The following is a 57,671-nucleotide window of genomic DNA, read 5'->3' as shown; positions in this document are numbered from 1 at the left end:
GGCCCCGACCGCGACCGCGCCGATGAGCGCGAGCCGGCCTCTTTTCGCTGTGTTCATGAGCTTCTTCCTTCCGTGACGGGGGTTCCCGTCGCCGCGCGCGACCGGATTGGCCTGGCGCGGACATCTTCTGGGCGCCCTGCAATGACACCCCGTGGTACCACCAGCCGCTGCACGAGCGCGAATATTCCCTCAAGTACCAAAGCGAGCAGGATCACCAGGATCGAACCACCGAGCATCTCGGCGTAATCCCGAGTCTTCAGACCGGCGAACAGGTAGCGCCCGAGTCCGAAGTCGGCAACATACGCCGCCAGGGTGGCCGTTGCCACCACCTGCAGGGTCGCCGAACGGATGCCGCCGATCAGCAGTGGCAGGCCAAGCGGCACCTCCACCTTCGCCACGATCTGGCCCTCCGACATACCGACCGCTCTGGCTGCGTCAATCGTGCCGCGTTCGATGGCCTCGAATCCGGTGTATGCACCCGCCAGGATCGGCGGAATCGCCAGGATCGTCAGCGCGACATACGGCGCCTCGAGCCCGATCCCGACCCAGAGGGCAACAAGTGTCAGCAGCCCGAGTGTCGGCAGCGCCCGAAGACCGCCGGCGCCCGCGATGGCAAAACCTCGGCCACGACCCGTGTGACCGATCAGATAGCCGAGCGGAATGGCGATGACGGATGCGAACACCAGCGTCACGAACGTGAACAGGAGGTGTTCAAGCAGACGGCTCACAATACCGCCGGGTTCGGCATAGTTCGCCGGATCGAAGATCCAGGCGATGGCGTCGAGGAAGAAGTTCATCGGGTCGCCGTCCTGACCAGATCCGGCTCAGATTGCACGGCCGGGCCGCCGGGAGACCTGGTCTTCCTGCTCCCGCGACGAGTCCAGGGCATGGCCAGCCGCCCGAGCATCACGAGTGCCCAGTCGAAGAACAAGGCGAGGGCGACGCTGAGCACGATCCCGGTGATGATCTCCTCCTGGATCCCCCGCTGAAAACCATCGGTGAACAGGCTGCCGAGGCTCTGCACGCCGATCACCGCGCCGACGGTGGCGAGGCTCACGGTGCTCACGGCCACAACACGCAGACCGGCCAGGAGCACCGGGCCGGCCAGCGGAAGGTCGACCTGCCAGAAAGCACTCCAGGTGGAGAAACCGACTGCCGTCGCAGACTGCCTGGTGTCTGCATCGACGGATGCCAGACCGTCAGCCACCACGCGCACCAGGAGCGCGATGCCGTACAGGGTCAGGGCGATGATCAGGTTCAGCGGCGAACGGATGCTGATCCCCACGATGAGCGGGAGCACGACGAACAGGGGGAAGGACGGGATCGCGTACAGGAGCCCGCCGGCGGTGAGGATGATGCCGCGGCTGATCCGATACCGGTTTGCCAGCCACCCGAGCGGGAGCGCGATGAGGAAGCTCAGGATGATCGGCGGCACGCTGAGCACCAGGTGATCGAGCGTGCGATCCCAGATGAGGTCGAGGTTCGACCAGACCCAGTTCACCGCTGGTCCCCACCCTGCGCCGGAGCACCCGATCCCGAAACGGAACCGGCCTTTGACTCTGAAACGGACTGTGGAGGCGGGACGGATGCCGCGGCATCCGTTTCGATGACGCCGGCAATACGACCTTCGCTGTCGACCAGAATGTCGCTCCCGTTGTGGTTTTCGAAGTGCAGCGCCCGCTTGCCGCGGTCCGCACCAACGAAGCTCGCAACGAATTCATCCGCCGGGTTCGCGAGAATCTCAGACGGGGTACCGACCTGGGCGATCTGGCCGCCGGTGCGGAGGATGACCACCTGGTCGCCGAGCAGGAATGCCTCCTCGATGTCGTGCGTGACAAAAACGACGGTCTTGTCGAGTTCGACTTGCAGGCGACGCAGTTCCTGCTGGAGTTCGGCTCGCACGATGGGGTCGACGGCGCCGAACGGTTCGTCCATCAGCAGGATGTTCGGGTCGACCGCGAGCCCGCGGGCCACGCCGACGCGTTGCTGCTGGCCACCGGACAGTTGGCTGGGATACCGGTCGGCGAGCGACCTGTCGAGGCCGACGGTGTCGAGCAGGGCGAGCGCGTTCTCCCTGGCCTTCTGCCTCGGCACACCTCGAAGAAGGGGCACGGTTGCGACGTTGTTCACCACGGTGCGGTGTGGCAGCAGACCGGAGTTCTGCATCACGTACCCGATGCTCCGCCGAAGGTTCACCGGTGCCAGCGTCGCGATGTCGACTCCGTCGATCTCGATAGTGCCGCTGGTGGGGTCTACCATCCGGTTGATCATACGCAACAGCGTGGTCTTGCCCGAACCTGACGACCCGACAAAAACGGTGGTCTGCCGCGACGGCAACACCAACGAGAAGTCCTCGACGGCGAGAGTGCCGTCAGGGAACTGTTTCGTCACTGAGCGGTACTCGATCATAGAAGTGGCTCATTCCTCGAATGGGGTCGGATCAACACGTGCCAGATAGTCAACCCAATCACCCTTCGTACTCAGATGGCAAAGCGGATTGGAAATTGCTTGTGCGGATGGCCCCGCACAAATGACCCGGTGCGGTGAGGTGGGCGCTGCGGATCGAGACGAGTATGCTCACGCCCATGACAGACACCACACCATCCACGGTTGCCGCGCCCCCGGTCGGAATCGGCCGCCTTGACCTCGTTGTGCTCGACTGCCCAGACCCGCTCGCGCTCGCAGGGTTTTATGCGCAGGTGCTCGGCTGGGCCAGGGAATCCGACTCGAACGACAGCTGGGCAACGATCAGGCCCCCAGGCGACGCTCGCAGAACGTCCACCGGGATGGCCTTCCAGGGCGCTGCTGATTTCGTTGCGCCGACCTGGCCGGACAATTCCGTGCCCCAGCAGTCACACCTGGACATCGACGTTGCCGACCTGGACGAGGCCGAATACGCCATACTCGCTGCCGGGGCGACAAAAACCGGATTGCCAGAGCCAGAGAGCGAGGAGGGAAAGCGGGACTCGTTCCGGGTCTATCTCGATCCGGTGGGACATCCGTTCTGCCTGTGTCGCAGTTCCTGAGGGCGGTTCAGCCGGCCGTGCTCTGGCCGTAGAAGCCCGCCAGGTAGTCGTGGATGATTCGCCGGCATTCAGCGATGAATCGATCGTCGCCGTGCGGGTTGGTGGCAAACGCACGGGTGAGGAGGGCCTCCGCCATTTCGACGACGACCTCGAGGCGAAAGATGAGGTCGTTGCCGCCAGGCAACCCGAATTCCTCTGCGAGGACTTCAGCGAGCCCCCGGGCGAAGTAGCCCGCGTCGAGGTCGGAGTCGCCATCGAGTGGTGTCCGTTCACGCTCTGCGAACCGCAGGATTCTAAAACCCGCTTCCGACCGGTATAAGGCGACGAATGCCGTCACCGCGCAGTCGACGGCTTCCCACCAGGTCTTCGGATCTCGCTGGCGCAACTCGTCGGCCACCCTCGCCCTGAACCGCTGGACTGCGCGTTCTCTGAGTGCGTGCAGCACCGCGACCCGGTCAGGGTAATAGCGATACACCGTGCCGATGGACGCACCAGCACGTTCAGCGATCATGGCGGTCGTGATCCGGGCGAACCCCACCTCGTCCACGACGGAAGCGGCCGCGTCGAGCAGCGTTGTCAGCCGCTCCGAGCTGCGCCGCTGAACCGGTTCCGTTCGTATCTGCAGCGTCTGTTCTACGGCATCAATCTCGAAGATCTCATCAATCGACACGTGTCCTCCCTGGCTGAACAATATCCTAAAGCGCATCGCAGTCACGCCGGGGCGCACCGTTCTGCAGTCGGCGTGACAGACTGAAGGGGTGCCTCAGCCCGAAAACAGGAATCCAGAGGCCACGACGCCGGTGGCGATCATGCACCGGGCGGCCAGGATCGAAGATTGGCTGCATGCCGCCAGAGAGCGCTTCGCACGCCGTCGGGGTCACCAGCCGACGGTCATTCCGTACACCGGCTATGGCTCGACCGAGTGGGTGCGGATTCTCTGCCGAGTTCTGCTGACAAAGCCGCCTGGGCCGTCGGGTCCCGCGAAGAAGGCCAGAACGGATGCCGCGGGGATCCGTGGATGGCGCAGCTTCACCAGCGTTCCGGTCAACGACGTCACTGTGACGATCGAGATCGACGGCGCAACGCATCGGGTGCGTGCCGACCGCGGCGGTGTCGTCGACGTCGTGGTTCCGGTGTCGCTGGCGCCAGGCTGGCAGGTCGCCTCCCTGTCGACTGAAGGTTCCACCGCCGTCGAGGCGCCCGTGTTCATTGTGGCTCCCGGAGTGCAGAGCGGTATCGTTTCCGACGTTGACGACACCGTCATGGTGACGGCCCTCCCCCGGCCGCTGCTTGCCGCTTGGAACACGTTTGTCCTGTCAGAGCACGCGAGGGTGCCGACGCCTGGCATGGCTGTGCTTCTCGAACGCCTCACGGCTACCACCCCTGGGTCGCCCGTGATCTATCTGTCGACAGGCGCCTGGAATGTCGCGCCGACGCTGACCCGCTTCCTCTCGCGAAACCTCTACCCGGCGGGTGCGTTGCTTCTCACCGACTGGGGCCCCACCCACGACCGCTGGTTCCGGAGCGGCCTCGACCACAAACGGGACAACCTACGCCGGCTGGCTGAGGAGTTCCCCGAGATGCGCTGGATCCTGGTCGGGGATGACGGCCAGCACGACGAGGCCATCTACAGCGACTTCCAGCAGGAGTACCCGGAGAACGTTGCGACCGTCGCCATCCGGCAGCTCTCCCCCAGCGAGGCGGTTCTGGCCGGTGGACGTTCGAAGGATGAAGCCAGGGGGACACCCGAGTCACCGTGGATCTATGGACCTGACGGGTCGGTCATCGCCGACCAGCTGGCAGAACGCGGACTGCTCTAGGCGCGTGCAGTGCGAGGCCGGGTGGGGCGCGCGAGAGTGCGGTCGAGTCCGCGGTTGATCTCCCTCGCCCAGAGCGGACCACGGTAGAGGAAAGCCGTGTATCCCTGCACGAGCGTGGCCCCCGCAGCGAGCCGTTCAGCCACCTGGTCGGCCGTCTCGACACCACCGACAGAGATAACGCAGAACTCTGGCGGAACAACAGCCCTGATCAGCCGCAGCACGGCGAGTGACCGATCGGCCAGTGGCGCACCGGAGAGACCCCCGGCTCCGGCCGCGTCGACGATGGCGGCATCCGTCGTCAGGTCGGCCCTCGACAGCGTCGTGTTGGTGGCGATGATTCCGTCAAGGCCGATGGAGACGACGAGTTTTGCGATACGCGTGACCTCGTCGTCTTCGAGGTCTGGTGAGATCTTCACGAGCAGTGGGGTCGTGCCAGCCGACAGCCTGACAGCAGTCAACAGCGGAGAGAGCCGGTCGATCTCCTGCAGTCCCCGCAGTCCTGGGGTGTTCGGCGAGCTCACGTTGACCACCAGATAGTCGGCCAGCGGCGCCAGGACCGACGTGCTCGACAGGTAGTCGGAGGTGGAACTCTCCACCGGGGCGACCCTGCTCTTGCCGATATTGACCCCGACGACCGGCCTCCCGGCTACGGTGCGCACGCGGGCGAGGCGGGAGCGCGCGTCGCTCGCGCCGGCATTGTTGAAACCCATCCGGTTGACCACCGCCCGGTCGCCGATCAGTCGGAACAGCCGTGGTTTCGGGTTCCCAGGCTGCGCGATGGCAGTGAGAGTCCCCACTTCGACGTGGCCGAAACCGAGCTGACCGAGACCAACGATGGCCTTGCCGTCCTTGTCGAAACCGGCCGCGAGGCCGAACGGTGAGTCGAAGTGCAGACCAAGCGTGTCGACGCCGATGTCGGTGCGCGGACGGGTGAAGCGCTGCACCAGCCGGCCGAAGCCGAGGGTCGGCAACGCGCGGATCACCCAGAAGGCGAGGTGATGGGCCCGTTCGGGGTCTAGCCGGGACAGTATGGTGCTGAAGAGGAGTCGGTACATGCCGGTTACAGCTCCGGCGGAGTCGACGGGATTCGGGTGCCTGTGGCATGTTCCTCGCGCAAGGCCCCGATCGCACTTTCGAAGTCGTCGAGCGAATCGAACCCCTGGTACACGCTGGCAAACCGAAGATAGGCGACCTCGTCGAGCTCACGGAGCGGTGCGAGGATCGCCAGCCCGATGTCGTTCGCGTCGACCTGCGACGCACCGGTCTGACGGATCGTCTCTTCGACCTTCTGCGCGAGCATGGCGAGATCGGAGTCGGTCACCGGGCGGCCCTGGCAGGCCTTTCTCACGCCGGCAACGATCTTCTCGCGGCTGAACGGTTCTACGACGCCGCTGCGCTTGATGATGTTGAGGCTCGCAGTCTCTGTCGTGCTGAACCTGCGTCCGCACTCCGGGCACTGCCTGCGGCGGCGAATCGAGAGCCCGTCATCACTGGTGCGAGAGTCGATGACTCGCGAGTCCGGGTGGCGGCAGAACGGGCAGAACATGTTGCGTTCAGCTTACCGTGACTCCACCGCTTACCGTGACTCTGCCGCAGGGCTCATTCCCCGCTCACACCCGATTGAAACGCGCTTTCACCGCGTCGCCGTGAGCCGGCAGTGCCTCCGCGCGCGACAAAGCGTCGATGTGAACTGCCACCGCCTCCAGCGCATCCCTGCTGTAACGCACCACCTGTTGCGGGCGCAGGAAGGTCGATGCGCCGAGGCCGGCGGTGAACCTGGCCTGCCCGCCGGTCGGCAACACATGGTTCGAGCCCGCCGCGTAGTCCCCGAGGCTCACCGGCGAGTTCGGGCCGATGAAGATGGCACCGGCATTCTCGACCAGCGCGAGTACGGCATCCGGTTCATTCGTCTGGATCTCGAGGTGCTCAGGACCGAACGCATTGCTGAAAGCCGCGGCTGCGGCGAGGTCGTCGACCAGCACGATCGCCGACTGGCTGCCGCCCAGGGCTGCGCTCACCCTGCTGGAGTGCGTTGTCGACGCCGCCAGTTCGCCCAGGCGGCGTTCGACCGCATCGGCCAGTTGCGGTGAGTCGGTGACCAGCACGGCCGCTGCGAGTTCATCGTGTTCGGCCTGACTGACCAGGTCAGCCGCGACCAGGAACGGGTCTGCCCGGTCGTCAGCGATGACCAGGATGTCGGTGGGGCCGGCTTCCGTGTCGATGCCCGTTTGTCCGCGCACGAGGCGTTTTGCGGCTGCGACATAGACATTTCCAGGGCCGGTCACCAATTGCACGGGATCGAGGCCGAGACCGGGAACACCGTACGCGAAGGCGCCGATCGCCCCTGCGCCGCCCATCGCATAGATCTCGTCGATGCCGAGGAGTCCGGCGACGGCAAGGATCGTCGGGTGCACGCTGCCGCCGAATGCGCTCTGCGGCGGCGATGCGAGTGCGATCGAGGTGACGCCGGCAACCTGAGCCGGCACCACATTCATCACCACGCTCGACGGGTAGACCGCCTTCCCGCCCGGCACGTATAGACCGACCCGGCCGATCGGCTGCCAGCGCTGGGTGATCAGAGCACCATCGGCAACGGTGGTCGTGACGGATGACGGGACCTGCGCCGCACTGGCGAGGCGGACGCGCCTAATAGTCTCCTCGATCGCCGTTCGCACGTCAGGGCCAAGTTCCAAGACGGCTCGGTCGATGTCTGTGGCCGGAACCCTGACCTCGCGCGGCCGCACGTGGTCGAGTCGCTCTGCCTGGTCGAAGAGTGCCTGTTCGCCGCGTTCGCGCACCTCAGCAATCAGCCGCGCTGCGGCCTCGCTGGCCACGCCGACATCCGTCACAGCTCTGGGCACGGCGGCGAGCAGCTCTGCGGGACTGAGTGTGGTTCCTCTGAGATCTATAATCTGAATCATTGCCGAACCAGCCTATCGATCCGTCGATCCATCCGCCCGCTCTCGCACTCACCGCAGGTAATACTCTCAGTGCAGGAATACCGTGGAGCCTGTGACGATTGATGCAAGCGTATGAACGAGAACCGTGCCCTCCCCGATTTTGTCGATCCGCCGCTGCAGGGCGACCCGCGTGCGCCCCGCGACCTGGCTGCCTTCAAACATGCCTTCCGCCGGCACGCAGCCGGAGTGTCGGTGATCACCTCGCTCGATTCCGAGGGGTCGCCGGTCGGCTTCACGGCGACATCACTCGCATCTCTCGCCGCCGTACCGCCGCTGGCGACGTTCAACATGGCCAGGTCGGCCAGCAGCTGGCCCGCCATCATGGAGAGCGAGCGGGTGGTGATCCATATGCTCGGTGCACGCAACCGCGCCCTCGCCGAAATCCTGTCCGGCCCGTACGATCGGCGCTTCGATGGCGATCACTGGTACGCGGGACCATACGGCCTTCCCGTTCTGAACGACGTCACCTCGTGGATGGTCGGCCGAATCCTGGAGCGGGTCTTCGTGCACAACGGTTCCGTCGTGGTCGTTCAGATCGAGGAAGGCGGTATCGGTGAAGACGACGATGCCCTGCTCTACCACGAGCGCGCATACCGCACCCTCGGATCCGTTCTCTGAGCGAAGGTCCCTCGACCAATCCGGTGCGCGGATGCTGCCGCGCAGTAATCTGAGCGTATGACAGATACGCTCACGGCAGGGTGGCTGGAGTTCTATGTGGCAACGGCCGGAGCAGGCGCAGCACTTGCCGGTCTGGTCATGGTGGCGCTCTCGGTCAACATCAAGGAGATCCTGGGCGAACCGTCGCTGACGGCCCGTGCCGCTGCTGCCGTCGGCTCCCTCGTCCTGGTCGTCGTGGCCGCTGGTGTGGGCCTCATTCCGGCACAACCGGCCCCGGTACTCGGTGCAGAGTTGCTCGTGGGCACAGCGGCCGCAAGCCTGCTTCAGATCAGGGCACTCCGCACGATGATCCCGGTCGAGCAGATCTCAAATCGGAACCGGGTGCTCAATTCTGTGCTGGTCTCACTCCAGTTGGTTCCCATTCTTGCCGGAGCGGTTCTCCTGCTCGCCGGGCTCGAGGCCGGTCTCTACTGGGTTGCGGCGGGCATGCTGCTCACCCTGATCGGCTCGATGCTCGCCGCCTGGGTGCTGATGGTAGAGATTCTGCGGTGACGAGCGTCCCGTTGGTTTGACGAGCCCGGTGGTTTGACGAGCCAGGCGATTTGACGAGCCCGGTGGTCCAGCTCAGCTCATTCCCGAGAATCGCCAGTTGCACCGAGAATCCCCGTTGTAACGGCGTCGCTCGGCGCGAACGGCGATTCTCGGCGGGCGGTGGTCAGCTGAGGCAGTACGGGCCGAGCAGGCTCTTCAGCTCTCCGAAGAGGTCAGCGCTCACCTTCACCCGATACGGCAGCTCGAACACCCGCGCGAGCTCCCCCTTGACCAAACGCAGGCGTACTTCTGAGTCTCCGCCGTGCCTGATCAGCACATCCCCGAGTGTCTGGACCGTTTCGGTGGTCGCCCTGTTCTCCGCGAGCGTGATTGCCAGGGTGCCGATTTCGTTGCCCTGGCCGAGGTCGGGAGCGAACACACTGAACGCGTGCAGGTTCATCCCGTCGTCACGCATGCTCACGCGTCCCCGCACGACAACGATCGAATCGCTCACCAGCGCCGGTGCGAACTCGACATACGCCTTGCCCATGAACATCGCGGTGATCTCACCGCTGAAGTCCTCCACCTGAATCATGCCGTACTGGTTGCCAGACTTCTTCGCCACGCGGTGCTGCACGCTGGTGATGAGACCGGCAACGGTCACGGTATCGCCGTCCTGCGTCTGCTCGGAGGCGATCAGGTCGGCGACCGTGGTGCTCGCGTGTTTTGCGAGCGGGATCTCCAGCCCGTTCAGTGGGTGGTCGGAGACATAGAGCCCGAGCATGTCCCGTTCAAAGGCGAGCTTCTCTTTCTTTCCCCATTCCGGTCGCTCTGGAACCTGCTCTGAACTCTGGGCCTCGTCGAAGAGACTGTCGAAATCGAAGCCGATGTTGCCGTGCTCCTCGTCGCGCTTGATCTTGACGGCGGACTCGACGGCGCCTTCATGGATCTCCACCATTGCCCGCCTGGTCGCCCCGAGGGAGTCGAACGCCCCAGCCTTCACCAGCGATTCGATGGTGCGCTTGTTCGCCACCTGGAGCGGCACCTTGCGCAGGAAGTCGTGGAACGACTCAAACCTCCCCTTCGCATCGCGGGCCCCGCGAATCGCCTCCACCACGTTGAACCCGACGTTGCGCACGGCACCGAGACCAAAACGGATGTCTGTGCCGACCGCAGCGAAGAACCCGATCGATTCGTTCACGTCGGGGGGCAGAATCTGAATGCCCATTCGCCTGCATTCGTTCAGGTAGAGGGCGAGCTTGTCCCTGGCATCCCCGACGCTGGTCAGCAGCGCTGCCATGTACTCGGCCGGGTAGTGCGCCTTGAGATACGCAGTCCAGTAGGAGAGCACCCCGTATGCGGCGGAGTGCGCCTTGTTGAAGGCATAGTCGGAGAACGGCAGCAGAATGTTCCAAATCGTCTGGATGGCCTCCATCGAGTAGCCGTTCGCCACCATGCCGCCGGAGAACCCCTCGAACTGCTTGTCGAGCTCAGACTTCTTCTTCTTGCCCATCGCGCGGCGCAGCAGGTCGGCTTGGCCGAGGGAGAACCCGGCCAGCTTCTGCGCGATCGACATGACCTGTTCCTGGTACACGATCAACCCGTAGGTGTTGCCGATGATCTCGCTGAGCGGCTCTTCCAGCTCGGCATGGATCGGCACGATCTCCTGCTGATTGGTCTTCCGCAATGCGTAGTTGGTGTGCGAGTTGGCGCCCATCGGGCCAGGGCGGTACAGCGCGATGACGGCCGAGATGTCTTCGAAGTTGTCGGGCTTCATCAGTCGCAGGAGCGACCGCATCGGCCCACCGTCGAGCTGGAAGACGCCCAGCGTGTCGCCCCGTGCGAGGAGTTCGTAGGCGAGGGGGTCGTCGAGGGCGAGGTCTTCGAGAACGGGCCGATGGCCACGGTTCGCCTCGATATTGTCGAGGGCGTCATCGATGATGGTGAGGTTTCGAAGCCCCAGGAAGTCCATCTTGATCAGCCCGAGCGCCTCACAGGCCGGATAGTCGAACTGGGTGACGATCTGGCCGTCCTGCTCCCGTTTCATGATCGGGATGATGTCGATCAGCGGGTCGCTCGACATGATGACACCCGCGGCGTGCACGCCCCACTGGCGCTTGAGGTTCTCGATTCCGAGGGCGGTGTCGAAGACGGTGCGCGCCTCGGGGTCGGTTTCGATCACGGCCCGGAAGTCGCCGGCCTCCCGGTAGCGGGGGTGGTCGGTGTCGAACATGCCCGTGAGCGGCACGTCCTTGCCCATGATGGCGGGCGGCATCGCTTTGGTGAGCTTGTCGCCCATGCCGAACGGGAAACCCAGCACGCGCGAGGAGTCCTTCAACGCCTGCTTGGCCTTGATGGTGCCGTAGGTGACGATCTGCGCGACGCGTTCTTCACCGTACTTCTCCGTGACGTACCGGATGACCTCGCCCCGCCTGCGCTCGTCGAAGTCCACGTCGAAGTCGGGCATCGAGACGCGGTCCGGGTTGAGGAAGCGCTCGAAGATCAGTCCGTGCTGCAGCGGATCGAGGTCGGTGATGCCCATCGCATATGCCGCCATCGACCCAGCCCCTGAGCCACGACCAGGACCGACCCTGATGCCGTTGGCCCTCGACCAGTTGATGAAGTCGGCGACCACGAGGAAGTACCCGGGGAAACCCATCTGGGTGATGACGCCGACTTCGTAGTCCGCTTGCTTCCTCACCGCGTCTGAGAAGCCGTTCGGGTAGCGATTGACGAGCCCGGTTTCAACTTCCTTGATGAACCAGGTCTCCTCGCTTTCACCCTCTGGAACGGGGAACCTGGGCATGTAGTTCGCCTGGGTGTTGAACTCCACATTGCAGCGCTCTGCGATCAGCAGGGTGTTGTCGCACGCCTCCGGATTGTCGCGAAACAGGTGACGCATCTGCGCTGCCGTCTTCAGGTAGAACTCGTCGGAGTCGAACTTGAAGCGGTTGGGGTCGTCAAGGGTCGATGCCGATTGCACGCAGAGCAAGGCCGCGTGAGCCGTGGCGTCGTGCGCGTGCGTGTAGTGGAGGTCATTGGTGGCCACCAGCGGCAGGCTCAGTTCCTTCGCCAGGCGCAGAAGGTCGCTCATGGTGCGGCGCTCAACATCGATGCCGTGGTCCATGATCTCGCAGAAGAAGTTCTCTGCACCGAAGATGTCCCGAAATTCGGCCGCAGCCTTTTTGGCCTCGTCGTACTGGCCAAGCCTCAGCCTGGTCTGAATTTCGCCACCGGCGCATCCGGTCGTCGCGATCAGCCCGGTGGAATACTGCGACAGCAGTTCCCTGTCCATCCTGGGCTTGAAGTAGTAGCCCTCGAGCGACGCCCGCGACGACAGTCGAAACAGGTTGTGCATGCCCTCCGTCGTCTCAGACAACAGGGTCATGTGCGTGTAGGCACCACTGCCTCCGACATCGTCACGGCCCTCGCCGCTGGTCCCCCAACGCACCCTGGTCTTGTCGCTGCGGTGGGTGCCAGGCGTGATGTACGCCTCCGTGCCGATGATCGGCTTGATTCCGGCATCCGTAGCCGTCTTCCAGAAGTCGAACGCGCCGAACACGTTGCCGTGGTCCGTGACCGCGACGGCGGGCATGCCCTGTTCCGTGGCCGCGTCGATCAGCGGTTTCACACGCGCCGCGCCATCGAGCATCGAGTACTCGCTGTGCACATGAAGGTGGACGAACGAATCACCCAAGTCAGATGAACGCTGCGACAAGACTCCTCCGAATACTGATGGGTGGCGAACTACAAGCTTACGGAACTATTCGTCCCTGAGCACCCTGAGCGCGTGATTGAGGTCTGCGGGATATTCCGAGCTGAATGTGACCGGCTCGCCGGTACCCGGATGGACGAATCCGAGCCTCGCGGCATGAAGCCACTGGCGTCCGAGGCCGAGCCTGGCGCTGAGGGTGGGGTCTGCTCCGTACATGGCGTCGCCAACGCACGGATGACGCTGTGCGGCCATGTGCACGCGAATCTGATGCGTGCGTCCCGTCTCCAGGTGCACCTCAAGGAGCGACGCGTACGGGAAGGCCTCGAGCGTCTCATAGTGCGTCACGGAGTCGCGTCCGCCGGCGACGACGGCGAACTTCCAGTCCGATCGCGGATGCCGACCGATCGGAGCGTCGATGGTGCCTGACAGTGGGTCTGGATGACCCTGCACGACGGAGTGATAGATCTTCTCGACCTCGCGGTCGTGGAATGCGCGTTTCAGCGCGGTGTACGCCCGCTCCGATTTGGCCACGACCATCAGACCGGAGGTGCCGGCATCCAGCCGGTGCACGATTCCCGCACGCTCGGCGGCGCCGGAGGTGGAAATGCGGAAACCGGCGGCGAGGAGTGCGCCGACGACCGTCGGCCCGCTCCAGCCGACGCTCGGGTGCGCGGCGACGCCGGCCGGCTTGTCGATGACGACGATGTCGTCGTCATCGTGCACGATGCCGAGGTCTGGTACCGGAATGGCGACGATTTCGATCTCGCTCTTGGGCTGCCAGGCGACCTCAAGCCAGGCACCGGCGTGCAGCCGGTCGGATTTGCCGACGACCACGCCACCCTGGGTCACTCCGCCCGATTCGGCGACCTCGGCCGCGAAGCTGCGTGAGAACCCGAACAGTTTGGCGATTCCGGCATCGACGCGGACACCGTCGAGGCCGTCTGGCAGGGGAAGGGAACGGGATTCCATGGGGCGACTCAGGACGCAGGCTCGACGGGAGCGGGGGTCACCGGTGGCTCAGTTTCACGCCGGGGTTCGGCACCCCGTGCTCCCGTTCGCCCGCTGATCCGCGAACCATCGAGGCCGATCCCCCTGATCGTCAGAACCATGAAGATCACCATGCTCGACACAATGCTCATGTCGGCAACGTTGTAGATCGCCGGAATCAGCCACGGCGTGGAGATGAAGTCGATGACGTGCCCCAGGCCGAAGCTCGGCTCCCGCAGGAGCCGGTCGGTCAGGTTGCCGAGAACCCCTCCGAGGAGGAGACCGAAGACGACAGACCAGGCCAGCGAACGGATGCGGCCGGCAAACCAGATGATGCAGACGACGACGCCGGCAGCAAGGATCGAAAGGATCCAGGTCAGACCACTGGCAAGCGAGAACGCCGCCCCGGCGTTCCGGACGAAGTGCAGTTGCAGCACATCGTTCAGAACCCGGACGACCTCGCCCTCTTCCAGATTGCTGACAATGAGGTACTTCGAAAACTGGTCAAGCGCGTACACCCCCAGCGCTGCACCAGCCAGAAGGGCGAGCGCGCCAGCACGAACCTTCGCTGTGGCCTTATGCTCCAAAGCCCTGGAAGCTCGGCTTCGGTGCAGTCCCTGCGCCTGCGGCTCCGTCTACGGGAAAGGCAGAGTTGAGCTCGCTCAGCTGCCCCTCGATGTAGCTCTTCAGCTTCTGGCGATAGTCGCGCTCGAACGTGCGCAGTTCGTCGATCTTCTTCTCTAGGGCTCCACGCTCCTGGTCAAGCGCGTTGATCTGCGCGCGCTGCTTCGCCTCGGCTTCTGCGACCACCCTGGCGGCGGTTGCGTGGCCCTCTGCGACAAGGGCGTCGCGCTTCTCGGCGCCTTCCTTGACGTGCTCCTCGTGCAGGCGACGCGCCAGCTGGAGCAGGTTTGTGGTACCGGCGGTCTCGTCGGCGACCTCGACCGCAGGGGCCGGAGTCGCGGCGATTGGAGCAGCCGCGACGGGTTCGGGAGTCGGTTCGGCGACGACAGGTGCGACGACAGTCGCCGGAGCGCTCACTGGTGCGCCACCCTCGACTGCCGAAGTGTCGCCTCCAGCGGCGAGGTGGGCCTTCAGCTCGTCGTTCTCCGCAGTGAGGCGGCGCAGTTCCACGACGACCTCGTCAAGGAAATCGTCGACCTCGTCCTGGTCATATCCCTCGCGGAACTTTGTCGACTGGAACCGCTTGTTGACTACATCTTCCGGAGTTAGCGCCATGGCTTTCCACCCTTAGAACTCGAGTTGCGAACAGATTGTTAACGTTCGGCTAACGCTAGCAAAGTACGAGACAAAGAATCGCACTGAGCTTGCACCGGCGCTACGCGTCCAGAATACATGGCGTATCCGTGAACCGCTCAGCATCCGTGAACTGCTCAGCATCTGTGAACGTTCAGCGGAACGCGCCCGTGATCCACATGGCGATGATGCAGCAGAGCATGGTGAGGCTCCAGCCGAAATCGAACGCGACCGGCCCCATCGACAGCGGGGGGATGATCCTGCGGAAGAACCGCACAGGAGGGTCTGTGACCGAATAGACGAACTCGATCAGCACCAACCCGACGCCTCGTGGCCGCCAGCTCCGGTTGAAGGTGCGAACAAGATCGACGATGAAGCGCGCCCAAAGAACAAAAAAATACAGCAACAGGACGAAATACAGGATGCTCGCTATCAGCGATACCAGAAACACGCGCGGCGTCAGGCGTCAGGACTGTGCGAAGAAGGACGCTTCCGGGTCCTCGTCGTCACTCGTGGTGTCGCCGGAGACGACGACGTGCGACGGCGAGAGCAGGAACACCTTTGCGGTGACGCGCTCGATCTTGCCATGGAGCCCCTGCGACAGTCCGCTTGCGAAGTCGATCAGTCGGCGGGCATCCGCGTCGCTCATCTGCGAGAGATTGATGATGACCGGGATGCCTTCGCGGAACGACTCGGCGATGACCTGGGCGTCGCGGTACTGGCGCGGGTGGACGGTGAGGATCTCGTTCATGTCTGACGTGAGAGGTGCTTTCGGAGTTGCGGTCTTGCGCAGCGGTGTGACGGGTGCGCGGCCGGGGATGTTCTGCGCGGTGCTGCGCGGCGGAGTACTCGTTGTCGGCGGGGTCGTCACGGCCGAAACGGGAGCGTCCGCGGGTGCGTCGTACTCCAGCTCTTCGTCCGCCAGACCCAGGTAGACCATGGTTTTCTTGAGCGGGTTGGACATTTCGACCTCCGTGTTAACGATGCTTGCTACGAGATTAACCGTGATCCGGACGATTACCGGTGATTGCCGTGCCAATTCGAAGGTGTGTCGCACCTTCGAGGATCGCATCCCGGTAGTCACCGGACATTCCCATCGAGAGCGCGGTGGCACCCGGTGCCATACGCCGGAGGCCCTCGTGCAACGCTCGGACGCGCGCGAAGGCCCTGCGAGGCTCCTCGCCCAGCGGAGCCACGGCCATCAGGCCGAGCAGCCTCAGCCCTGGGGCGGAGAGCACGTCGTCGACGAGTGGCTCGAGCCCGGCTGGAGCCACTCCCCCGCGTGCGGGATCATCGGTCAGATTGACCTGGATGAAACAGTCGACGCCGGACACCTCAGGCGCTGCACTGGAAGACGGCGCACTGGAAGTCAGCGCAGGGGAAGAGAGCGCGTTGACCAGCGACGTCCTATCGACCGAATGGATGACGCTGGCGTAGGTGCGCACGGCCCTGGCCTTCTTGCCCTGCACCTGCCCGACGAAGTGCCAGGTCAGGCCGAGGTCGGCAAGCTCAGCGGCCTTGGCCTGTGCCTCCTGGTGCCGATTCTCCCCGAAATCGCGCACACCGAGGTGCGCGAGATCGATGATCAGGGAAGCCGGCTGGAATTTGGTGATCACAACCGTCGTGATCGACTCTGCAGAGCGACCGGCGGATGCCGCAGCATCCGTTATCCCGGCGCGAACTGATTCGAGTCGATCACTGAGGTTCTCACTTGAGGAAATCGGGGATGTCCAGGTCGTCGGAGTCATCGTCGAACGCCGGGTCTGCCGCGATCGCGTCAGCCGGGGCCGCGTCGCTGTTCTGCCACAGGGAACCGTCTGGCACCGACTCTGACTCATAGTCGGCCACGGACGCCTCTGAGTCGTCCCCGACTCCACCGGCCAGGCCAGACGCTGACGCAGCACCGACCGCAACGCCGGCCGCGACGAGGTCGACTCGCCTCACCTCGACGGCCTTCGCCCCAGGCTCTCCGCCATCGAAGCCGGCCGCGATGACGGTCACGCGCACCTCGTCACCGAGTGTGTCGTCGATCACGGCTCCGAAGATGATGTTCGCCTCAGGGTGCACGGCTTCCTGTACCAGCCTGGCGGCGTCATTGATCTCGAAGATGCCGAGGTTGGAGCCACCCTGGATCGACAGCAGCACACCGTGCGCACCGTCGATGGACGCTTCGAGCAGCGGGGATGCCACGGCGAGCTCCGCTGCCTTGATGGCACGATCCGCTCCCCGCGACGACCCGATTCCCATCAGCGCAGAACCGGCACCCTGCATCACCGACTTCACGTCGGCGAAGTCGAGGTTGATGAGGCCGGGCGTGGTGATCAGGTCGGTGATGCCCTGCACACCGGCCAGGAGCACCTGATCGGCGGTCGAGAAGGCCTCGAGCATGCTGATGCCGCGGTCGCTGATCTCCAGCAGGCGATCGTTCGGCACGACGATGAGGGTGTCGACCTCGTTCTTCAGGGTGGCGACACCCGTCTCGGCCTGCGCCTGACGGCGCTTGCCCTCGAAGCCGAACGGCTTGGTGACGACACCGATGGTGAGGGCGCCGATCGACTTCGCGATCCGGGCGACGACGGGAGCACCGCCGGTGCCGGTTCCGCCGCCCTCTCCTGCGGTGACGAAGACCATGTCTGCACCGGCAAGCGCCTCCTCGATCTCCTCCGCGTGGTCCTCTGCGGCGCGACGGCCGACTTCGGGATCCGCGCCGGCTCCGAGACCGCGGGTGAGGTCGCGACCGACGTCGAGCTTGACGTCGGCGTCGCTCATCAGCAGCGCCTGGGCATCCGTATTAATGGCGATGAACTCGACTCCACGGAGACCGAGTTCGATCATTCGGTTGACGGCATTGACACCGCCGCCGCCGATTCCGACGACCTTGATCACGGCGAGGTAGTTCTGGTTAGTTGACACTGTCCGGCCTCCGGTGGAACCCTAAACCTCTACTCGAGGCTTAAAGTTATGCTGAGTATGCAATTCTGATTCCGAAGTTAGGCGCGACTTGCCCCCGGTTGGGGAGGCGCGCCCGCGTGTCGCGAACACCGTGCACGGATCGATGAACCAGACGCATTTTCACAGGAAAAATGAACTCAGCGCACGACAGCGCTGTCCGGCGAGGTGACGTCGTACTCGTCGACGCTGCCAGGGGGGTTGCCCACCAGCAGTGCTGCCAAGACGACCGCCTTGTAATCAGTGCGTTCCGGACTCCCCCACACCACGGTGGCTCCGCTGGTCAGCGTCAGTGTGACGTCGTCCTTGGTCGCTGCCGTGACCGTGTCGAGTTGGGTGCGGATGCTCTCCGGCAGCGCTGCAACAACGGCGGCAGCAGACCGGAAGCCCGCACTGCCCGGACCCGTGCCGGCGTCGATGATCGGATAGCCCTCCGGTCGCTCAGGAGAACTCTGGATGACGACGCCCGCCGCGTCGACCAGCTCGAAACCGGCCTCGTCTGGCGCGTCATCGCCCGGCGCGATGGCGCCGACCGGCTGGCGTTCGACGATCCGAACCACCAGGGTGCCGGGCGGGCGGCTCTCCGTGACAAAACTCTGAATCAGCGTGAACTGCGCCAGGTCGCGCTTCACTCGGTCGGCGTCGATCAGCGGCAGCGGTGTTCCAAGTTGGCCCGACAGGGCGGACTGCACCTGGTCCGCTAGGACGCGACTGGTTCCGGATACCTCGATGGTGCGAAGGGCCATCAGCGGTGAATACGCACCGACGACGACGAAAACGACCAGCGCGACCAGGATGCCTCCGGCAATCAGCCAGGATCGGGTGCGCCGTCGGCTGCGCCAGGTGAAGCGCCGCACCTCCTGGCGCTCATACTGCTTGCGCGCCCGCTGCGCCTGCCGGAGGTTGCGGCGCGCGGCGGCCGGAGTGAGCGGAACTTGTTTCCCCGGTACCTGTTTGGGCGATGCCTGCTTCTCCGGTCCGCGTGTCTCCGGTGCGCGCGTCTCCGGTACTTCAGCCGATCGCGACTCGCGTTCGGGCCGAGACACAGTGTCACCGACGATCGGAATCGGCTCGGTCGTCGCCTCCCGAATGCCGGAGACCATCGTCACTGCCGTCGAAGACGCCGGCGGCGGTGACGGAGACACCTTCGGCGGCTCAGGCTGGCGCGTGTGCACCTCGGTGTGCGGTCTGCGGGGCCGGTCGAAACCCTGTGGCCGCTTCATCAGTTGACCTGCCTCGGCTCGGCCGGCTTCGGCTCGGCCTGTCGCAGCTCGGCCAGCTGTAGCCGGGCCTGCGTCATCCGTCGATCCTGGACAGCGAGCCGAGGAGCTGCGGCACAATCCGGTAGACGTCGCCACACCCGAGGGTCACGACGAAGTCGCCTTCCCTGGCAATGGTCGCCAGGTAGTCTGCTGCATCCTGCCAGTCGGGCACGTATGCCACTTTGCCCCGGTCGCTGAACCGGTCGGAGACGGTCGCGCCGGTCACACCGGGCTCGGGGTCTTCACGTGCGCCGTAGACCTCGAGCACAATCGTCTGGTCGGCGTACGTCTCCAGGACATCCGCGAATTCCTGTGCGAACAGGCGGGTCCGGCTGTACAGGTGCGGCTGGTGCACCGCGATGATGCGGCCGTCTCCTACGACCGTCCTGGCACCGGAAAGGGCGGCTGCCACCTCGGTCGGGTGGTGGGCGTAGTCGTCGTAGACGCTCACGCCGCGAACCGTGCCATGCAGCTCGAAGCGACGCTCCGTTCCGCCGAACTCGGCGATGGCGTCGAGGGATGCCGACGGCTCGAAGCCGAGACCGACCAGAACCGCGAAGGCGCCGGCCGCGTTGATCGCGTTGTGGCGGCCTGGGACCCTGAGCCTCGCCGTGTAGTCACGGCCCTGCCAGGTCAGCGTGAAGGCAACTGGTCCGTCTGTCGTGACAGAGTGCACACGAACGTCTGCTCCGGCATCTTCGCCGAAAGTGAGGATTTTCCTTACCCTGCCGATGCCCCTGAGCTTGTCGGTCACGTCGACCGCTCCAGCATCGTCGGAGGACACCACGACGAGCTCGGTCGCATTCTGGGCGAATTCGACGAACGCCGCTTCGAACGCCTCGAGCGATCCATAGTGGTCGAGGTGGTCTGGATCGACGTTGGTGATCAACGCAATGGCGGTGTTGTACAGCAGGAAAGAGCCGTCTGATTCGTCGGCTTCGACGACGAACAAGTCGTCCTCGCCGCTGGCCGCGCTGACGCCGAGTGATTCGATCACGCCCCCATTGACGAAGCTCGGGTCCTGGCCGAGCCCGAGAAGCCCGGTGATGATCATTCCGGTCGACGTCGTCTTGCCGTGGGCGCCGGCAACGGAGACCAGGCGGTGATTCTTTATCAGCCAGGCGAGAGCCTGGGCACGGTGCAGCACCGGCAGGCCCTTCTGCAGGGCAAGCACGTACTCCGGATTGTCCTGCCACAGCGCGCCGGTCACGACCAGCGTGTCTGCCTCGCCGATATTGGCGGCATCGTGGCCGATGGTGACGATCGCACCGAGTTCGCGGAGCGCAACAATATTGGCCGACTCCCTGACGTCAGAACCGGAGACGGTATGCCCGGCGTCAAGGAACAGACGGGCGATACCGCTCATACCCGCGCCGCCGATGCCGACGAAATGCACCGCTCCGAGGTCGTCGGGAACCGTGAGTGTGAGGTCGGGCTTGATCACTGTTCGGATGCTCTTTCGTTCATGGACCGATTTCGGGTGGTCGCGTATGGCCGGTCATGCTCAGTCAACGTTACGCCGCGCCGGCTGTGAACACCGGATTGGCTACAGCGCGCTGTCGATCAGTTCGAGCATTCTGCGGGAGCCATCGAGTACGCCGACGGATGCCGCTGCCGCGCCCATCGTACGCACCGTCGCCTCGTTCGCGAGAAGCGGCACGAGTCGCTGTTGTACCCATTCGGGAAGGAACGCTGAGTCGTCGACCAGGATTCCGCCGCCGGCCTCCACGACGCCGGCCGCGTTGAAGCGCTGCTCGCCGTTTCCGACCGGGTACGGAACGTACACGGCAGGGATGCCGAGCGCACTCAGTTCGCTGACCGTCGCGGACCCGGCGCGGGAGACGGCGAAGTCGGCCGCGGCTAACGCGAGATCCATCCGGTCGCAGTAGGCGATCATCCGGTAGTGGTCGATGCCGGGATCGACCACCTCCGCCTTCTCTCCCGTGATGTGCAGTATCTGCCAGCCGGCCAGGGCCAATTCGGGGGCGGACTGCACCATCGTGCTGTTCAGGCGCCTCGCTCCGAGCGAACCGCCCGTCACCAGCAGCACCGGGCGGTCTGGGGCAAGTCCGAAGTAGTCGGCGGCCTCCGGTCGTTCCCTCGCCCGGTCGAGGTTCTCGATCTCGGCCCGAAGCGGCATGCCGACGAACCGTGCGTGCCTGATCGGGGTCCCCAGGAAGGCCACGCCGACACGGGTCGTGTACCTGGCACCGAGCTTGTTGGCCAGCCCAGGGCGGGCGTTGGCCTCATGGATCGCGATCGGAACGCGCGTTCGCCTGGCCGCGAGATAGGCGGGAGTGGACACGTAGCCACCGAATCCGACGACGACATCGACTCCGCGCGACCGGATGAGCTCTGATGTCAGTGCGATCGCGCGCCGCATCCGGGGCAGGAAGCTGAGTGCCTGCCGGTTCGGACGCCGAGGGAACGGGACCCGCGGGATCACCGCCAGCTCATAGCCGCGCGCGGGAACCAGCCGGGACTCGAGGCCTTCCGCCGTCCCCAGCACCAACACCGTGGCGGCAGGGTCTCGCAGCATGATCGCATCCGCAACGGCGAGAAGCGGATTCACATGACCGGCGGTGCCACCGCCGGCGAGGAGATACGTCGTCATGAAGCGTCTACCCCTGTGTTTCCTGTGCTCCCTGCTCGACCAGTGCGACCGATACGCGTGAACGAGAGCACAACCCCGATCGCAACCAGCGTTGTGAGCAGGGCCGTGCCTCCGGCCGAGATCAGCGGGAGCGGAACGCCGAGAACGGGGAACACTCCCAGCACAACACCGATGTTCACGAATGCCTGTCCGATGATCCAGACCATTACCGCCGCCGTCGTCACCCTGGCCTGCATGGTGGTGGCCGAGCGCATGATCCTCAGGAAGGCAAACGCCAGCAGGATGAACATGCCCAGCACGACGATCGCGCCGATGAGCCCGAGCTCCTCACCGATGATGGCGAAGATGTAGTCGTTGTCCGCAGCCGGCAGCCACGACCATTTCGCCTTCGAGTTGCCGAGGCCGACCCCCAGCACTCCCCCGTTCGCCAGCGCCCAGGTGCCGTGAAGCGGTTGCCAGCAGGCCGCCGAAATGGTCTGGCCTGCGGCGTCGCAGCCGTCGCCGAAGAAGCTGGCGATGCGGGTCATCCGGTTCTCGCTCGAGAGGGCGACCATTCCCACTGCCGCACCTCCGATGACCAGCGGGATCACCAGCATCCGGAGTTTGACGCCCGCAAAATACAATGCGCCGAACAGGATGCCGGCCATGATCATGACTGTGCCGAGGTCGCCGCCGATCAGGACCAGCATGACCGACCCCCCACCGACCACAAAGACCGGGATGAGCACGTGGCGCCAGTCGTCGAGCTTGTCCTGCTTGAGCGAGAGGATCATGCCGAGCCAGATGACCAGGGCGACCTTGATCAGCTCGGAGGGCTGGAACTGGAAGCTGCCGATCGCCAGCCAGTTGGTATTGCCGGCAACGGTGATCCCGAGCGGCGTGAGAATGACGAGGCACTGCAGGAAGCAGGAAATGAGCATCGCCGGCCAGGCGACCCGCTGCCAGAACTTCAACGGCAGTCGGCTGACCACCAACATCAGTGGAATCCCGACCAGGGCGAAGAATCCCTGCCTGAGCAGCCCACCGAAGAATCCAGCGTCTTCGAGGTAGGAGTCGACGGAGGACGACGACAACACCATGACCAGCCCGAAGATGACCAGGAACAGCGTGGTGCCGAGCAACAGGAAGTAGTTCGCAGATTCGGCGGTGAACACTCGGCCGAGGTTGATGCGGGCGGTCGGACCGGCGCGGCGAGGCTCGTCTCCAGCCTCGGCTGGAACGGGGGCCGCGGGCCGCTGCCCCTTAACGCGAGGCGGATGGGTCATCCGCCTCACCTCCCAAGTAGTCGCGCACCGCTTCGCCGAACAGCCGGCCTCGTTCTGCGTAGTCCGTGAACTGGTCCATCGACGCGGCCGCGGGCGCGAGCAACACGACGTCTCCGGTTTCGGCCAGTTCCCCAGCCAGTCGGATCGCTTCCGGCATCACCGTCCCAGTGTCATCCGCGTCGATCTCGAAGACGCGCAGCGTCGGCGCGTGTCGGCGGAATGCCTCTCGGAGGGCGCCCCGATCGACCCCGATGATGATCGCACCCCTCAGCCGCCCGACGTGGGTACCGACCAGCTCGTCGATGTCGACCCCCTTCAAGAGTCCACCGACAACCCAGACCACGGAATCGTACGCAGCGAGGGAGGCAGACGCCGCATGAGGATTGGTGGCTTTCGAATCGTCGATCCAGCGGATGCCGGCGCGCGCGGCAACCACTTCGATACGGTGCGCATCGAGGTGGAACGTGTCGAGCGCCGACCTGATGACGCCGGGAGCCACGCCGAACGAGCGGGCGAGCGCAGAGGCGGCCAGCACATTCGCGATCATGTGCGGTGCGGAGAGCCCGGCCAGGTCGAGTTCGGCCACAGTGGTCAGTTCGATTGCCTGGTCGCGCCGTTCCTCGAGGAACGCGCGATCGCAGAGGATTCCGTCGACGATGCCGAAATCACTCGGACCCGGCACTCCGAGTCCGAAGCCGATCGCCCTGGCGCCCTCCTGCACATCGGCTTCCTGCACCATGCGCTCTGTCGCGGCATCCGCACGGTTATATACGCAGGCGACCCTGGTGTTCTGATAGACCGTGGCCTTCGCCTCACGGTAGGCCTCGATCGATCCGTGCCAGTCGATGTGGTCGTCTGCGACGTTGAGGCAGACGCTCGAGAGCGGGAAAAGGGCGCCTGGTCCGGATCGCGGCAGGTGATGCAACTGGTAGCTCGAGAGTTCGACAACCAGCACATCCCACCCCTGCGGGTCACGGATCGCGTCGAGAACCGGAATGCCGATGTTTCCGCACGGGGCGACGCGGATGCCGGCGGCCGCCAGCATGGTCGCCGTGAGCTGCACGGTGGTGGTCTTGCCGTTTGTGCCGGTGACCAGTATCCATTCAGCGGGCGTTCCCACCTTGTCGCGCAGCCGCCAGGCCAGCTCGATGTCTCCCCACACTGGGATCGACGCTTCGGCGGCCCAGGCCAGCACAGGATGGTCTGGGTGGAATCCCGGTGACACGATGATCAACTCTGGCGCATGCTGACGCAGTTCGTCCGGCGTTTCGCTCAGGTCGGACTGCACGAGCCGGGCTCCGATCACCTCGAGTAGCCTGGCTCGTTCCTCCTGGGCGTTTGCGGCAACGACGAGCACATCTGCGCCGAGCTCGGCGAGGGTGTCCGCCGCTGCGAATCCGGTCACGCCGAGACCGAGTACGGCGACGCGAAGGCCGGTCCATTCGGCATGCCAGCTGGTCAGTTCATCCGGCCTGCTCATGGTGTGCTCGACAGCCATTCGAGGTAGAACGTGCCGACGCCGGCCGCCACGAGTAGTCCGCCGATGATCCAGAAGCGCACCACAACGGTGACCTCGGCCCAGCCCTTGAGCTCGAAGTGATGGTGGATCGGACTCATGAGGAAGATGCGCTTTCCGCGCGTGACCTTGAAGTAGGCGCGCTGCACGATCACCGACCCGGTCTCGATGACGAACAGTCCACCGATCAGCAGAAGCAGAATCTCGGTGCGGCTGAGGATCGCCAGGGCGGCCAGTGCACCGCCGATCGCGAGCGAGCCGGTGTCTCCGAGGAATATCTTGGCCGGCGATGTATTCCACCAGAGAAACCCGAACAGGCCCCCGACGATGGCTGCCGAAACGACGGCCAGGTCGAGCGGGTCACGCACCTCGTAACAGCGGTACAGGTCTGAGGCATCGGCTCCGTCGAAGCACGACTGGTTGTACTGCCAGAATCCGATGACGATGAACGAGCCGATCGAGAGGATCCCGGAGCCGGTGGCGAGACCGTCGAGGCCGTCTGTGACGTTGACGGCGTTCGAGGTCGCGGTGACGATGACCGTGATCCAGATGATGAACACCGCGATGCCGAGGATGGTGCCGAGTCTCATGATGTCGATCGGCAGGTCGCGCAGAAGCGAGATGTGCGTTGAGGCGGGTGTCAGCCCATCTTGGTTGGGGAACTGCAGCGACAACCAGGCGAACACGCCGGCGACGATGACCTGGCCACCGACCTTCGCCCAGCCGCCGAGCCCCAGGCTGCGCTGGTTCCTGGTCTTCAGGAAGTCGTCGAGGAATCCGACCAGGCCGAGCCCCACCATCATGAACAAAACCAGGAGGGCGGAGGCGGAAGGTGGTTCGTCTGAGATCCAGATCGCCAGGAAATAGCTGAGCACGGCGCCCAGGATGATGATGATTCCGCCCATCGTGGCGGTCCCGCGCTTGGCGTGATGAGTCTTCGGTCCGTCGTCGCGGATGAACTGTCCCCAGCCGATCCTTTTGAACAGCCGGATGAACAGCGGGGTCAGAAAGAGCGTGAAAGCGAGCGACAGGGCTCCGGCGATCAGAAGGGCTCTCACGAGAACAATTCTCCCAGTCGGTCGCCCAGGAATCGCAGACCTGCGGATTTCGATGACTTGACGAGTATGGTGTCCCCCGGTTTCACTGACGATTTCAGCAGTTCGAAGGCTTTCTCCGGCGTGTCGGCGAAGACCGATTCACCGTCCCACGATCCCTCATTGATGGTGCTGATATGCATTCGTCTGGCTGCAGAGCCGACCACGAACAGCTGGGAGATATTCAGCCGAACGGCGAGCAGCCCGACCCGATCGTGTTCCTCCCCCGCCAGTTCGCCGAGCTCGCTCATCTCCCCGAGGACCGCGATCGTGCGCTGCCCAGGCCGGGCGATCTGCGCGAGGGTCTTCAGCGCTGCAGTCATCGAGTCTGGGCTGGCGTTGTATGCATCGTTGATCACGGTAATGCCGTCACGGCCGCCAAGCACCTGCATGCGCCAGCGTTCGGCGGTCTGCACCGATTCCAGCGCGCCGACGACCAGATCGGGGTCGACGCCGAGTATTTCTGCTGTCGCCGCGGCGGCCAGCGCATTCATGACGTGGTGTTCGCCGAGCACCTGGAAGGCGACCTGGCGGCTCTCACCAGACGCGAAGTGCAGGGTGAACTGCGTCCCGCTCGCGCTCACGTGAATGTCGCTTGCGCGCACCGTGGCCGTGTCACCCTGGCCGAACCAGACCACGGAGGCCGCGGTCTGGGCGGCCATACCGACGACGCGAGGGTCGTCGGCGTTCAGCACGGCGACATCCGTCTCGCGCAGCTCGGTCACCATCTCCGTCTTCGCGCGCACCGTCGCTTCGATTCCGCCGAATTCTCCCGCGTGGGCGAGACCGACCTTCAGCACAATGCCGATGTCGGGACGAGCCATGCGCACCAGCCTGGCGATCTCGCCGACCCCGCTCGCTCCCATCTCAGCGACCAGGAACTCGGTCTGCTCTGTGAGTTCGAGCATGGTCAGCGGCGCGCCGACCTCGTTGTTGAAGGACTCTCGGGCGGCGACGGTATGGCCAACGCGTTCGAGCACCGCCCTGAGCAGATTCTTGGTGGTGGTCTTCCCGTTGGAGCCGGTGACGCCGACGATCTTCAATCGGCCGAGTGCACGCACGCGGGCGACGACATCCGTTGCCAACTCGCCCAACGCGACCACGGCATCCGGCACCACGATTTGGGCGACCGGAAGCTCGAGCGCGTGCTCGACGATGAGCAGGGCGGCACCATTGGCCACCGCAGCCGGCGCGAAGAGGTGGCCGTCGGTGACCTCGCCAGGCTTGGCCACAAAGATGGCGCCCGGCACGACTTCCCTCGAGTCGGTGTGTACAGAACCTCCGACCACGGAATCAGCGGTCAGTTGGCTGCCCGCTGGGGCGACAACAGTGCCTCCGGCGGCGCGGGCGATGTCGGCGATGCTGAGGGCGATCATGACAACCACCCGGCTTCGCGGAGGGCCTGCCGGGAGTCTTCGCGCGCCGAGTACGGGATCTTGACTCCGGCGACCTCGTGGTAGTCCTCGTGTCCTGGTCCCGCGTAGAGGATGACATCCCCTTCTCCGGCCAGCGACAGTGCGGTGCGGAATGCTGCGCGAGGGTCTGGAACCTCGTGCAGTTCGCCATCGGGGACGGCCTCTCGCGCAGCGGCCAGGAGGGTGGCGCGGATCGCCGCCGGGTCTTCGTAGCGCGGGTGGAAGTCGGTCACGATGACGACGTCGGCTCCTCGCGCTGCAATGGCCCCCATCTCGGTGCGTTTGGTCGCGTCGCGGTCGCCGTCTGCACCGAAGACCATGATCACCCGGCCGTCGGTCACCGCTCGGACCGCTTCGAGGGTGTTCAGGAACGCATCGGGGCTGTGCCCGTAGTCGATGTAGACGATGGGGCCGGTGTCACCGGAGATCCGCTCAACGCGTCCGGGGATGTAGGCGTCGATTCCACCGTCCCGCGCGAGGGCGTGGTCGATGGCGGCGAGGTCATAACCGGATTCCACCAGCATGACGATCGCCAGTGCGGCGTTTGCCGCCATGTACCAGCCGAGCAGCGGCACCCGGGTAGCCAGCCGGCGCCCGTCTGGCCCTTCGAGCACAAAACCGGTGTGCATTGCGGTCTGCTCGGTGACACTCATGTGCCAGTCAGCGTTGGCGTCTGCCTTGGCGGACAGCGTCGTGACGGGGATGCGGCTCTCGTCAACGATGCGCCGACCCCACTCAGAGTCGACGGTGACAACAGCCCGTTTCGAACGTTCCGGCTGGAACAGTTCGAGTTTTGCCTCGAAATAGTCGTCCATGGTCGCGTAGTCGTCGAGGTGGTCATGGCTGAGATTGGTGAATGCCGCGATGTCGAACACCAGCCCGTCGACACGGTGTCGCGTCAGCGCCTGTGCCGAGACTTCGATTCCGACGGCGCGAACCTCGGCCTCGCGCATCCGCGCCAGGAGGGCATGCAGCTCGCTGGCCTCTGGGGTTGTCAGCGAACTGGTGACGGCGACATCTCCGATGCGGCGCTCTGCCGTCGAGGTGAGGCCGGCGACCACACCGAGCTGGCGAAGCACGGCGAAGAGCAGATAGACGACGCTGGTCTTTCCGTTTGTTCCGGTGACGGCGAACAGGGTGGCCGGGTTTTCCTCTGTGCGGTAGATCCAGGCGGCGACTGCACCGAGCGCGGCGCGTGCGTCTGGGGTGATGAGCACCGGCAAGGCGCTCCCGGCCGCCAAAGCGGCACCGTCATGATCGGTGAGGATCGCGACGGCTCCCGACTGCGCAACATCGTCGACGAAGGACGCGCCGTGGCTGTGGCGTCCTGGGACACCGACATAGAGATCACCGGGCTGCACCGACCGGGAACTCAGGCTGACGCCTGAGACTTCGAGGGCATCGATGTCACCTGTGGATTCAAACTGGAAATGATCGGCAAGTCCAGACAACGACCGGGGTACCGGATGCTGGGGACGAAGAGCCGAGGGCACCGAATCGGACACGCTGGGCTCGCTTTCTTACCAAGTGGCAGGGAGGTCGGGCGCTGGAGCGCCCGATGGAACTGCCCGGTACTTCTTCAACACCTGGCTCATGACCTCTTGGAAGATCGGAGCCGACGCGGCAGACGAATTCATGTTAACAGGATCCGCTAGACTCACCGAAACGACGTACCCGGGATCGTCAGCCGGCGCATACCCGGAAACCGACACCAGGTAGCCGTGTGAGTACCCGCCGTCACCGTCAGGCATCTGCGCTGTCCCGGTCTTTGCGGCGACGCGGTAGCCCGGCAGGTTCCAATCGCTCGACAACCACGCTTGCTGGTAGACCATCTCGAGCATCTCCGATGTTGCGCGCGCGGCATCCGCTGACACCACCTGCGTTCCGTCGGCCTTCGGCTTGTGGGTGACCGTGCCGTCGGCGTGCCGGCAGCCCTCGACGAGCTGCACGGGCATGCGTACGCCGCCGTTGGCAATGGTCTGGTACATACTCGCCACCTGGATCGCGGTGGTGGTCAAGCCCTGGCCGAACATGGTGGCGTAGTCGGTCTGCGGGTCCCACTCCTCGTAGGGGTGGAGGATGCCGGGGTCTTCTGCCGGGAAGCCGACTTCGCTCTGGGAGCCAAGACCGAACTTGGTCATGTAGTCGTAACGCTGCTGGGCACTCAGAAGTTCGCCGAACTTCGACATGCCGGTGTTGGAGGACTCCACCAGCACACCGGAGAGCGTGAGGTTCAGGTCGTCGTGTCCAGAACTGTCGTTGATGTCCGCGCCGTTGTCTGGGAGGTAGCGGAACGGGGCAACCACCTGGCTGGCCGGCGTGGCCAGTCCAGCATCGATGACGGATGCCGCGGTGAGCGCTTTGAACGTGGATCCCGGTTCGAATGACGCGGTGAATGCGCGCGATCCGCGGTCGTCATCTGCCGTTTCACCGATGTTGTTGGGGTCGACGGACGGGTAGTCCGCAACGGCGAGGAGCTTGCCGCTCTTCGCATCCATCACCGTGACGGTGCCCCATGCGGCTCCGGTCGACTGTGCCTGACGCGCGAGCACCTGCTGAACGAACCACTGGAGGTCGGAGTCGATTGTCATGACCACATCGCCACCGTCAACGGCTTCGTCGCCCGTGACCGTACTGCCGGGGATCCGAACGCCATCGGCCCCCTTCTCGTACGTTTCGGTGCCGTTGGTGCTGGCCAGGCACGAGTCCTGCCCGAGTTCGACACCTGCTTGCGCGTCGCCTTCGGCCGAGACGAAGCCGACAACGTTGCCGCCCACAGCGCCATTGGGGTACACGCGACTGGGGTTCTTATAGAACACCAGCCAGGGAACATCGAGCTTGTCCACGGCGCGGAAGGTATCCACATCGACGGCTTTGGCAACGTAGGCGAAGTCGGAATCGGGATCATCGGCCAGTGACGATGAGATGATGCCGAGGATCTGATCACCGCTCTGCCCGGTGATGGCACCGATCTCAGCCGCAGCCTGGGCAACGGTGACCGTGCTCTTCTTGCCGTCGACCTCGCGTTCAAACTTCTTGGCGTACTTCGGGGAGAGGGTGATGTCGTAGCGCATCACACTGCCGGCGAGCACGGTTCCGTCTGCGTCGAGAATGTCACCGCGAGTGCCGTAGACCTCGTTCTCCACCGAGCGGTTCCCCAGGGAGTCTGCACTGAGCGTATCGGCCCGGACCACCTGGATGTCGACGAGCTTGACCACAAAGACCGCGATGACGGCGAAGAGCACAACGACGGTGACGACCGTACGCCTCCTGTGGGCTGCACTGGTGAAGCCATTTGGCGTGGTGGGTGCACCACCGGCCTGCCCCGTGCTGTTCGGCCGTGTCTTTCTCGGCACCGGTTGTCCTCTCTGTCTGCTCCTAATGGGTGGTCGGAGACGGCAGGCCATTTGTGGCGGGGGGCGGCTGTACCGGCTCTTCTGGTGAAACTACCGGCGGAGTTGTCTCTGCCGCGCCGCCCACGCCGGTTCCCTGTGCACCCACAGGGGGAACATCGGTAACCAATGGGGTGCCCGCCAGAAGCGCATTCGGAACCAGCCCCGTGGAGCCGCCCTGACTACCGGGCGCCGATGACGGGGCGCCGAGTACAGCGCCATCGGAGAGCCTGAGGTAGACCGGGATTGAATTGCTCACCATTCCGAGCGCCTCGGCGTTCGCGGCCAGGCTCTGCGGGGACGATACCCGGATCAGGTCCTCGCTCACGCTCTCTGCGGTGCGTCCGAGCTCGACCTGAGTGTCCTGGAGGGTCGAAATCTCGTATGCGCTCTGTGAGATGCCGACGCTGAGCAGCAACTGCGCGACCACGATCACGGCCATTCCGGCCATTGCGGTGAACGCGTAGGCGATCCGGGGGCGGGCGCGACGCTGGGTGCGGGTTGAGACGATCTCGATGTGGCGTCGTTCTGGCGCAGCCTGTTCTGGCGCCGCCTTGTCCGGTAGTGGGGGTGTCCAGTTCGGCCTCAGCACCCTGGCAAGATTGTCGCTCATACTGCCCTCCTCAGTCTTTCTGCTGCGCGAAGCCGCACCGGGGTCGCGCGGGGGTTGGCGGCTTTCTCCTCGTCCGTTGCGAGCTCAGCGCCGCGGAGCAGCAATGCGAACTGCGGCTTGTGTTCCGGCAGCTCGACAGGGAGCCCGGCCGGCGCTGTTGAGCTGGTTGCCGCCGCTAGCGCCCGCTTCACAATGCGATCCTCGAGTGACTGGAAAGCCATGACCACGATGCGGCCGCCGACGGCCAACGCCTCGAGTGCGGCGGGAATAGCTCGCTCGAGAACAGCGAGTTCCTGGTTCACCTCGATGCGGAGTGCCTGGAACACGCGCTTCGCCGGATGCCCGGTGCGCTGCACGGCAACCGGCGTTACCGCGGTGATGACGGCAACAAGCTCGGCTGACCGGGTGAACGGGGTGTGTGACCTGGCAGAGGCAATGGCTTTCGCATAGCGGGCGGAGAGCTTTTCCTCCCCGTACTCCTGAAAGATGCGGCGGAGGTCGTGTTCGCTGTACTCGGCGAGAATGCGTTCCGCGGTGAGCTCTGAGGTGTGATCCATTCGCATGTCGAGCGGAGCATCCTTCGAGTACGAAAATCCCCGCTCCACGCGGTCTAACTGCAGCGAGGAGACACCGAGGTCGAGCAAGACCCCGTCGACCTCGGCGATGCCAAGGTCTTCGAGGGCCTCGGTGATGCCGTCATTGACGGTGTGCACAAGGTGAATCCGGTCGGAGAACGGCTTCAGCCGTTCCTCCGCTAGCGCGAGTGCTTCAAGGTCGCGGTCCAGTCCCACCAGAACCAGCTCAGGGAAGCGGGTAAGCAGCGCCTCTGCGTGACCGGCCATGCCGAGCGTCCCATCGACGAGCACGGCACCGGGGCGGCTGATCGCGGGTGCCAGCAGCTCGATGCAACGTTCGAGCATTACAGGAGTGTGGATGTCATTGATGGCCATGTGTATCCGGGAGGGCCCTGCCGCCTGATCCCCATCCATTCGACCTGGCACCGGGGAAGTGCGCCAGGGAGTGAACGGCTGGGAGTCAGGCGGCAGGGACTAGAAAAGTCCCGGGATCACCTCCTCCGTGGTGTTCGCGAACGAGGTTTCCTGTTCGGTCAGATAGCTGTCCCAGGCTTCGCTGTCCCAGATCTCGACGCGGCTGCCCGCACCGATCACGGTCAGCTCGCGATCGAGTCCCGCGTAGGCGCGGAGGTTCGAAGGGATCGTGACGCGGTTCTGTTTGTCCGGTGTCTCTGATGACGCTCCAGAGAGGAACACCCGGAGGTAGTCGCGCGCCTGCTTGCTCGTGACCGGCGCCTGACGGATCTTGTCGTGCAGCGACTCGAACTCGCGGTTGCTGAACACGTAGATGCAGTGCTCCTGGCCTCTGGTCATCACGACGCCCGTCGAGAGCTCGTCGCGGAACTTCGCCGGAAGGATGATGCGCCCCTTCTCGTCGAGCTTGGGGGCATAGGTCCCGAGGAACATTCATCACCCCTCTCTTCCGGCCAAAGTTCAGGTGTTACTCCACTTTACTCCACTCTGTACCACTTTTCAACAAATAGCGCACAAGAATTACAATATTCACCCTCAACTGCCTTGATTTAACAGGGTTTAGTACAGTGGAGGGAAATGGAGCCATATGGCGATCCCGGGAGCGTTTTCGGGCGCAAAAAAGGGGCCGATCATGATGATCGGCCCCTGGGGGCTCTCAGGCCGGCGTCAGACCGGCGATGTGGTGACTAGTGGTGTGACGTCGAGTAGCGCTTGATGGTTCGCGCCGCTAGTGGTTCTCGTCCTGGCGACGGTCCCAGCGGTCATTCAGGCGATCCATGAAGCCGGAATCCTGCGGGCCAGGCCGAGGTCCGGCTGGCGTTTCACGGCCGGATGGCGCTGATCGGCGCAGTGATCTGGTTGGTGTGAGCGCAAGGAGCACACCGCCGAACATCACGACAAACCCCACGATGCCGAGCCAGAGCTGCTGTAGTGCCACCCCGGCGATCAGCGTGGCGATGCCCACGACGGCCAGGAGGACACCGAGCGCAATCGACCGGTAGTTGGGTCGAAGGCGTGTTGCCCCCACGGTTGCCACAAAATCGGCATCGTTGTGATAGAGGCTGCGCTCCATCTCTTCAAGGAGTCGCTGCTCCTGCTCCGAAAGCGGCATCTCATTCCCTCCAGTTACGGGATCGAGCGGGTTAACTGCCAATTCTAGTCCCGCCCGAGTCGATAGGCTAGACGGGTGGCTGAAAGCTCCCGTCTTGTCGATCTGGTTCAATCGCGCATCGATGACTTCCTGCATCTCCGTGAACCAATTGTGACCACCATCAGCCCTGAACTGGCGCCGTTCGTCGACTTCTCTCGGCAGTTTCTCAGGGGTGGAAAGCGCTTCAGGGCACTGTTCTGCTACTGGGGCTGGCACAGCGTCAGGGCGGACGACCTGCTCAATGCCGATGAAAACGGAGACCGCCGGTTCCTGGACCCTGTCGTGTCTGCAGCAGCAGCCCTGGAGCTCTTTCACGCTGCGGCACTTGTCCACGACGACATCATCGACAATTCCGACACCAGGCGGGGCGCGGCATCCGCTCACAAGCTCTTTGAAGGACTGCATCGCCAGAGCGGCTGGGAACAGGGCGCGGCCGACTTCGGACGTGATGCGGCCATCCTGCTCGGCGACCTCATGCTGGGCTGGAGCGATGAGCTTCTCGATGAGGGACTCGTCGCCCTTGGCGATGCGAATCTCGCTCTGGCGACCAGGGCGGTCTTCAATCGTATGCGCACCGAGGTGACTGCCGGCCAGTATCTCGACATACTCGGCGAGCGGGCCTGGCGCACGAAGCCGGAGACCGAACTGGAGGACAGCGCCCTTCGGGTGATCGTGTACAAGTCCGCCAAGTACAGCGTGCAGGCCCCGCTCGGTATTGGTGCGACTCTCGCGGGCGGAACCCCCGCTCAACGCGAGGCGCTGCGGGCGTACGGCCTCCCGTTGGGTATTGCCTATCAGCTTCGCGACGATCTCCTGGGTGTCTTCGGGGATGCTGAAGTGACCGGCAAGCCGAGTGGCGACGATTTGCGCGAAGGTAAGCGCACAGTTCTGGTTGCGCGAGCGCGCACGGCGATGTCCGGTGGAGCGCGTCGCATCTTCGATGAGCTTCTCGGCGACCCCGGCCTTGAGGAAGACCAGATTCGCACACTGCAGAGAACGATCCTTGGCAGTGGCGCGGTCGAAAGCGTCGAAGCGCTGATCTCAGAACAGGTCGGGGGCGCCCTGGACGCATTGACGAATGCTCCGATCACCCCGGTCGCGAAGAGTCAGCTCACCGCTTTGGCGAAGTCGGTCGCGCACCGGGTCTTCTGACCACCCTGTGGACCACAGCCTGGCGGGCCTGACCGCCGTTTCGATGCATCGCTCGATGTTCGCTCGCCCAACCATCCTCTACCGCGCCCGAAGCACATGCGGTATTCACGTGCACGCGCCGCGCCATCGAACCCGCACCATCGAACTACGTGGGCTGGTAGCGGAGCGGGAGTAGCCGTGGAATCACTCTGACAAGAACGACCATCACTATAAGTTCGACGAGGGTCTGCGTGACGACCGCGAGCGGGGCGAGACCGAACCTCGCTGGGAGCGCGAGCACGAGCGGGAGCACGACAAGCGAGTTCCGGGTGACGCCACTGAATACGATCGCCCGTCGCGCGGGATCGTCGAGATTCGCGACACGACTAGCGATTATGCCGACGGGGACCATGATCGCTGCGAAGAGGACGTAGACGGGGACGGTGATGAGCAGTGCGGGGATCTGTTGCCCGACGCCGTAGGCCTGGGAGGCAACAATGACAGCGAGGGTGAGCATCATCAGTGGCACCATCGCGCCGAGCATGACCTCCTGCAGGATGCGACCCGCACGGGTGAGACCGGCGGCAACCTGAGTGAGGCCTGCGGCCGCCATTGGAAGAAGTATGAGCAGCAGAAACGCGTCGACGAAGGGGGCGAGGTCGACGCTCTGGATGAGTTCGGGACCGGCCATGAGCCACAAGTACGCGGGAAGAAGAAGAATCTGCGCGAGCATCAGCAACGGCGCGGCTGCGAGGAGGCGGTCTTTCGCGCCACCGGCGAGGCCGGTGAACACAATCACATAGTCCACGCAGGGGGTCAGCAGCACAAACAGCACCCCGACGAGCAGCACGTGGTCGGCAGCGACGATGCGCGACAGAATAAAAACGATCACCGGTACAAGCACGAAATTGACGACAAGCACGGTGGCAAGGAATCGCCAGTCACGGAACGCCCGACCGAACCTGGTGAACGGCACGCCGAGGAATGTCGCATACAGCAGTGCCCCGAGCAGGGGATTGATCGCTAATTCCAACGGATGCGCGACGCTCGGGACCAGCAGGCCGACGGCGGCGCCCAATGCGAGGGCTGCGAGATAGAGCGGCACCTGATGCCGCTCCAGCCACTCCGCATACGCCCGCATCCTCCCAGTCTCCCAGTCTCCCAGCCTCGATAGGTCACCAGTCGCTGTATAGTCACTAGATGCTGACTATTGCCTCCCGCGTGGACGTCATGAACCGCCTCGGCCGGGCGATGACCGACCCGACCCGTTCCCGCATCCTCCTCTCCCTGCTGAACACCCATGGGTATCCGGCGCAGCTCGCCCGTGACCTGGAGTTGACCCGCACGAACGTCTCGAACCACCTTGCCTGCCTGCGCGGCTGCGGGATCGTCGTCGCCGAGCCCGAGGGCCGGCAGACGCGATATGACATCGCCGACCCCCACCTGACTGCGGCGCTGACCGCGCTCGTGGGCGTGACTCTCGCGGTGGACGAGAGCGCTCCCTGCCTGGACCCGAACTGCGCGGTACCGGGATGCTGCGACAGCAGCGAGGCGGCACGGTGAGCACACCAACGCTCACGGATGAGCGCCGGAGCCAGTTGCACCGCAGGGTGAAGATGATCGTCGCCTTCACGATCACCTGGAACGTCATCGAAGCAATCGTCGCGATCGCGGCTGGGGCTGCCGCGTCGTCGGCGGCCTTGATCGGCTTCGGCCTCGACTCGGTGATCGAGGTCGCCTCCGCCGTGGCAATCGCGTGGCAGTTCACCCGTAAAGACCCCGAACGATGGGAGAAGCCCACCGTTCGGGCGATCGGGATCGCATTCTTCGCCCTCGCCACCTACATCACTATCGACGCAGTTCTCACCGTCACCGGCATCGAGCGGGTCGAACACAGCCCTGTCGGGATCGGCATCGCCGTCGCGAGCCTGATCGTGATGCCCGCGCTGGCCTGGTTCGAGTTCCGAACGGGCAGGGAACTAGCATCCAAGAGCGTGCAGGCGGATGCCAAACAGCTCGTGCTGTGCATCTACCTGTCGGGAACCGTCCTCATCGGATTGCTGCTGAACAGCCTGTTCGGGTGGATGTGGGCCGACTCTGTGGCAGCTCTCGTCGTTGCAGCCCTCGCGGTCAGGGAGGGCATCGAAGCATGGCGGGGCGATGTCGGATCCCCGTTCGAAGTGCTTGAAAGCTCCAAAACAGACAATTGAACACAGGAACACTGGAACACCAGAACGCTGGAGCAGCTTGCGGCCCTGGACGCCGGTTAGGACAGCCGACCAGGACTCTCCGACCTCAGCGAGAAGCCACCCGTTCCGGCTGTTACGCGAGGGCCTGGGCGACCCGGCGCACTTCGGCCTTGCGCCCGGCACGGAGCGCATCAACCGGGGCCACGCCCAGGCTGTCGTCGACCTCGAGCAGCCACCGCATCGCCTGATCGTCCGTGAATCCGTCGTCAGACAACACGAAGAGCGTGCCGCGCAAGTCGCCGAGGGGCTCTCTCTCCTCGAGGAAAACGGTCGGTACGGAAAGGATGCCGTCTCGACGCACTGCGAGGAGGTGTTTGTCTTCGATCAAGCGGCGTACGCGTCCTTGCGGAAGCCCAAGAAGTTCAACGAGATCGGGAATGGTCAGCCACTGTTTCTCTGAAATCGGGTCAGTCACGGGTTAAGAGTGCCATGAATCCCAAAAACGCACCAACCTCGCTCAGATAACCGGCCGACCCGTCGCCCCCGGCGCGCATGCCACTCACATCACTTTGTTCACTCCAGTCAGACTGGTTGACTCCCTTACCGCGGTGTGACAGCGTTGCCTGTGACCGCGTTGATCAACGCACACCGACGGAGGTTTCCCGTTGCATACTGCAGATATCACTCGCATCCAGCCCGCTTGTGCGCCCAGAGGCGCCCACCGAAGTTCACTCATGATCGGCCGCGGACTCCTCGTGAGCGCCCCGCTCGTTCTTGTCAGCGTGATCGCGATGACCGTGAACACCACGGCACCCGCAGGCGCAACAACACTGAGTGAACGCGGCCCACAGAACCGGCCAATGCAGCCACACCTCGTCCTGGGTGATGGCGCACTCACCTCCACCACCACGGCTCTCTCGTCTGAAACAACTCTCGCCGCTGAAATCGCCCCGAGCCACTACACCGTGGCCGAGGGAGACACCGTCAGCCAGATCGCGGAACGATTCGGATTGTCCACGGCGACCGTTCTGGCCGCCAACGGCCTGAACGCCTCTGCCCTGATCTTCCCGGGCCAGGTTCTGGCGCTCGCAGCCGATGTTCCGGCGCCCGTACCCGCACCTGCCCCCTCACCGACCCCCGCGCCGGCCCCTGCTCCGGCAGGCCAGACACATATCGTTGCCAGCGGAGACACCATCAGCGGCATCGCAGCGACCTACAGATCGTCGACCGATGCCGTGTTCTCTGCCAACGGACTCGACGGCAGCAGTGTGATCTTCCCCGGGCAGACGATCGTGATTCCGGATGCCGCGGCAGGCACGGTGCCATCGGCACCGGCTCCAGCACCCGAAGCACCGCCGGCAACGGCAACCCACACGATCGCGGCCGGAGATACCATCAGCGGCATCGCAGCGGCGCTCGGCGTATCGACCACGTCGCTCCTGGATGCCAACGGGCTCATTGCTTCGAGCATCATCTATCCGGGCCAGGTACTCGCGATACCGGGTAGTGCACCTGTTGCGGTTCCGGTGACGCCGGCATCCGTCACCCAGGAGATCACGCTGATGACCGACGAGATGCGCCAGAACGCCGCCATCATCGTCTCGGTCGGCCGCTCGGCCAGTGTGAGCGACTTTGGCCTCGTGGTCGCCCTCGCCGCAGCCGCACAGGAATCTGGCCTGCGGAACGTCGATTATGGAGATCGTGATTCACTCGGGCTGTTCCAGCAGCGACCGAGCGCCGGTTGGGGCTCCCCAGAACAGGTCATGGACCCGGTTCGATCAAGCCTCGCCTTCTTCGGCGGTGCCGGCAATCCGAACGCCGGAGTCACCCGTGGACTGCTCGACATCAACGGCTGGGAGTCGCTGACGGTGACCCAGGCGGCCCAGGCGGTGCAGATCTCTGCATTTCCTGATCACTATGCAAAATGGGAAGCATCGGCCAGGGCGTGGCTCCTCGAGCTCTGACCCGGCATACCCGGGTGAACTTACCGCGAAGAATGCAGCGTTCACGGTGTTTTAGCGGGGAGTTCGCCCCTCGCTTCCATAGACTCAACGGGTGACCGAGAGCCCCGCTGATCCGATGATCGGCCGTTTGATAGACGGCCGATATCAGGTGCGCTCCCGCATCGCCCGCGGCGGCATGGCCACCGTGTATCTCGCGACGGATCTCCGTCTCGAAAGGCGCGTTGCCATCAAGATCATGCACGGTCATCTGTCAGACGACAACGCCTTTAAGAACCGATTTGTGCAGGAAGCGCGGTCGGCCGCGAGGCTGGCGCATCCGAATGTCGTCAACGTCTTCGACCAGGGCCAGGATGCCGACATGGCCTACATGGTCATGGAGTACCTGCCTGGGATCACACTGCGCGATCTGCTGAAGGACTACGGCAAGCTCACTGCAGAGCAGACCATGGACATTCTCGAGGCTGTGCTCAGCGGCCTTGCCGCAGCCCACAAGGCCGGCATCGTGCACCGCGACCTCAAGCCGGAGAACGTGCTCCTCGCTGACGACGGCCGCATCAAGCTGGGCGACTTCGGGCTGGCCAGGGCTGCCAACAACAACACGGCAACAGGGCAGGCACTGCTCGGCACGATCGCTTACCTCTCCCCTGAGCTGGTCACGCGTGGGGTCGCGGACACCAGAAGCGACATCTACGCGCTGGGAATCATGACGTATGAGATGCTCACCGGGGAACAGCCGTACGTCGGCGAAGCGCCGATGCAGATCGCGTATCAGCACGCCAACGATTCGGTGCCCATGCCGAGCGGCAAGGTTCCCTCTGTTCCACGGGAGCTCGACGAGCTCGTGCTCTGGGCGACGGCCCGTGACCCCGAGCAGCGGCCACGCGATGCGCGCGTCATGCTCGAGCAGCTCCTGGACGTCGAGAACCTCGTCAGGCCGCAGTCACCGACACCGACCGACCTGCAGCAGACGATGCGGCTGCCCGGCGAGTTCTCCGCGGCTAGGGCTGACGCCGAAACGCAGATCCTCGGAGCCAAGCCGCTCGTCGGTGCTGTGGCATCCGTTTCACAGGACCGCCGACCAGCCAGCAGCGTGGTTCTGGCCGACAAATCCCAGAAACGCAGGCGCAAGGGCTACTGGCTGTTCATCCTGGTCATCCTGCTGGCCGCACTCGCCGGAGGAACGGGCTGGTATTTCGGTGCGGGCCCTGGTTCGCAGGTCGCGGTTCCGGAGACCAGTGGCGAAACACAGGAGGTCGCGACGGCCCAACTCCAGGAGCTCGGCTTCACTGTCGTGCCAGAACAGCGCAATGATGTGGATGTAGCGGCCGGACTGGTATCGGGAACTGAACCTGGGGCGGGTGGCTTCGCGCCGAAAGGCGGACAGGTCACCCTCTATCTCTCCCTCGGGCCTCAGCTACTGCCTGTGCCAGATGTGATCGGATCGGCCGAGGCTGAGGCGAAGTCTCAGCTGGGGGCATTCACCGTCGGAGAATCGCTGAGGGAGTTCTCCAGCGACGCTCCGCCGGAGACCGTGATCGCTGCGCTGGGCGCCGACGGTGAACCGCTGGGATCGGAGTACGGCGAGAAGCAGCCGGTCACGCTGGTCGTCTCGGCAGGCCCTATCCCGGTTGTCACCGGACTCTCGGTCGACGATGCGGTCGTGACGCTGGAAGATGCCGGCCTTAATGGGACAGCGGGCGAGCCGGAGTTCAACGACGACTTCGAGAGCGGAATCGTAATCGCCGTCGTGCCGTCGAGCGACGCCCCTGTGCGCGTCGGAGACAGTGTGACGCTGCGCGTCTCCAAGGGTCCGGATGTGGTCGAAGTTCCGAACGTGATCACCGGCCAGAACATCGACAAGGCGCGTGCGCAGTTGGAAGCACTCGGCTTCGAGGTCACCTCAAACGTGCCCCCGTTCCTTGAGGGCGCCGTGGTCGCCGGTACGCAGGACCCGGCACCGGGCACCATGATCAGACGTGGTTCGACCGTCACTGTCAACTTCGGCGGCTGACCTCGAGTGCTCCGTGCCTCAGCCCGGTGGGGTCGTGCAGGCGTGCGGTCCGCGAGCGGACGAAGCGCGGGCTCGCTAGCGGGCGGCGAGTTCTTCCGCGACCAGGAACGCGAGTTCGAGCGACTGCATGTGGTTCAGTCGCGGGTCGCAAAGCGACTCGTAGCGCGTGGCGAGGGTCGCCTCGTCGATGTGCTCTGAGCCACCGAGGCACTCGGTGACGTCGTCACCGGTCAACTCCACGTGGATGCCACCCGGATGAGTGCCGACGGCACGGTGCGCTTCGAAGAATCCCTTGACCTCGTCGACGACGTCGTCGAAGCGACGCGTCTTGTATCCCGTCGGAGTGGTGAGCCCGTTGCCGTGCATCGGGTCTGTCACCCACAACGGGGTCGCGTCGCTGCCCTTGATCGCCTCGAGAAGCGGAGGAAGGGCATCCCGGATCTTGCCTGCACCCATGCGCGTGATGAACGTCAGTCGCCCTGGCTCACGGTCGGGGTCGAGCAGGTCAACCAGCCGCAGCATGTCGTCCGCCGTCGTCGACGGGCCGAGCTTTACGCCGATCGGGTTGCGCACCCGAGACAGGAAGTCGACGTGCGCGCCATCCAGCTGCCTGGTGCGCTCGCCGATCCAGATGAAGTGCGCGCTGGTGTTGTACGGCGTACCTGTACGGGAATCGATGCGCGTCATCGGCCGCTCGTAGTCCATGAGGAGGCCCTCGTGGCTGGTGTAGAACTCTGTGCGCTTCATAGCGTCGAAGTCGGCGCCACAAGCGATCATGAACTTGATCGCGCGGTCGATCTCTTTCGCCAGCTTCTCGTAACGCTGGTTGGCCGGGTTGGCGGCAAAGCCCTGGTTCCAGCTGTGCACCTGCCGGAGGTCGGCAAAACCGCCCTGCGTGAACGCCCGGATGAGGTTCAGGGTGGATGCGGCCGTGTGGTAGCCGCGCACCAGCCTGGCCGGGTCCGCTTCACGAGATTGTGGGGTGAAGTCGAAGCCGTTTACGATATCGCCGCGGTACGCGGGCAGAGTGACGTCGCCGCGCGTCTCGAAATCGCTCGAGCGTGGCTTGGCGAACTGCCCGGCCATCCTGCCCATCTTCACGACCGGCATCGACGCGCCGTAGGTGAGCACAACGGCCATTTGCAGCACGGTCTTGACTCGATTGCGGATCTGATCGGCGGTCGCGCCGCTGAAGGTCTCTGCGCAGTCTCCGCCCTGCAGCAGGAAAGCTTCTCCCCGTGCTGCCTCGGCAAGCCTGGTGCGCAGAATGTCGACCTCGCCAGCGAAGACCAGAGGCGGCAGAGTGGCGAGTTCAGCGGATGCCGCGGCGACGGCATCAGCGTCCGGCCAGGCCGGCTGCTGCTTGATGTCGAGTGTGCGCCAATAGTCCAGACCAGCGATCACAGAGTCATCTGCCAATACGACTGGTTCGGTGGGGTGTACCACGGACTATCCTGTTTTCTCTCTGCGGCGCACGAGAACGTGGCCGGTATGCGGGGGTGGAGGTGCCGGTCATCAGCGAGACGGCTGTCGCAGCTTATCGCGAAAGACTCGCGCGCTTCTCCTTGACCGAAGTCGCATACACGTCGACATATTCCTGGTCGCTCAATTTCCGGAGTTCGTACATCAGCTCGTCCGTCACAGAACGCAACACGAACCGGTCAGACTCCATGCCCTCGAAACGGCTGAAATCGAGGGGCTCTCCGATGACGATGCCGATCCTGCGAATCTTCGGAATACGGGTGCCGGTCGGCATCGCTTTCTCGGTGTCGATCATCGCGACCGGCACGATAGGCACGCCGGACTCGAGCACCATCCTGGCGACGCCGGTTCTGCCGCGGTACATCTTCGCGTCTGGGCTGCGCGTGCCTTCCGGATAGATTCCGAGCACGTCACCCGACCCGAGAACCCGGAGACCGGTGTTGAGAGAGTCCTCTGACGCCTTGCCGCCAGATCGGTCGATCGGTATCTGTCCGGTGGCCTTGAAGAACTGTCTCGTCGCCCAGCCTTTGAGGCCGGTGCCGGTGAAGTACTCGCTCTTGGCCAGGAACGCCACCCGGCGCGGAACGACAAGGGGTAAGAACACGGAGTCGATGAACGACAGGTGGTTACTGGCGAGAATGACCCCGCCCGTCTTCGGGATGTTCTCGAGGCCGACCACCCACGGCCGGAAAATTCCGAGCAGCAACGGGCCGACGACGATGTTCTTCATGAACCAATAGAACAATTCGTGCCTCCGTTCAAAAATCCAGCCTACCGCCGGTCAGTTTCCGCCGGTGGCATGCAGGCGAGCCAGATCTGCCGCGCCAACCACGCCTGCATCATTGACGAGTTCGGCGACGGCGAATGCTGCTTCTGGATGGAAGCCTCGTGCCGGAAGGTGCTCAAGGTAGGCGGAACGGATCGGCTCGATCAGCAGGTCGCCGGCAGCGGCCACTCCCCCGCCGAACACAAAGATCTGGGGATCGAGGACGGCACCGAGACTGGCGCAAGCCTGTCCAAGTGCCGTGCCCAGTTGCCGGAGCGCAGCCAGGGCACCACCGTCACCCTCTGCCAGGAGCTTCGCGACATCCGTGCCGGTCAACGAACCGTTCTGCTCGCGGACGAGAGCGATCCCTCGTCCGATTCCACCAGCATCCGCCAGCTCGCCTGCGATCCGCAGCAGTGCCCGGCCAGAACCATACTGCTCAATACATCCCCGAGCGCCGCACCCACACGGCAGACCGTCCGGAACCAGCCGAAGGTGGCCGAGCTCGGCGCCGGCGCCGAAGCCGCCGCGGAACAGACGGTCGTTCGCGACGATGGCCCCGCCGACCCCGGTGCCGATCGTCAGGGTCACCATGTCGCTGAACAGGCGACCTGCACCGTAACGGAACTCTGCCCAGCCGGCGGCGTTGGCATCGTTCTCAATGATCACCGGGATGTTGAGCCGCGACTCGAGCTTGTCCCGGAACGGCTCGTTACGCCAGTTGATGTTGGGGGCGTAGTAGACCGTCGACTGCGCGGCGTCGATGAAACCCGCGGCGGCCACACCAGCACCGCAGACATCCGTCCCAGCGGCAAGACCGGAGATCATCGCTACGACGGCGTCTTCGATCTCGCGGGGGTCGCCTGCCGGGCTCGGCACGCGATCAGCGCGAATGATGGTTCCCAGTTCATCGACGAGTGCCCCTGCGATCTTGGTTCCACCGATGTCAATTCCAATAGCGTGCACGGCAGCGCCTTTCGGTCGTCGGGAAGTCGCGTGGAAGTCGGGAGGACGCGCGGCCGGGCGGCAGGGTTCCGCCACGATTCACCATCTAGAGTGTACTTACCAGTTTGACGCCGGGTCAGCGTTTGCGAACACCTCGCGGATAGAGTGGGATCACGCCCGACCGGTACCGAAGGAGTTGCCGTGAAACAGTTCGATGTACCCGCAATCGTGCCCGCTGCCCCGCAGGCCAACATCACCGATTTGCTGATCGACCGGCTCGCCGCGACGCCGGAACTGGTGCTGTTCTCACTGCCGAAGGATGGTGGCTGGGTTCCGGTCACCACGGCCGAGTTCCACGCCCAGGTCCTCGCCCTCGCGAAGGGCCTCGTTGCCGCCGGCATCCAGCCCGGCGACAAGATCGGCCTCGTCTGCAAGACCCGCTACGAGTGGACCCTGATCGACTTCGCGACCTGGTTCGCCGGAGCCGTGCTGGTTCCGGTCTACGAGACCAGTTCACCCAGCCAGGTGCAGTGGAACCTGAGTGATGCAGGCGCCATGGCCGTCATCGTGGAGACCGCTGACCACTTCGCGCGTTTTGACGAGGTGCACCCGGAGCTTCCAGACATCCAGAGCGTCTGGCAGATTGACCTCGGCGACCTCGACAAGCTCGTCGCCGGCGGCGTCGGCGTCGACGACGAGGAGATCGAGCGCCGCCGCAACCTCGCGGTCGGAGACGACATCGCGACCCTGATCTACACCTCAGGTTCGACGGGCAAGCCGAAGGGGTGTGTGCTCACGCACGCCAACTTCCTCGAGACGAGCCGCAACGCGAAGGTCGCGTTGAAGGAGGTGCTCGAAGACGAGCACGGCGCTTCAACTCTGCTTTTCATCACGACCGCCCACGTCTTCGCCCGGTTCATCACGGTGCTGTGCATCGATGCCGGTGTGCGGGTCGGGCACCAGCCCGACACCAAACAACTGCTCCCCTCACTCGGCAGCTTCAAGCCGACGTTCCTACTCGCGGTTCCCCGCGTGTTCGAGAAGGTGTACAACTCCTCGGAGCAGAAGGCTGAAGCAGGGGGCAAGGGCAAGATCTTCCGTGCGGCCGCGCACCTCGCCGTCGAGCACTCCAAGGCCCTGGCTGTCGGCGAGCCCATCCCACTCATGTCGAAAATCAAGTTCGCCCTGTTCGATCGTCTAGTCTACAGCAAGCTGAGGGCGGCGATGGGCGGCAACGTCAAGTACGCGGTCTCCGGTTCCGCACCGCTCGGCGAATACCTCGGGCACTTCTTCCACAGCCTCGGCATTGTAATCCTGGAGGGCTACGGCCTCACAGAGTCGACCGCCCCTGCGACCGTGAACCTCGCCACCAAGTCGAAGATCGGCACTGTCGGCCCCCCTCTCCCCGGTGTCTCTGTTCGGGTGATCGACGACGGCGAGGTCGAGGTCAAGGGCGTGAACATCTTCAAGGAGTACTGGAAGAACCCGCAGGCGACCGCGGAAGCGTTCGATGATGAGGGCTGGTTCAAGACCGGCGACATCGGCGACTTCGACGCTGACGGTTTCCTGACCATCACCGGTCGCAAGAAGGAGATCATCGTGACGGCCGGCGGCAAGAACGTCGCTCCGGCCGCACTCGAGGACCCGATCCGGTCGAATCCTCTCATCGGCCAGGTGGTGGTGGTCGGCGATCAGAAACCGTTCATCGGCGCCCTGATCACGCTCGACCCCGAGATGCTTCCGGTGTGGTTGAACAACAACAGCGAGGATGCCGGCATGTCGCTCGCGCAGGCAGCTGTCAACCCCGCTGTGCTTGCGGAAGTCCAGCGCGCGGTCGACCTCGCGAACGACCGCGTGTCGCGTGCCGAGTCGATTCGCAAGTTTGTGATCCTCCCGTCTGAGCTGACTGAGGCGAGCGGACACCTGACGCCGAAGCTGAGCATCAAACGGAACATCATCCTGCGTGACTTCGATGAGACCATTCAGGGCCTCTACGCCGGTGCACCGATCACTGAAGGGTTCTCGACCATCCGCGACTAGGCCGAGCAGGTGCGCGCCTCTGCGAGAGCCCATTAGCCGACGTTTCCGTCGGCGGTTGAGGACCTGACGGGGGTGACCCATCGGAGACGATAATGGATTGATGCCTATCGACGAACACCTCGTGCGCCCGAAGCGGAGAGACGCGGCCCTGAATAATGAACGTCTTGTGCAGGCGGCGCGTGAGGTGTTTGCGCGGCAGGGCCTTTCTGCAACGCTGGAGGACATTGCCAAGCACGCGGGAATCGGGGTCGGCACGGTCTATCGAAACTTCGCCAGCAAGAAAGAGATCGTCGAGACCTTGTACGACGCGGCGATCGATTCCGCCCTAGCCGACGCGCAAACAGCGCTGGAGATCGAAGACCCGTGGGTAGCAATCGTGTCCTTCTTTGAGGTCACTGCGGCAAATCAGGCGCAGGATCGCGGTTTGTGTGAGACATTCCTCGGACACGACGGCTTCGGACCCAACGAGCCCATCGCTGAGAAACTCGTCGCCGTTCTCTCTCCATTGTTTGACCGGGCCAGTCAAGCTGGAGTTCTCCGCGAGGGAGTAACCGTCACGGACATCGGCCCGATCTTCGCAATGCTCAACAGTGTCTACCGAATGAGCAATGCACGTCCCGACCTGTGGCGACGGTATCTGGCGCTCATGCTCGACGGACTCCGTGCCAGCGACCGGCCAGCACTTCCGCTACCCGCGTTGGATGTCGCCTCGTTCAAAACTGCACTCTCGGCTGGTGACTGACTGCTCCGGCACCTTCCGTCTAGCCTCAGAACCAGTCGGACTCCCTGATCTCCTTCATCGCGGCGCGACGGCTTTCCTTGTCGAGCCGGTCGAGGTAGAGCAGCCCGTTCAAGTGGTCGGTCTCGTGCTGGAGCGCCTGCGCCATGACACCGGTTCCCGACAGTTCGAGAGGCTCACCGTCAAGGTCGATTCCGCGCGCCACGGCGAACGGATGCCGCATGGTCGGGTACCAGAGCCCTGGCACCGACAGGCATCCCTCGTCGACGAGCTCTGGTTCGCCGGAGAGCTCGATGATCTCCGGGTTGATGATGTAGCCGACCTCGTCGTCCACGTTGTAGCTGAACGCGCGCAGATTGACTCCGATCTGGGACGCCGCAACGCCGGCGCGGCCCGGCAGCCGCACGCTGTCGAGGAGATCGCAGACGAGGCCGCGCACACGATCGTCGATGCCCTCGATCGGATCGGAGACGGTCTTCAGGACGGGGTCTCCGAAAAGGCGGATCTGGCGCTCTGGCACAGTGGGGCTCCCAGTGGTTCGAATGCGGGTGAGGCGGACAGTGTCGGTCAGGCGCCACGCTCGGTCGGCAGACCCTCGACGACGAGGGCGGCGAGCGTGCGTGCGGCAAGGCGAGTGATCGGTTTCAGGTCCTGCCAGGAGACGACACTCCCTGCGGCCAGTTGCGGGTCGTACGGGATCCGGACGATCTCTCGCACACGCGAGCGGAAATGCGACTCGATCTCCTCGAGTTTGACCAGGTTGGTACCCTGGGTGGCCGTGTTCAGCGCAACGATCGCATTCGAGACCAGCCCGTCGTAGCCGTTGGCTTCGAGCCAGGTGAGGGTTTCTGACGCGAGGCGGGCCTCGTCTACGCTGCCGCCAGACACGACGACGATCGAATCAGCGCGTTGCAGGGTGGCCCGCATGACCGAGTGTACGATGCCGGTTCCGCAGTCTGTCAGCACAATGGAGTAGTAGCGCGCGGCCAGGTCGGCGACGACGTTGTAGTCGTCCTCATCGAAGGCTTCAGACAGCAGTGGGTCGGCGTCGGATGCCAGCACGTCGAGGCGGGTCTCGTCACGCGAAACCAGCGCAGAGAAGTCAGTGAATCCGCCGATCGACGCGGCTTCGGTGACGACATCCCTGACCGTTGACCTCGTTTGCTTGGCCACACGCTCGGCAAGTGTGCCGCGATCGGGATTCGCGTCGATGGCGATGACGCGGTCGTCCCTGGCATCGGCCATGGCCATTCCGAGCAGAGCCGTCACCGTCGTCTTGCCGACCCCGCCCTTGCGAGTCAGAATCGGCACGAATCTCGTTCCACCCAGAAACTGTCGCTGGATGCGTTCGTCCATCTCCTGGCGCGCGCGCACTGCGGCGGAGTCGCCGAGGTTGACCAGGTGAAATGTCGCGTCGTATACGAAGCGGTTCCAGCCTCCGTGCGGCGGGCGCCGAGTCGTGCGGTTCACCTCGATGAGTCGTTCAGACGTGAGCATCGAGGCAGACTCAGGCGTTCCGCCGCCCGCGCGTGCACGCTCGCGACGCGGATGGGTCTCACCGGCATCCATCGCCGTGTCAACCGGTGCGATACGGGGCTCCGCAGTGGATGCCCTCGCGACGTGTACCTCGACGGTGTGTGTCGCCGGCGTGGTCGGCCCAGCAACGCGACGAACAGGGGAAACGGATGCGGACGCGCCGCCAGCGTGGCTGAGTGCACTACCGGCCAGCCGTTCGCGCCGCTGCGCCGGGTGGTCAACTCCGGCGGCGTGAGAGTCCTCACGGTGGTCGGTGGCATCAACAACCGTCGATGCGGCGGCGGGGGCGGTACTCAGGCTGTCAGGCAGGTGCGCCGCGAGGTTCTCGAACGTGTGGGGAGGCAGTTCGCTGTGATACTCCGCCTCGCCACGGGTCGCCCGGCGAGGCGGACGCCGCTCGGCCCCCTGGTCTTCTGTGGGCGTTTCTGGCACAGGACCATCTCCTCCGTGCTTTTTGCCTCGGTGCTACTCAACTCGGTGCTCATCACGCTGCGCTCATCCCCAATACCGCTGGGCGGCACAGGACGAACCGGGCCAGTTTACCGCGGACGCACCACCACGAGGAGGTCGCCGGCGTCGACCTGCTGGGTCTTGGGGATGGCGACGCGTTCGATGGTGCCGGCGATCGGTGACGTGATGGCGGCTTCCATCTTCATGGCTTCGATCGATGCGACGGCCTGTCCGGCGTCGATCTGGTCGCCGACATCGGCCTGGAGGGTGACGACCCCGGAAAATGGTGCCGCGATCTGGCCCGGCTGGTTGGCGTCGGCCTTCTCGGCTGCTTTGGTCTCCACGGCGATGGACCGGTCGCGCACGAACACGGGACGCAGTTGGCCGTTGAGGATGGTCATCACGGTGCGCATGCCCTTGTCGTCGGCTTCGCCGATGGCTTCAAGGCCCGCATACAACCGCACGCCCTTGTCGATCTCGACGATGGTTTCCTGGCCCTGTTTCAGGCCGTAGAGGTAGTCGACGGTGTCGAGCACGGACAGGTCGCCGAACAGGTCGCGGATCTGTTCGAACTGGCGTGTCGGTGCGGGGAACAGCAGTTGGTTGAGCATCTGCCTGCGAGTTGCGCTGTCGCCTGCAAGTGCGGTGCGTTCCTCGTCGGTGATCTCGGTGACCCCGACCCGCACGGTGCGGCCGGCGAGGACCTTGCTGCGGAACGGTTCTGGCCAGCCACCAGGCAGGTCACCGAGTTCGCCGGCCATGAACCCGACCACGGACTCCGGCACGTCGTAGTTGCCTGGATTCTCGGCGAAATCGGCCGGGTCTGCCTTCACCGCGGCGAGGTAGAGGGCGAGGTCGCCGACGACCTTCGAGGACGGAGTGACCTTCGGCACCCGGCCGAGGATCGCATCCGCCGCCGCGTACATGTCCTCGATGAGCTCGAAGTGGTCGGCGAGTCCGAGCGCGACGGCCTGGGTGCGGAGGTTGGAGAGCTGCCCACCAGGGATCTCATGCTTGTACACGCGCCCGGTCGGACCCGTCAGGCCCGACTCGAACGGCCGATACACCAGTCGAACGGCCTCCCAGTACGGCTCCAGGTCGAGCACGTTTTGCAGGTTGATGCCGGTGTCGCGTTCGGTGTGGGCGAGAGCGGCGACGAGGGCGGATGCCGGTGGCTGGCTGGTCGTGCCGGCCATCGACGCACTCGCCACATCCACCGCGTCAGCACCCGCACGGCTGGCGGCGAGCAGCGTCGCGAGCTGCCCGCCAGGGGTGTCGTGGGTGTGCACGTGCACGGGGAGGTCGAACCGTTCCCTGAACGCGCCGACGAGCTTCTCAGCGGCCGCCGGGCGCAACAGCCCGGCCATGTCCTTGATCGCCAGGATGTGCGCACCCGAGTCGACGATCTGCTCCGCAAGGCCCAGATAGTAGTCGAGGGTGTAGAGGTCTTCGGCCGGGTTCAGCAGGTCACCGGTGTAACACACCGCCACCTCCGCAACGGCCGTTCCGGTGGCCAGGACCGCGTCGATCGCCGGTCGCATCTGCGACACATCGTTCAGAGCATCGAAAATGCGGAAGATATCGACACCGGTCGCCGCAGCCTCACGCACGAAGGCATCCGTCACCTCGGTCGGATACGGGGTGTACCCGACGGTGTTCCGGCCACGGAGCAGCATCTGGATGTTGATGTTCGGCAGAGCCTCGCGGAGCGACGCCAGACGCTCCCACGGGTCCTCGCCGAGGAACCGCAGCGCCACGTCATACGTCGCACCGCCCCACGCCTCCACCGAGAGCAGCTCTGGCGTCAGCCTGGCCACATACGGGGCCACCGCGACCAGGTCACGGGTGCGCACCCTGGTCGCCAGCAGCGACTGGTGCGCGTCGCGGAACGTGGTGTCCGTGACTGCCAACGCCGTCTGCGCACGCAATGCCTGCGCGAAGCCTCGCGGTCCAAGCTCCTGCAGACGCTGCCTCGAGCCCGCGGGGGCAGGCGCCGACAGGTCGACCTCCGGCAGTTTCTCGGCCGGGTGCACAGCCGTGGCCGGGGTGCCATTGGGCTGGTTGACCGTCACATCGGCCAGCCAGTTCAAAATCTTGGTGCCACGGTCCTTCGACGCTCGGCCCTTCAGCAGCTGCGGACGCTCATCGATGAACGACGTCGACAGGTTGCCAGACGCGAAATCCGGGTCGTCGAGCACGGCCTGCAGAAACGGGATGTTCGTGGACACCCCACGAATCCGAAACTCCGCCAACGCCCGACGCGACCGCACCACGGCGGCCTCGAAATCACGGCCACGGCAGGTGAGCTTCGCCAGCATCGAATCAAAGTGGGGGCTGATCTGCGCACCAGGGTTGATCGTGCCGCCATCCAGGCGGATGCCAGCACCACCCGGCGAACGATAGGTCGTGATCTTGCCTGTGTCAGGGCGGAAGCCCGCCGTCGGGTCTTCCGTCGTGATGCGGCACTGCAGCGCGGCACCCCGCAACTGGATGCTGTCCTGCGACAATCCGAGATCGGCCAGCGACTCGCCCGCGGCAATCCGGATCTGCGACTGCACCAGGTCGACATCCGTCACCTCTTCGGTGACCGTGTGCTCCACCTGGATACGCGGGTTCATCTCAATGAAGACGTGCTCACCGGCGCGCTCCCCCTCCGTGTCGAGAAGAAACTCCACCGTGCCAGCGTTGACATAGCCGATCGACCGGGCGAACGCCACAGCATCCCGGTACAACGCCTGCCGCACGCCGTCGTCGAGGTTCGGCGCAGGGGCGATCTCGATGACCTTCTGATGCCGGCGCTGCACCGAACAGTCACGCTCGAACAAATGGACAGTCTCACCGGTCGCATCGGCCAGGATCTGCACCTCGATGTGACGGGGACGGAGCACAGCCTGCTCCAAAAACATCGTCGCGTCACCAAACGCGCTCTTCGCCTCGCGCATCGCCTCCTCGAGAGAGCCACGCAGCTCGGCCTTGCTCGCGACCCGGCGCATCCCGCGGCCACCACCGCCCGCGACGGCCTTCGCGAAGATCGGGAACCCGACCTCATCGGCCTGGCTGATCAGCAGGTCGACATCCTCAGACGGCGGCGTCGACTTCAACACCGGAACACCCGCAGCGATCGCGTGCTCCTTCGCCGTGACCTTGTTACCCGCCATCTCCAAAACACTCTTGCCCGGCCCGATGAACGTGATGCCCGCAGCAGCGGCCGCCTCGGCCAGCTCAGGGTTCTCAGACAGGAAGCCGTACCCGGGGTAGATCGCGTCGGCACCGGACTCCTGCGCCACCCGGATGATCTCAGCCACATCCAGGTAGGCCCGAACCGGGTGCCCAGGCTCACCGATCTGATACGCCTCATCCGCCTTCAGCCGATGCAGGGAATTACGATCCTCGATCGGGAAGACGGCAACCGTCTTCGCACCCAACTCATACGCCGCACGAAACGCGCGAATCGCAATTTCACCACGGTTGGCAACCAGAATCTTCGAGAACATGCAGACCTTTCGAGCGTGGGGCAGCACACAGCTAACGGTTAGGTTCTCTAAGACTAGTGAAGGTAACGTAGGTGATTGTGCACGTACTCAGCGTCAGCTCCCTGAAGGGAGGCGTAGGCAAGACCACGGTGACCCTTGGTCTGGCGTCTGCTGCCTTCGCCCGCGGCGTGCGAACCCTGGTCGTCGACCTCGATCCGCAGTCCGATGTCTCAACCGGCATGGACATCCAGGTGGCCGGTCACTTGAATGTTGCCGATGTGCTGGCCTCTCCGAAGGAGAAGACAGTGCGGGCGGCCATCGCGCCAAGCGGCTGGACCCGCGGTCGCCAGGGCACCATCGACGTCATGATCGGAAGCCCATCTGCCATCAACTTCGACGGCCCGCACCCCAGCATCCGTGACATCTGGAAGCTCGAGGAAGCACTGTCAACCGTCGAGAAGGAGTACGACCTCGTGCTCATCGACTGCGCCCCGTCCCTGAACGCTCTGACCCGCACGGCGTGGGCGGCAAGCGACCGGGTGACGGTCGTCACCGAGCCTGGCCTGTTCTCCGTCGCCGCCGCCGACAGGGCGCTGCGCGCGATCGAGGAGATCCGGCGCGGACTGAGCCCGCGCCTGCAGCCACTCGGCATCATCGTCAACCGCGCCCGCACCGCGTCGCTCGAGCACCAGTTCCGCATCAAGGAGCTGCGAGACATGTTCGGCCCCCTGGTGCTGAGTCCCCAGCTGCCGGAACGAACCTCGCTGCAGCAGGCACAGGGCGCGGCGAAGCCGCTGCACATCTGGCCGGGCGACAGTGCCCAGGAGATGGCGCGCTACTTCGACCAGTTGCTCGACCGGGTGCTGCGCACCGCGCGCATCGGCGAGTACGCCGACCTCCCCGTCGCCCCCTAGCGTTCCCCTTGCGTCGAGCCGTGGGAAATCGACCGTTAATCCGTCGCCGAAGGTCGATTCGACACGGTTCGGTGACGAAGACGCGCTAGGAGATCTTGCGGGCGATGCGGCGTGCTGCGAGTTCGTCTGTCGCGTCGACCGATTCCGTCTTGAGCTCGACCAGGCTGGTCTCGACCTCCCGCAGAACCTTGCCGACGGCAATGCCGAACACTCCCTGGCCGCGACTGACCAGGTCGATGACCTCATCGTTCGAGGTGCACAGGTAGACACTGGCTCCATCGCTCATGAGGGTGGTCTGTGCAAGGTCGCTCACGCCCGCCTCACGCAGCTGATTGACTGCCGTGCGGATCTGCTGGAGAGAGATTCCGGTGTCGAGGAGCCGTTTGACGAGCTTCAGGACCAGGATGTCGCGGAAACCATACAAGCGTTGCGAACCTGAACCGGCAGCGCCGCGTACGGTCGGCTGGACCAACTCGGTGCGAGCCCAGTAGTCGAGCTGGCGGTAGCTGATGCCGGCGGCGCGAGCGGCCACGGCTCCGCGAAAGCCTGAGTGCTCATCGAGTTCTGGCATGCCGTCGGTGAAGAGAAGCTCCTGGCCGTACCGGGAGGCATCGCCATCTGGCTTCAGTTCACTCATTCGATCGCCTCTCGAGAATTCTGGTGCGACGCCAACGGATCGCTGTGTCCACGCTATCGAGGCAGACCCTCCCGATCAACGACATCCGCACGAACCCGTCGGCGTGTCGAGAAGGGATCTGCGTGCAGCGATCAGAGCCTCGCACAGCGCCCAGTCTACGTCTTAGTTGCTCAGTCGTCCCAGTGCCGAGCGAATCAAACTGCTTCGCACAACCTCAAGCTGACTGGCGATCTCAACGGCCATCTCAGCCGCTTTTGCGCGGCTCGACGCGTCTTTCCGCCTCGATAGAGGAACGAGTGCACTCTCGATCAATCCGAGTTCCCGTTCGGCGGCCCCGCGAAATCCCCTGAGGTGCCGCGGCTCGATGCCGCTGCGCTGAAGTTCGACGAGGGCGCGAAGCACGCCGAGCGTATCCTCGCCGTAATAGTCGGCCGGCAGAATGATCGAAGACGAGATTGCGTCATGGAGCAGTGTGGCCGAAGCTGTTGCCTCACGTAACAGCTCTTCCCTACTCAGCCTGCGTACTGTTCCGAGCATCGATCGCCCTGGCGCCGAGCCGCCTGGCAATGTCGGCGAGCGGCCCGCGTCGAGGTCTTCGAGATAGACCCTGATGACCTTCAGCGGAAGGTAGTGGTCACGTTGCATCGACAGGACCAGCCGAAGCCGGTCCAGGTCGCTGGCGCAGAACTTGCGATACCCCGACTCGGTTCGAGCAGGCGAAACCAGCCGCTGTTCTTCGAGGAATCGCAGTTTGGATGGAGTGAGATCGGGGAACTCCGGTGTCAAGCGTGCCAGAACCTGACCGATGCTCAAAAGCGTCGCTGCGCCCTGGCCATCAGCCCGGGCGGAGTTCGCGCTCACTAGTCGCTCGCCACGTGTGCGAGGTCGAGCCGTGACGCGTAGAAGGTAAGCCGGAACTTACCGACCTGCACTTCCGCGCCATCGGTGAGGAGCGCCGTCTCGATGCGCACGCCATCGAAGTAGGTGCCGTTCAGTGAGCCGAGGTCTTTCACCTGGAACGCACTCCGGTGACGCAGGAACTCGGCGTGACGACGCGACACCGTGACGTCGTCGAGGAAGATGCCGGCGTCTGGATGCCGGCCAATTGTCGTCACGTCAGTGTCGAGCAGGAATCGTGCACCGGTGTTCGGCCCGCGACGCACCACCAGCAGCGCTGAGCCGGAAGGAAGCGCGGAGATGGCTTCCTGCTCTTCTGCCGTGACGTCGCCGTCGATTGCAGCGAGCTGCGCCGCGAATTCCTGGCTGAATGTCAGCGTTGTATCAGTGCTGCCCGAGGAGTTCTCGGGCGCAGCCGCACGCTCGGGTTCGTTCTTCTCTTCGGAATCAACCACCGTATACCTCCTAGTCATCCAGCGTATCTGATCGGGGAGGCTCCGCGGGGCGCGGAAGACGAATCACCCGCAGAGTTTCGATGGTGTAGATGATTCCCGCCCACCAATACAGGAATGCACCCCAGAGGCCGAACGCCCACCCCACCGGCTGCGACCACCAGGAAAGGGCCGGGAACGCCTGACCGAGCATGATCATCGGCAGTGCGTAGAAGAGACAGAAGGTCGCCACCTTGCCGAGCAGGTGCACCGGGAGCGGTCCGAAGCCATAGTTGGCCAGGACGACCCCCAGGATCAGCAGGTAGACATCCCGCCCGACCACGATGGCCACGATCCACCACGGCACCAGGTCGCGCCAGGCCAGGCCGATCAACGCGGCGAAGATGTAGAGGCGGTCCGCTGCCGGATCGAGGAGCTGACCGAGCCTGGTCACCTGCCCGAGGCTCCGAGCGAGATAGCCGTCGAGGAAGTCCGTGGCACTGGAGACGATCAGCACAACCAGTGCCCAGGCGTCCTCGCCGTTGACGATCAACATGAGGAAGACCGGCACCAGGAGCAGGCGTGCGAAGCTCAGGATGTTCGGCACGGTGAACACCCGGGAACTCACCTCGGGTACTTCTTCAGCCGCTGCCACAAAGCCCGAGTCTAGCGAGAGCTACGCTGTGGACTTGGAACGCCCCGAGGTCTTTGTCGGCGCCTTTTTCGTCTTCGATCCCTTCGCGGGTGGCTTCTTCTCGCCGCGGCTGCGCTCGACGCTCTTGCGGAGCGCTTCCATGAGATCGAGAACTTCTCCGCCCTCTCCCTCTTCTTCTGGTTCTTCGCCGAACGTCTCCTCGGTGTCGACGGCGTCGCCCTTCTTGAGTTTGACCTCGATCAGGGTGCGCAACTGCTCCTGGTAATCGTCGTTGAACTCCTCGGGCGAGAAGTCGGAAGCGAACGACTCGACGAGCGAGGAGGACATCTCGAGTTCCTTGGCCGAGATTCGTACCCGTTCGTCGAGCGACGGGAAGTTCGCCTCACGCACTTCGTCAGCCCAGAGCAGCGACTGCAGCATGAGCACATCATTCCTCACCCGGAGAGCACCGAGTCGGGTCTTCTGACGGAGGGCGAAGCGAACGATGGCCGTGCGATCCGTCTCTTCGAGGGTGCGTCGCAGCAGGACATAAGCCTTTGATGAGGTGCTGTCCGGCTCGAGGTAGTAACTGCGGTCGAACATAATTGGATCGATCTGGTCGCTCGGCACGAATTCGACGACGTCGATCTCTCTGCTGCGTTCCTCCGGCAGTGACTTGAGATCTTCGTCGGTGAGGATGACCGTCTTGTCGCCGTCGTCGTATGCCTTGTCGATGTGGTCGTAGCTGATGATCTTTCCGCAGATCTCACATCGCCGCTGGTACTTGATCCGTCCGCCGTCTTTGTCGTGCACCTGGTGCAATGAGACGTCGTGGTCTTCCGTCGCGCTGTAGACCTTGATCGGGACGTTGACCAGCCCGAAGGTGATTACGCCTTTCCAGATCGATCGCATGACACCAGTACACACCAGGAACGCCCAACTGGCCAGAGGGAGACCAACCCGGCAGCCCAGCCAGAGAGCTCAGGCGCGCTTCGGCGGCCGGGGGAATGCAGCGCGCATGTGATCGCTCTGAAGGTAGTCCGCCACGCCGATCAGGATCAGGCTGAAGAGAATCTGCTCCGTCACCATCCACAGCGGGTACAGCCCGGGTATCGCGGCGATCACCAGTGTGACGACGGGAAAGATCCTGCTGAAGAGCTTCAATCGCGAGTATGCCCAGTAGTAGCCCTTCTGCGCTCGCCAGGCGAAGTAGAACAGCGTCAGGGTCATCGCGAGCACCACAACCGCGCGCATCCACACGGCGAACTGCACGTCGGTGCCGCTTGTCGCCAGGACGATTGCCACAATGACGGCGGCGATACCGAGCACAAACTCGGCTGCAAGGAGCCAAGCGATCGCGACGAACGCCCTGCGCGTCTTCGGATGCTCGCGCTGGTCGGCACTGATCGTGTAGTCGACGCCACGCCCTCCGGCGATGCGGTCGACCTTCAGGAACAGGGGTTCAAGATCCATACGTGGGTCCTCCAACGATCAATCTATCGGCGGCTTCCGGTGTGGGCATCCGTCGAAAGTCGCAGGTTGATCAACGGCCAGCGGACGCTTCACCCAGGTGTTTCCGCAGTTCTGGCCAGGCCGCGGCGAAGCCGGGGTGCAATGGCAGGCTGTCGACGTCGGTGGTGCGCACCCAGTTCAGGGCGATGCTCTCCGGGTCGCTGATGACAGGTTCAAAGGAGCGCGTCGCTACCGCGATCACTGTCGTGTATGACCAGAAGCCGAGGTCGAGAACCGAGCTGGCGAGAATCTCCAGGTGGTCGGCGGGCACCCCCGCCTCCTCGTCGGCCTCACGGAGAGCCGCCTCCACGGCGGTTTCGCCCTCGTGCCTGGCGCCGCCCGGCAGCCCCCAGGTGTCGCCGAAATGGCTCCAGATCGCGCGATGCTGGAGCAGGACTCCCTGCATGGGATCGTGCACTAACAGGCCGGCAGCACCGAACCGACCCCAGAACTTGCGGCCGTCTGGCGCGTAGACCCAGGCGTCCCCGCTCGCTCTCATCGTGTTCTGCCTCTCATCACCAGGACGGCCGACCGTGATCCACGCGTCGCCTCAAGCATGCCCCTTACAGCTCAGAGCGCGACGATCGTGTGCAATCCGGCGTCACCGAGCCGTGCCCGCCCGGCGAGTTCTCCCAGTTCGAGCACCACCCCGATGCCGGCCAACTCGTACCCTGCTCGCTCGATGAG

General features: G+C 64.4%; 57 protein-coding genes (2 of these 57 running past the window's edge). 12 read left to right on the top strand and 45 right to left on the bottom strand.

What is annotated here, in order from left to right; all coding sequences use genetic code 11:
* The 4 genes in view from K323_RS0103590 to K323_RS0103575 are tightly spaced (each overlapping or abutting the next) and all read right to left on the bottom strand, a layout consistent with a single transcriptional unit that may run on beyond the window.
* Positions 1-57: the beginning of an ABC transporter substrate-binding protein gene (locus K323_RS0103590; RefSeq protein ID WP_022883921.1), read on the bottom strand. 870 nt of this gene lie to the left of the window's left edge; only the first 57 of its 927 coding nucleotides appear in the window; its start codon is at positions 55-57; the stop codon falls past the left edge of the window.
* Positions 54-797, bottom strand: a complete 744-nt coding sequence (locus K323_RS0103585) for an ABC transporter permease (RefSeq protein WP_022883920.1) — start codon at positions 795-797, stop codon at positions 54-56. Before K323_RS0103585 ends, K323_RS0103590 begins: the two co-directional genes overlap by 4 nt.
* Positions 794-1,501: an ABC transporter permease gene (locus K323_RS24085; RefSeq protein WP_022883919.1), complete on the bottom strand. Its 708-nt coding sequence runs from the start codon at positions 1,499-1,501 to the stop codon at positions 794-796. The genes K323_RS0103585 and K323_RS24085 overlap by 4 nt, the downstream gene beginning before the upstream one ends.
* Entirely contained in the window at positions 1,498-2,409 is a 912-nt protein-coding gene (locus K323_RS0103575) for an ABC transporter ATP-binding protein (RefSeq protein ID WP_022883918.1), read from the bottom strand. The genes K323_RS24085 and K323_RS0103575 overlap by 4 nt, the downstream gene beginning before the upstream one ends.
* 176 nt (positions 2,410-2,585) lie before the next feature.
* Here K323_RS0103575 and K323_RS0103570 point away from each other — a divergent pair, with 176 nt between their 5' ends.
* Positions 2,586-3,026 (top strand): VOC family protein, encoded by a 441-nt coding sequence (locus tag K323_RS0103570; protein WP_051147191.1) that lies wholly within the window; start codon positions 2,586-2,588, stop codon positions 3,024-3,026.
* A 7-nt stretch (positions 3,027-3,033) separates the two neighbouring features.
* Here K323_RS0103570 and K323_RS0103565 read toward each other — a convergent pair whose 3' ends face one another.
* Positions 3,034-3,696: a TetR/AcrR family transcriptional regulator gene (locus K323_RS0103565; RefSeq protein WP_022883916.1), complete on the bottom strand. Its 663-nt coding sequence runs from the start codon at positions 3,694-3,696 to the stop codon at positions 3,034-3,036.
* An 88-nt stretch (positions 3,697-3,784) separates the two neighbouring features.
* On the opposite strand from K323_RS0103565, the gene K323_RS0103560 reads away from it, so the two are divergent.
* The gene (locus K323_RS0103560; RefSeq protein WP_425402257.1) at positions 3,785-4,846 is read left to right on the top strand and encodes an App1 family protein phosphatidate phosphatase; all 1,062 of its coding nucleotides are present in this window, start codon (positions 3,785-3,787) and stop codon (positions 4,844-4,846) included.
* On the opposite strand, the gene K323_RS0103555 is transcribed toward K323_RS0103560, so the two are convergent.
* The 3 genes from K323_RS0103555 to hisD form a co-directional block, all read right to left on the bottom strand.
* Positions 4,843-5,901: a quinone-dependent dihydroorotate dehydrogenase gene (locus K323_RS0103555; protein WP_022883914.1), complete on the bottom strand. Its 1,059-nt coding sequence runs from the start codon at positions 5,899-5,901 to the stop codon at positions 4,843-4,845. The two genes, K323_RS0103560 and K323_RS0103555, sit on opposite strands and share 4 nt — an antisense overlap.
* A gap of 5 nt (positions 5,902-5,906) precedes the next feature.
* Positions 5,907-6,392, bottom strand: coding sequence for a transcriptional regulator NrdR (gene nrdR / locus K323_RS0103550; protein WP_022883913.1), 486 nt, complete (start codon positions 6,390-6,392; stop codon positions 5,907-5,909).
* 64 nt (positions 6,393-6,456) lie between these two features.
* On the bottom strand, positions 6,457-7,767 hold the full coding sequence (gene hisD / locus K323_RS0103545) for a histidinol dehydrogenase (RefSeq protein ID WP_022883912.1): 1,311 nt from the start codon (positions 7,765-7,767) through the stop codon (positions 6,457-6,459).
* A gap of 111 nt (positions 7,768-7,878) precedes the next feature.
* On the opposite strand from hisD, the gene K323_RS0103540 reads away from it, so the two are divergent.
* Both K323_RS0103540 and K323_RS0103535 read left to right on the top strand, forming a co-directional pair.
* The gene (locus tag K323_RS0103540; protein ID WP_022883911.1) at positions 7,879-8,424 is read left to right on the top strand and encodes a flavin reductase family protein; all 546 of its coding nucleotides are present in this window, start codon (positions 7,879-7,881) and stop codon (positions 8,422-8,424) included.
* Positions 8,425-8,481: 57 nt separating this feature from the next.
* Entirely contained in the window at positions 8,482-8,976 is a 495-nt protein-coding gene (locus K323_RS0103535; RefSeq protein WP_022883910.1) for a hypothetical protein, read from the top strand.
* Positions 8,977-9,139: 163 nt separating this feature from the next.
* Here K323_RS0103535 and dnaE read toward each other — a convergent pair whose 3' ends face one another.
* From dnaE to K323_RS0103425, 21 genes are all read right to left on the bottom strand, one after another.
* Positions 9,140-12,607: a DNA polymerase III subunit alpha gene (dnaE, locus tag K323_RS0103530; protein ID WP_051147189.1), complete on the bottom strand. Its 3,468-nt coding sequence runs from the start codon at positions 12,605-12,607 to the stop codon at positions 9,140-9,142.
* A gap of 111 nt (positions 12,608-12,718) precedes the next feature.
* On the bottom strand, positions 12,719-13,639 hold the full coding sequence (locus K323_RS0103525) for an RluA family pseudouridine synthase (protein WP_022883908.1): 921 nt from the start codon (positions 13,637-13,639) through the stop codon (positions 12,719-12,721).
* Between the two features lie 8 nt (positions 13,640-13,647).
* Entirely contained in the window at positions 13,648-14,244 is a 597-nt protein-coding gene (gene lspA / locus K323_RS24080; RefSeq protein WP_022883907.1) for a signal peptidase II, read from the bottom strand.
* Positions 14,234-14,896, bottom strand: coding sequence for a DivIVA domain-containing protein (locus tag K323_RS24075; protein WP_022883906.1), 663 nt, complete (start codon positions 14,894-14,896; stop codon positions 14,234-14,236). The genes lspA and K323_RS24075 overlap by 11 nt, the downstream gene beginning before the upstream one ends.
* Positions 14,897-15,068: 172 nt before the next feature.
* Positions 15,069-15,365, bottom strand: a complete 297-nt coding sequence (locus tag K323_RS0103510) for a YggT family protein (RefSeq protein ID WP_022883905.1) — start codon at positions 15,363-15,365, stop codon at positions 15,069-15,071.
* Positions 15,366-15,380: 15 nt separating this feature from the next.
* Positions 15,381-15,878 carry a cell division protein SepF gene (locus K323_RS0103505; RefSeq protein ID WP_022883904.1) on the bottom strand — a complete coding sequence of 166 codons (498 nt, stop codon included), beginning with the start codon at positions 15,876-15,878 and terminating at the stop codon, positions 15,381-15,383.
* A gap of 34 nt (positions 15,879-15,912) precedes the next feature.
* Positions 15,913-16,662: a YggS family pyridoxal phosphate-dependent enzyme gene (locus K323_RS0103500; protein ID WP_022883903.1), complete on the bottom strand. Its 750-nt coding sequence runs from the start codon at positions 16,660-16,662 to the stop codon at positions 15,913-15,915.
* Positions 16,622-17,827: a cell division protein FtsZ gene (gene ftsZ / locus K323_RS0103495; RefSeq protein ID WP_022883902.1), complete on the bottom strand. Its 1,206-nt coding sequence runs from the start codon at positions 17,825-17,827 to the stop codon at positions 16,622-16,624. Before ftsZ ends, K323_RS0103500 begins: the two co-directional genes overlap by 41 nt.
* Before the next feature lie 176 nt (positions 17,828-18,003).
* The gene (locus tag K323_RS24070) at positions 18,004-19,086 is read right to left on the bottom strand and encodes a cell division protein FtsQ/DivIB (RefSeq protein ID WP_157509330.1); all 1,083 of its coding nucleotides are present in this window, start codon (positions 19,084-19,086) and stop codon (positions 18,004-18,006) included.
* 73 nt (positions 19,087-19,159) lie between these two features.
* Positions 19,160-20,569: a UDP-N-acetylmuramate--L-alanine ligase gene (murC, locus tag K323_RS0103480; RefSeq protein ID WP_022883899.1), complete on the bottom strand. Its 1,410-nt coding sequence runs from the start codon at positions 20,567-20,569 to the stop codon at positions 19,160-19,162.
* A 102-nt stretch (positions 20,570-20,671) separates the two neighbouring features.
* The gene (locus tag K323_RS0103475) at positions 20,672-21,739 is read right to left on the bottom strand and encodes a UDP-N-acetylglucosamine--N-acetylmuramyl-(pentapeptide) pyrophosphoryl-undecaprenol N-acetylglucosamine transferase (RefSeq protein WP_022883898.1); all 1,068 of its coding nucleotides are present in this window, start codon (positions 21,737-21,739) and stop codon (positions 20,672-20,674) included.
* A complete protein-coding gene (gene ftsW, locus K323_RS0103470; RefSeq protein WP_022883897.1) occupies positions 21,736-23,004 on the bottom strand; it encodes a putative lipid II flippase FtsW in 1,269 nt (422 codons plus the stop codon). Before ftsW ends, K323_RS0103475 begins: the two co-directional genes overlap by 4 nt.
* Entirely contained in the window at positions 22,982-24,484 is a 1,503-nt protein-coding gene (murD, locus tag K323_RS0103465) for a UDP-N-acetylmuramoyl-L-alanine--D-glutamate ligase (protein WP_022883896.1), read from the bottom strand. Before murD ends, ftsW begins: the two co-directional genes overlap by 23 nt.
* On the bottom strand, positions 24,481-25,578 hold the full coding sequence (mraY, locus tag K323_RS0103460) for a phospho-N-acetylmuramoyl-pentapeptide-transferase (RefSeq protein WP_022883895.1): 1,098 nt from the start codon (positions 25,576-25,578) through the stop codon (positions 24,481-24,483). Before mraY ends, murD begins: the two co-directional genes overlap by 4 nt.
* On the bottom strand, positions 25,575-26,990 hold the full coding sequence (locus K323_RS0103455; protein WP_022883894.1) for a UDP-N-acetylmuramoyl-tripeptide--D-alanyl-D-alanine ligase: 1,416 nt from the start codon (positions 26,988-26,990) through the stop codon (positions 25,575-25,577). Before K323_RS0103455 ends, mraY begins: the two co-directional genes overlap by 4 nt.
* Positions 26,987-28,534, bottom strand: a complete 1,548-nt coding sequence (locus K323_RS0103450; RefSeq protein WP_022883893.1) for a Mur ligase family protein — start codon at positions 28,532-28,534, stop codon at positions 26,987-26,989. Before K323_RS0103450 ends, K323_RS0103455 begins: the two co-directional genes overlap by 4 nt.
* 15 nt (positions 28,535-28,549) lie before the next feature.
* The gene (locus K323_RS24065) at positions 28,550-30,385 is read right to left on the bottom strand and encodes a peptidoglycan D,D-transpeptidase FtsI family protein (RefSeq protein ID WP_022883892.1); all 1,836 of its coding nucleotides are present in this window, start codon (positions 30,383-30,385) and stop codon (positions 28,550-28,552) included.
* A gap of 22 nt (positions 30,386-30,407) precedes the next feature.
* Positions 30,408-31,034: a cell division protein FtsL gene (gene ftsL / locus K323_RS24060; protein ID WP_022883891.1), complete on the bottom strand. Its 627-nt coding sequence runs from the start codon at positions 31,032-31,034 to the stop codon at positions 30,408-30,410.
* Positions 31,031-31,984, bottom strand: coding sequence for a 16S rRNA (cytosine(1402)-N(4))-methyltransferase RsmH (gene rsmH, locus K323_RS0103435; RefSeq protein WP_022883890.1), 954 nt, complete (start codon positions 31,982-31,984; stop codon positions 31,031-31,033). Before rsmH ends, ftsL begins: the two co-directional genes overlap by 4 nt.
* 99 nt (positions 31,985-32,083) lie before the next feature.
* Positions 32,084-32,515, bottom strand: a complete 432-nt coding sequence (mraZ, locus tag K323_RS0103430; protein WP_022883889.1) for a division/cell wall cluster transcriptional repressor MraZ — start codon at positions 32,513-32,515, stop codon at positions 32,084-32,086.
* Between the two features lie 295 nt (positions 32,516-32,810).
* On the bottom strand, positions 32,811-33,194 hold the full coding sequence (locus tag K323_RS0103425) for a DUF3040 domain-containing protein (protein ID WP_022883888.1): 384 nt from the start codon (positions 33,192-33,194) through the stop codon (positions 32,811-32,813).
* A gap of 75 nt (positions 33,195-33,269) precedes the next feature.
* Here K323_RS0103425 and K323_RS0103420 point away from each other — a divergent pair, with 75 nt between their 5' ends.
* The gene (locus tag K323_RS0103420; RefSeq protein ID WP_022883887.1) at positions 33,270-34,385 is read left to right on the top strand and encodes a polyprenyl synthetase family protein; all 1,116 of its coding nucleotides are present in this window, start codon (positions 33,270-33,272) and stop codon (positions 34,383-34,385) included.
* Positions 34,386-34,530: 145 nt separating this feature from the next.
* Here K323_RS0103420 and K323_RS0103415 read toward each other — a convergent pair whose 3' ends face one another.
* Complete coding sequence (locus tag K323_RS0103415; protein WP_022883886.1) at positions 34,531-35,505, bottom strand: arsenic resistance protein; 975 nt, start codon at positions 35,503-35,505, stop codon at positions 34,531-34,533.
* 59 nt (positions 35,506-35,564) lie between these two features.
* Here K323_RS0103415 and cmtR point away from each other — a divergent pair, with 59 nt between their 5' ends.
* Together cmtR and K323_RS0103405 are read left to right on the top strand one after the other, a co-directional pair.
* Positions 35,565-35,927: a Cd(II)/Pb(II)-sensing metalloregulatory transcriptional regulator CmtR gene (cmtR, locus tag K323_RS0103410; RefSeq protein WP_022883885.1), complete on the top strand. Its 363-nt coding sequence runs from the start codon at positions 35,565-35,567 to the stop codon at positions 35,925-35,927.
* Positions 35,924-36,574, top strand: coding sequence for a cation efflux transmembrane domain-containing protein (locus tag K323_RS0103405; protein ID WP_033372411.1), 651 nt, complete (start codon positions 35,924-35,926; stop codon positions 36,572-36,574). Before cmtR ends, K323_RS0103405 begins: the two co-directional genes overlap by 4 nt.
* Before the next feature lie 112 nt (positions 36,575-36,686).
* Here the strand turns inward: K323_RS0103405 and K323_RS0103400 are convergent, their stop codons facing one another.
* Entirely contained in the window at positions 36,687-37,028 is a 342-nt protein-coding gene (locus K323_RS0103400) for an Rv2175c family DNA-binding protein (protein ID WP_022883883.1), read from the bottom strand.
* Positions 37,029-37,287: 259 nt separating this feature from the next.
* Between K323_RS0103400 and K323_RS0103395 the strand changes: the two genes are divergently transcribed.
* Together K323_RS0103395 and pknB are read left to right on the top strand one after the other, a co-directional pair.
* The gene (locus K323_RS0103395; RefSeq protein ID WP_026851171.1) at positions 37,288-38,517 is read left to right on the top strand and encodes a muramidase family protein; all 1,230 of its coding nucleotides are present in this window, start codon (positions 37,288-37,290) and stop codon (positions 38,515-38,517) included.
* Positions 38,518-38,608: 91 nt separating this feature from the next.
* The gene (gene pknB / locus K323_RS0103390) at positions 38,609-40,528 is read left to right on the top strand and encodes a Stk1 family PASTA domain-containing Ser/Thr kinase (RefSeq protein WP_022883881.1); all 1,920 of its coding nucleotides are present in this window, start codon (positions 38,609-38,611) and stop codon (positions 40,526-40,528) included.
* Positions 40,529-40,603: 75 nt separating this feature from the next.
* Here pknB and K323_RS0103385 read toward each other — a convergent pair whose 3' ends face one another.
* The 3 genes from K323_RS0103385 to K323_RS0103375 all read right to left on the bottom strand — a co-directional run bounded on the left by K323_RS0103385 (position 40,604) and on the right by K323_RS0103375 (position 43,742).
* Positions 40,604-41,974 carry a class II 3-deoxy-7-phosphoheptulonate synthase gene (locus K323_RS0103385; protein WP_022883880.1) on the bottom strand — a complete coding sequence of 457 codons (1,371 nt, stop codon included), beginning with the start codon at positions 41,972-41,974 and terminating at the stop codon, positions 40,604-40,606.
* Between the two features lie 91 nt (positions 41,975-42,065).
* Entirely contained in the window at positions 42,066-42,755 is a 690-nt protein-coding gene (locus tag K323_RS24055; protein WP_022883879.1) for a lysophospholipid acyltransferase family protein, read from the bottom strand.
* Positions 42,756-42,791: 36 nt separating this feature from the next.
* Entirely contained in the window at positions 42,792-43,742 is a 951-nt protein-coding gene (locus tag K323_RS0103375; protein WP_022883878.1) for an ROK family glucokinase, read from the bottom strand.
* 180 nt (positions 43,743-43,922) lie between these two features.
* Here K323_RS0103375 and K323_RS0103370 point away from each other — a divergent pair, with 180 nt between their 5' ends.
* The gene (locus tag K323_RS0103370) at positions 43,923-45,761 is read left to right on the top strand and encodes an AMP-dependent synthetase/ligase (RefSeq protein ID WP_022883877.1); all 1,839 of its coding nucleotides are present in this window, start codon (positions 43,923-43,925) and stop codon (positions 45,759-45,761) included.
* A gap of 100 nt (positions 45,762-45,861) precedes the next feature.
* The gene (locus K323_RS0103365) at positions 45,862-46,503 is read left to right on the top strand and encodes a TetR/AcrR family transcriptional regulator (protein ID WP_022883876.1); all 642 of its coding nucleotides are present in this window, start codon (positions 45,862-45,864) and stop codon (positions 46,501-46,503) included.
* Positions 46,504-46,528: 25 nt separating this feature from the next.
* On the opposite strand, the gene def is transcribed toward K323_RS0103365, so the two are convergent.
* From def to K323_RS0103350, 3 genes are all read right to left on the bottom strand, one after another.
* Positions 46,529-47,020, bottom strand: coding sequence for a peptide deformylase (gene def / locus K323_RS0103360; RefSeq protein ID WP_022883875.1), 492 nt, complete (start codon positions 47,018-47,020; stop codon positions 46,529-46,531).
* 47 nt (positions 47,021-47,067) lie between these two features.
* Positions 47,068-48,468 carry a MinD/ParA family ATP-binding protein gene (locus K323_RS24050; RefSeq protein WP_022883874.1) on the bottom strand — a complete coding sequence of 467 codons (1,401 nt, stop codon included), beginning with the start codon at positions 48,466-48,468 and terminating at the stop codon, positions 47,068-47,070.
* A 107-nt stretch (positions 48,469-48,575) separates the two neighbouring features.
* Positions 48,576-51,980: a pyruvate carboxylase gene (locus K323_RS0103350; RefSeq protein WP_022883873.1), complete on the bottom strand. Its 3,405-nt coding sequence runs from the start codon at positions 51,978-51,980 to the stop codon at positions 48,576-48,578.
* Between the two features lie 77 nt (positions 51,981-52,057).
* Here K323_RS0103350 and K323_RS0103345 point away from each other — a divergent pair, with 77 nt between their 5' ends.
* Positions 52,058-52,873, top strand: coding sequence for a ParA family protein (locus tag K323_RS0103345; protein WP_026851169.1), 816 nt, complete (start codon positions 52,058-52,060; stop codon positions 52,871-52,873).
* An 85-nt stretch (positions 52,874-52,958) separates the two neighbouring features.
* Here the strand turns inward: K323_RS0103345 and K323_RS0103340 are convergent, their stop codons facing one another.
* The 8 genes from K323_RS0103340 to K323_RS0103305 form a co-directional block, all read right to left on the bottom strand.
* The gene (locus K323_RS0103340) at positions 52,959-53,510 is read right to left on the bottom strand and encodes a MerR family transcriptional regulator (protein ID WP_022883871.1); all 552 of its coding nucleotides are present in this window, start codon (positions 53,508-53,510) and stop codon (positions 52,959-52,961) included.
* A 162-nt stretch (positions 53,511-53,672) separates the two neighbouring features.
* Entirely contained in the window at positions 53,673-54,371 is a 699-nt protein-coding gene (gene ftsR / locus K323_RS0103335) for a transcriptional regulator FtsR (protein WP_022883870.1), read from the bottom strand.
* Positions 54,371-54,862, bottom strand: coding sequence for an FHA domain-containing protein (locus tag K323_RS0103330; protein WP_022883869.1), 492 nt, complete (start codon positions 54,860-54,862; stop codon positions 54,371-54,373). The genes ftsR and K323_RS0103330 overlap by 1 nt, the downstream gene beginning before the upstream one ends.
* Before the next feature lie 10 nt (positions 54,863-54,872).
* The gene (locus K323_RS24045) at positions 54,873-55,493 is read right to left on the bottom strand and encodes a CDP-alcohol phosphatidyltransferase family protein (RefSeq protein ID WP_033372354.1); all 621 of its coding nucleotides are present in this window, start codon (positions 55,491-55,493) and stop codon (positions 54,873-54,875) included.
* A 21-nt stretch (positions 55,494-55,514) separates the two neighbouring features.
* Positions 55,515-56,384 (bottom strand): non-homologous end joining protein Ku, encoded by an 870-nt coding sequence (gene ku / locus K323_RS24040; RefSeq protein WP_022883867.1) that lies wholly within the window; start codon positions 56,382-56,384, stop codon positions 55,515-55,517.
* Positions 56,385-56,453: 69 nt separating this feature from the next.
* Positions 56,454-56,945, bottom strand: a complete 492-nt coding sequence (locus K323_RS0103315; RefSeq protein WP_022883866.1) for a hypothetical protein — start codon at positions 56,943-56,945, stop codon at positions 56,454-56,456.
* A gap of 70 nt (positions 56,946-57,015) precedes the next feature.
* Positions 57,016-57,483: an NUDIX domain-containing protein gene (locus tag K323_RS0103310; RefSeq protein ID WP_022883865.1), complete on the bottom strand. Its 468-nt coding sequence runs from the start codon at positions 57,481-57,483 to the stop codon at positions 57,016-57,018.
* A gap of 71 nt (positions 57,484-57,554) precedes the next feature.
* A protein-coding gene (locus K323_RS0103305; RefSeq protein WP_022883864.1) for an adenine phosphoribosyltransferase crosses the window boundary here: on the bottom strand, positions 57,555-57,671 show its end. 411 nt of this gene lie beyond the right edge of the window; 117 of the gene's 528 nt are visible here — the last part of the coding sequence; its start codon lies off the right edge, out of view — the gene reads right to left on this strand; the stop codon is at positions 57,555-57,557.

The organism is Glaciibacter superstes DSM 21135 (assembly GCF_000421145.1).
GTDB classification, from domain to species: Bacteria; Actinomycetota; Actinomycetes; order Actinomycetales; family Microbacteriaceae; genus Cryobacterium; species Cryobacterium superstes.
This window is presented reverse-complemented; position numbering and strand designations above follow the sequence as displayed.

Bases quoted from the DNA above. Each gene is read 5' to 3' on its own strand.
- K323_RS0103310 (WP_022883865.1), bottom strand. From the start codon at position 57,483: ATGAGAGCGAGCGGGGACGCCTGGGTCTACGCGCCAGACGGCCGCAAG.
- K323_RS0103475 (WP_022883898.1), bottom strand. From the start codon at position 21,739: ATGACGACGTATCTCCTCGCCGGCGGTGGCACCGCCGGTCATGTGAAT.
- ftsL (WP_022883891.1), bottom strand. From the start codon at position 31,034: ATGAGCGACAATCTTGCCAGGGTGCTGAGGCCGAACTGGACACCCCCA.
- K323_RS0103540 (WP_022883911.1), top strand. From the start codon at position 7,879: ATGAACGAGAACCGTGCCCTCCCCGATTTTGTCGATCCGCCGCTGCAG.
- hisD (WP_022883912.1), bottom strand. From the start codon at position 7,767: ATGATTCAGATTATAGATCTCAGAGGAACCACACTCAGTCCCGCAGAG.
- K323_RS0103365 (WP_022883876.1), top strand. From the start codon at position 45,862: ATGCCTATCGACGAACACCTCGTGCGCCCGAAGCGGAGAGACGCGGCC.
- K323_RS0103395 (WP_026851171.1), top strand. From the start codon at position 37,288: ATGATCGGCCGCGGACTCCTCGTGAGCGCCCCGCTCGTTCTTGTCAGC.
- K323_RS0103585 (WP_022883920.1), bottom strand. From the start codon at position 797: ATGAACTTCTTCCTCGACGCCATCGCCTGGATCTTCGATCCGGCGAAC.
- K323_RS0103340 (WP_022883871.1), bottom strand. From the start codon at position 53,510: ATGAGTGAACTGAAGCCAGATGGCGATGCCTCCCGGTACGGCCAGGAG.
- ftsW (WP_022883897.1), bottom strand. From the start codon at position 23,004: ATGACCCATCCGCCTCGCGTTAAGGGGCAGCGGCCCGCGGCCCCCGTT.
- nrdR (WP_022883913.1), bottom strand. From the start codon at position 6,392: ATGTTCTGCCCGTTCTGCCGCCACCCGGACTCGCGAGTCATCGACTCT.
- K323_RS0103500 (WP_022883903.1), bottom strand. From the start codon at position 16,662: ATGACTCCGACGACCTGGACATCCCCGATTTCCTCAAGTGAGAACCTC.
- rsmH (WP_022883890.1), bottom strand. From the start codon at position 31,984: ATGGCCATCAATGACATCCACACTCCTGTAATGCTCGAACGTTGCATC.
- cmtR (WP_022883885.1), top strand. From the start codon at position 35,565: ATGCTGACTATTGCCTCCCGCGTGGACGTCATGAACCGCCTCGGCCGG.
- K323_RS0103425 (WP_022883888.1), bottom strand. From the start codon at position 33,194: ATGCCGCTTTCGGAGCAGGAGCAGCGACTCCTTGAAGAGATGGAGCGC.
- K323_RS0103570 (WP_051147191.1), top strand. From the start codon at position 2,586: ATGACAGACACCACACCATCCACGGTTGCCGCGCCCCCGGTCGGAATC.
- K323_RS0103535 (WP_022883910.1), top strand. From the start codon at position 8,482: ATGACAGATACGCTCACGGCAGGGTGGCTGGAGTTCTATGTGGCAACG.
- K323_RS0103455 (WP_022883894.1), bottom strand. From the start codon at position 26,990: ATGATCGCCCTCAGCATCGCCGACATCGCCCGCGCCGCCGGAGGCACT.
- K323_RS24075 (WP_022883906.1), bottom strand. From the start codon at position 14,896: ATGGCGCTAACTCCGGAAGATGTAGTCAACAAGCGGTTCCAGTCGACA.
- murD (WP_022883896.1), bottom strand. From the start codon at position 24,484: ATGAGCAGGCCGGATGAACTGACCAGCTGGCATGCCGAATGGACCGGC.
- K323_RS0103315 (WP_022883866.1), bottom strand. From the start codon at position 56,945: ATGGATCTTGAACCCCTGTTCCTGAAGGTCGACCGCATCGCCGGAGGG.
- ku (WP_022883867.1), bottom strand. From the start codon at position 56,384: ATGCGATCGATCTGGAAAGGCGTAATCACCTTCGGGCTGGTCAACGTC.
- K323_RS0103415 (WP_022883886.1), bottom strand. From the start codon at position 35,505: ATGCGGGCGTATGCGGAGTGGCTGGAGCGGCATCAGGTGCCGCTCTAT.
- K323_RS0103555 (WP_022883914.1), bottom strand. From the start codon at position 5,901: ATGTACCGACTCCTCTTCAGCACCATACTGTCCCGGCTAGACCCCGAA.
- K323_RS0103350 (WP_022883873.1), bottom strand. From the start codon at position 51,980: ATGTTCTCGAAGATTCTGGTTGCCAACCGTGGTGAAATTGCGATTCGC.
- dnaE (WP_051147189.1), bottom strand. From the start codon at position 12,607: ATGCTCGATGGCGCGGCGCGTGTGAAACCGCTGATCGACGCGGCCACG.
- K323_RS0103525 (WP_022883908.1), bottom strand. From the start codon at position 13,639: ATGGAATCCCGTTCCCTTCCCCTGCCAGACGGCCTCGACGGTGTCCGC.
- K323_RS0103505 (WP_022883904.1), bottom strand. From the start codon at position 15,878: ATGTCCAACCCGCTCAAGAAAACCATGGTCTACCTGGGTCTGGCGGAC.
- mraZ (WP_022883889.1), bottom strand. From the start codon at position 32,515: ATGTTCCTCGGGACCTATGCCCCCAAGCTCGACGAGAAGGGGCGCATC.
- K323_RS24070 (WP_157509330.1), bottom strand. From the start codon at position 19,086: ATGAAGCGGCCACAGGGTTTCGACCGGCCCCGCAGACCGCACACCGAG.
- K323_RS0103575 (WP_022883918.1), bottom strand. From the start codon at position 2,409: ATGATCGAGTACCGCTCAGTGACGAAACAGTTCCCTGACGGCACTCTC.